37 protein-coding genes are annotated in these 51,370 nt (G+C 58.5%); 17 read left to right on the top strand and 20 right to left on the bottom strand.

The window, feature by feature from the left end; genetic code table 11:
- The first annotated feature begins 181 nt into the window (after positions 1–181).
- From AAE514_RS16735 to AAE514_RS16705, 7 genes are all read left to right on the top strand, one after another.
- Positions 182–2,959 (top strand): toprim domain-containing protein, encoded by a 2,778-nt coding sequence (locus AAE514_RS16735; RefSeq protein WP_347332708.1) that lies wholly within the window; start codon positions 182–184, stop codon positions 2,957–2,959.
- A complete protein-coding gene (xerC, locus tag AAE514_RS16730; protein ID WP_347332707.1) occupies positions 2,956–3,960 on the top strand; it encodes a site-specific tyrosine recombinase XerC in 1,005 nt (334 codons plus the stop codon). Before AAE514_RS16735 ends, xerC begins: the two co-directional genes overlap by 4 nt.
- Before the next feature lie 76 nt (positions 3,961–4,036).
- Positions 4,037–4,282 carry a CopG family ribbon-helix-helix protein gene (locus tag AAE514_RS16725; RefSeq protein WP_347332706.1) on the top strand — a complete coding sequence of 82 codons (246 nt, stop codon included), beginning with the start codon at positions 4,037–4,039 and terminating at the stop codon, positions 4,280–4,282.
- Entirely contained in the window at positions 4,279–4,548 is a 270-nt protein-coding gene (locus AAE514_RS16720) for a type II toxin-antitoxin system RelE/ParE family toxin (protein WP_347332705.1), read from the top strand. The genes AAE514_RS16725 and AAE514_RS16720 overlap by 4 nt, the downstream gene beginning before the upstream one ends.
- A gap of 773 nt (positions 4,549–5,321) precedes the next feature.
- Entirely contained in the window at positions 5,322–5,564 is a 243-nt protein-coding gene (locus tag AAE514_RS16715) for a hypothetical protein (RefSeq protein ID WP_347332704.1), read from the top strand.
- A 340-nt stretch (positions 5,565–5,904) separates the two neighbouring features.
- Positions 5,905–6,402 carry a polymorphic toxin type 44 domain-containing protein gene (locus tag AAE514_RS16710; protein ID WP_347332703.1) on the top strand — a complete coding sequence of 166 codons (498 nt, stop codon included), beginning with the start codon at positions 5,905–5,907 and terminating at the stop codon, positions 6,400–6,402.
- Positions 6,386–6,874 carry a hypothetical protein gene (locus tag AAE514_RS16705; RefSeq protein ID WP_347332702.1) on the top strand — a complete coding sequence of 163 codons (489 nt, stop codon included), beginning with the start codon at positions 6,386–6,388 and terminating at the stop codon, positions 6,872–6,874. The genes AAE514_RS16710 and AAE514_RS16705 overlap by 17 nt, the downstream gene beginning before the upstream one ends.
- Before the next feature lie 113 nt (positions 6,875–6,987).
- Here AAE514_RS16705 and AAE514_RS16700 read toward each other — a convergent pair whose 3' ends face one another.
- From AAE514_RS16700 to AAE514_RS16675, 6 genes are all read right to left on the bottom strand, one after another.
- Complete coding sequence (locus tag AAE514_RS16700) at positions 6,988–8,166, bottom strand: DUF3570 domain-containing protein (protein WP_347332701.1); 1,179 nt, start codon at positions 8,164–8,166, stop codon at positions 6,988–6,990.
- Positions 8,153–8,353 (bottom strand): DUF4266 domain-containing protein, encoded by a 201-nt coding sequence (locus AAE514_RS16695; protein WP_430623913.1) that lies wholly within the window; start codon positions 8,351–8,353, stop codon positions 8,153–8,155. Before AAE514_RS16695 ends, AAE514_RS16700 begins: the two co-directional genes overlap by 14 nt.
- Before the next feature lie 20 nt (positions 8,354–8,373).
- Entirely contained in the window at positions 8,374–8,853 is a 480-nt protein-coding gene (locus AAE514_RS16690) for a TlpA family protein disulfide reductase (RefSeq protein WP_347332699.1), read from the bottom strand.
- A 23-nt stretch (positions 8,854–8,876) separates the two neighbouring features.
- The gene (locus AAE514_RS16685; RefSeq protein WP_347332698.1) at positions 8,877–9,518 is read right to left on the bottom strand and encodes an outer membrane beta-barrel domain-containing protein; all 642 of its coding nucleotides are present in this window, start codon (positions 9,516–9,518) and stop codon (positions 8,877–8,879) included.
- Positions 9,488–10,282 (bottom strand): SH3 domain-containing protein, encoded by a 795-nt coding sequence (locus AAE514_RS16680; protein ID WP_347332697.1) that lies wholly within the window; start codon positions 10,280–10,282, stop codon positions 9,488–9,490. Before AAE514_RS16680 ends, AAE514_RS16685 begins: the two co-directional genes overlap by 31 nt.
- Positions 10,283–10,593: 311 nt before the next feature.
- Positions 10,594–13,404, bottom strand: coding sequence for an HzsA-related protein (locus AAE514_RS16675; RefSeq protein WP_347332696.1), 2,811 nt, complete (start codon positions 13,402–13,404; stop codon positions 10,594–10,596).
- Between the two features lie 507 nt (positions 13,405–13,911).
- On the opposite strand from AAE514_RS16675, the gene AAE514_RS16670 reads away from it, so the two are divergent.
- From AAE514_RS16670 to AAE514_RS16650, 5 genes are all read left to right on the top strand, one after another.
- Positions 13,912–15,141, top strand: a complete 1,230-nt coding sequence (locus AAE514_RS16670) for a hypothetical protein (RefSeq protein WP_347332695.1) — start codon at positions 13,912–13,914, stop codon at positions 15,139–15,141.
- Between the two features lie 2 nt (positions 15,142–15,143).
- Entirely contained in the window at positions 15,144–17,642 is a 2,499-nt protein-coding gene (locus AAE514_RS16665; protein WP_347332694.1) for a LamG domain-containing protein, read from the top strand.
- A 27-nt stretch (positions 17,643–17,669) separates the two neighbouring features.
- Positions 17,670–19,256, top strand: a complete 1,587-nt coding sequence (locus AAE514_RS16660) for a hypothetical protein (RefSeq protein ID WP_347332693.1) — start codon at positions 17,670–17,672, stop codon at positions 19,254–19,256.
- Positions 19,257–19,471: 215 nt separating this feature from the next.
- Positions 19,472–20,917, top strand: a complete 1,446-nt coding sequence (locus AAE514_RS16655) for an NfeD family protein (RefSeq protein ID WP_347332692.1) — start codon at positions 19,472–19,474, stop codon at positions 20,915–20,917.
- A 60-nt stretch (positions 20,918–20,977) separates the two neighbouring features.
- Positions 20,978–21,742, top strand: coding sequence for a slipin family protein (locus tag AAE514_RS16650; RefSeq protein ID WP_347332691.1), 765 nt, complete (start codon positions 20,978–20,980; stop codon positions 21,740–21,742).
- Positions 21,743–22,107: 365 nt separating this feature from the next.
- On the opposite strand, the gene AAE514_RS16645 is transcribed toward AAE514_RS16650, so the two are convergent.
- The 6 genes from AAE514_RS16645 to AAE514_RS16620 all read right to left on the bottom strand — a co-directional run bounded on the left by AAE514_RS16645 (position 22,108) and on the right by AAE514_RS16620 (position 28,773).
- On the bottom strand, positions 22,108–22,299 hold the full coding sequence (locus AAE514_RS16645; protein WP_347332690.1) for a CPXCG motif-containing cysteine-rich protein: 192 nt from the start codon (positions 22,297–22,299) through the stop codon (positions 22,108–22,110).
- Between the two features lie 90 nt (positions 22,300–22,389).
- Positions 22,390–24,003 carry an ABC transporter ATP-binding protein gene (locus AAE514_RS16640; RefSeq protein ID WP_347332689.1) on the bottom strand — a complete coding sequence of 538 codons (1,614 nt, stop codon included), beginning with the start codon at positions 24,001–24,003 and terminating at the stop codon, positions 22,390–22,392.
- Positions 24,004–24,005: 2 nt separating this feature from the next.
- Entirely contained in the window at positions 24,006–25,028 is a 1,023-nt protein-coding gene (locus AAE514_RS16635; protein ID WP_347332688.1) for an ABC transporter permease, read from the bottom strand.
- 14 nt (positions 25,029–25,042) lie between these two features.
- Positions 25,043–26,113, bottom strand: a complete 1,071-nt coding sequence (locus AAE514_RS16630; protein WP_347332687.1) for a microcin C ABC transporter permease YejB — start codon at positions 26,111–26,113, stop codon at positions 25,043–25,045.
- Between the two features lie 26 nt (positions 26,114–26,139).
- Entirely contained in the window at positions 26,140–28,020 is a 1,881-nt protein-coding gene (locus AAE514_RS16625) for an extracellular solute-binding protein (protein WP_347332686.1), read from the bottom strand.
- Positions 28,021–28,182: 162 nt separating this feature from the next.
- Positions 28,183–28,773 carry a uracil-DNA glycosylase family protein gene (locus tag AAE514_RS16620; RefSeq protein WP_347332685.1) on the bottom strand — a complete coding sequence of 197 codons (591 nt, stop codon included), beginning with the start codon at positions 28,771–28,773 and terminating at the stop codon, positions 28,183–28,185.
- A 755-nt stretch (positions 28,774–29,528) separates the two neighbouring features.
- On the opposite strand from AAE514_RS16620, the gene AAE514_RS16615 reads away from it, so the two are divergent.
- The gene (locus AAE514_RS16615; RefSeq protein ID WP_347332684.1) at positions 29,529–31,388 is read left to right on the top strand and encodes a lytic polysaccharide monooxygenase; all 1,860 of its coding nucleotides are present in this window, start codon (positions 29,529–29,531) and stop codon (positions 31,386–31,388) included.
- Positions 31,389–31,448: 60 nt separating this feature from the next.
- Here AAE514_RS16615 and pulA read toward each other — a convergent pair whose 3' ends face one another.
- The 4 genes from pulA to AAE514_RS16595 all read right to left on the bottom strand — a co-directional run bounded on the left by pulA (position 31,449) and on the right by AAE514_RS16595 (position 39,941).
- Positions 31,449–34,961 (bottom strand): pullulanase-type alpha-1,6-glucosidase, encoded by a 3,513-nt coding sequence (gene pulA / locus AAE514_RS16610; protein ID WP_347332683.1) that lies wholly within the window; start codon positions 34,959–34,961, stop codon positions 31,449–31,451.
- Between the two features lie 218 nt (positions 34,962–35,179).
- Positions 35,180–37,999 (bottom strand): TonB-dependent receptor, encoded by a 2,820-nt coding sequence (locus AAE514_RS16605; RefSeq protein WP_347332682.1) that lies wholly within the window; start codon positions 37,997–37,999, stop codon positions 35,180–35,182.
- Between the two features lie 314 nt (positions 38,000–38,313).
- Positions 38,314–38,466 (bottom strand): hypothetical protein, encoded by a 153-nt coding sequence (locus tag AAE514_RS16600; protein ID WP_430623912.1) that lies wholly within the window; start codon positions 38,464–38,466, stop codon positions 38,314–38,316.
- Between the two features lie 2 nt (positions 38,467–38,468).
- On the bottom strand, positions 38,469–39,941 hold the full coding sequence (locus tag AAE514_RS16595; protein WP_347332680.1) for an alpha-amylase family glycosyl hydrolase: 1,473 nt from the start codon (positions 39,939–39,941) through the stop codon (positions 38,469–38,471).
- A 413-nt stretch (positions 39,942–40,354) separates the two neighbouring features.
- Between AAE514_RS16595 and AAE514_RS16590 the strand changes: the two genes are divergently transcribed.
- Together AAE514_RS16590 and AAE514_RS16585 are read left to right on the top strand one after the other, a co-directional pair.
- Entirely contained in the window at positions 40,355–41,863 is a 1,509-nt protein-coding gene (locus AAE514_RS16590; RefSeq protein WP_347332679.1) for an MFS transporter, read from the top strand.
- The gene (locus AAE514_RS16585) at positions 41,860–43,524 is read left to right on the top strand and encodes an alpha-amylase family glycosyl hydrolase (RefSeq protein ID WP_347332678.1); all 1,665 of its coding nucleotides are present in this window, start codon (positions 41,860–41,862) and stop codon (positions 43,522–43,524) included. Before AAE514_RS16590 ends, AAE514_RS16585 begins: the two co-directional genes overlap by 4 nt.
- A gap of 167 nt (positions 43,525–43,691) precedes the next feature.
- On the opposite strand, the gene AAE514_RS16580 is transcribed toward AAE514_RS16585, so the two are convergent.
- The 4 genes from AAE514_RS16580 to AAE514_RS16565 form a co-directional block, all read right to left on the bottom strand.
- Entirely contained in the window at positions 43,692–44,726 is a 1,035-nt protein-coding gene (locus tag AAE514_RS16580) for a LacI family DNA-binding transcriptional regulator (RefSeq protein WP_347332677.1), read from the bottom strand.
- A gap of 246 nt (positions 44,727–44,972) precedes the next feature.
- A complete protein-coding gene (locus AAE514_RS16575) occupies positions 44,973–48,110 on the bottom strand; it encodes an efflux RND transporter permease subunit (RefSeq protein ID WP_347332676.1) in 3,138 nt (1,045 codons plus the stop codon).
- Complete coding sequence (locus tag AAE514_RS16570) at positions 48,107–49,585, bottom strand: efflux RND transporter periplasmic adaptor subunit (RefSeq protein ID WP_347332675.1); 1,479 nt, start codon at positions 49,583–49,585, stop codon at positions 48,107–48,109. Before AAE514_RS16570 ends, AAE514_RS16575 begins: the two co-directional genes overlap by 4 nt.
- A 69-nt stretch (positions 49,586–49,654) precedes the next feature.
- Positions 49,655–49,915, bottom strand: coding sequence for a hypothetical protein (locus AAE514_RS16565; protein WP_347332674.1), 261 nt, complete (start codon positions 49,913–49,915; stop codon positions 49,655–49,657).
- A gap of 209 nt (positions 49,916–50,124) precedes the next feature.
- Between AAE514_RS16565 and AAE514_RS16560 the strand changes: the two genes are divergently transcribed.
- Both AAE514_RS16560 and AAE514_RS16555 read left to right on the top strand, forming a co-directional pair.
- The gene (locus AAE514_RS16560; protein WP_347332673.1) at positions 50,125–51,129 is read left to right on the top strand and encodes a histone deacetylase family protein; all 1,005 of its coding nucleotides are present in this window, start codon (positions 50,125–50,127) and stop codon (positions 51,127–51,129) included.
- The coding region (locus AAE514_RS16555; protein WP_347332672.1) for a hypothetical protein at positions 51,129–51,370 on the top strand (242 nt) is incomplete at its 3' end. The genes AAE514_RS16560 and AAE514_RS16555, both read left to right, overlap by 1 nt.

Here is a 51,370-nt window from a genome sequence, read left to right as displayed (position 1 = left end):
AAGCCACCTGGGGTGGGTCAAAATTATTGGCCAGAGGTGGGTCAGTTTAGATGGCCATTAACACTGCCAAACCGGAGGCAGTGTCATTGACTGGGTCATCAAGACTCAGGGCGTCAGCTTCCGTCACGCTGTTGAAATCTTGCGCGACGACATCCCCGCTTTAGCGGCTTCAGTTCAGCCGGTGAAAAAGAGCACCACCAAGAAACTGGATGTGCTGCTGTCTGAGGATGCCGAAGCTCAACAGCTACTCAACCAGGTGATGGACTACTACCACGAGACCCTAAAGCAAAGCCCAGAAGCGTTGGACTACCTGGCCAGCCGGGGCCTGGGCTGCCCAGAGCTGATCGAGCGCTTCAAGCTCGGTTATGCCAATCGCACCTTGGGCTACCGCTTGCCGGAAAAGAACCGTAAGGCGGGCGCGGCCGTCCGGGGCACTCTGCAGGAAATCGGTATCCTGCGCGACAGTGGCCACGAGCACTTTAACGGTTCTGTGGTGGTGCCCGTCCTAAATGCTGAAGGCAATGTCATCGAAGCCTACGGGCGTAAGATCCTCGGCAGCCGGTTACGTAAAGGCACAGCGCAACACTTGTACTTACCCGGCCCTCATGCCGGTGTCTGGAACGCCGATGGCCTGGACGGACAGAAAGAAATTATCCTCTGTGAAGCCTTAATCGACGCCATGACCTTCTGGGTCAATGGTTATCGCAATGTCACAGCCAGCTATGGCACCTCGGGTTTTACGGATGATCACCTGGCGCTGTTCAAGCAATCGGGTGTTGAGCGGGTGCTGATCGCCTATGACCGGGACCAGGCCGGAAACGCCGCTGCAGCAAAGCTTGCCGAACGGTTACAGGCTGAGGGCCTGGCGTGCTTCCGCATCGAGCTGCCCAAGGGTGTGGACGTAAATGAATACGCCTTGCAAGTGACACCGGCACCCAAGAGTCTGGGGCTGGTGATCCGCAAGGCCGTGTGGATGGGCGCAGGCAAGCCGCCAGAGCGGCAGCTGGATATGGTCTTGCCGCCGGTTCAATCCACTGCGGAAGTGGTGAAAAACCATCGCGAAGAAACCACTTCTTCCTTAGTCGCTGAAGCGGTGAAAACCGTTGAACCTGAATCACTGCCACCGGCTCAGGCAATGCCGGCGGCGCCGGCAAATCCTGTTGATGCGGAAGTCTCGGAGAAAGAAATAGCCTTCACCTTCGGCAATCGAAAATACCGTGTCCGTGGCCTTGAGAAAAACAAAAACTATGAAGTGCTGAAAGTGAATGTTATGTGCATGGATGCACGGTATGCCGATGCGTCAGGAGACAACGCATCGTCGCTGGCAGGTGGCGGCATCCACGTAGACACCTTCGATCTCTATGCCGCCAAGCACCGCCAGAGCTTTATCAAGTTGGCTTCCCTGGAGCTGGGAGTTGAGGAAAACACCCTAAAAAAGGACCTGGGCAAGGTGCTGCTCAAGCTCGAAGAGTTACAGGAACGCATGATCCAGGGGCCAGCCGAAGACAGCAAAAAAGCGACGGCGCTGAGCGAGCAAGACCAAAGCGACGCCCTGGAGCTGCTGCGCGATCCTGACTTGTTAAACCGCATCCTGTCCGACTTTAGCCGCTGTGGTGTGGTCGGTGAAGAAACCAATAAGCTAGTTGGTTATCTCGCGGCGGGAAGCCGTAAGCTGGATAGGCCCCTGGCCGTAATACTCCAAAGCACCAGCGCCGCCGGTAAAAGCAGTTTAATGGATGCCGTGCTCAACTTGATGCCGGAGGACGAGCGGGTGCAGTACAGTGCCATGACTGGCCAAAGCCTATTCTATATGGGCGAGACCAACCTCAAGCACAAGATCCTGGCCATTGCCGAGGAAGAGGGCGCCAGCAACGCCAGCTATGCCCTGAAGCTGTTGCAAAGTGAAGGCGAAATCACCATCGCCAGCACTGGCAAGGACGAGGCCACTGGCAATCTGGTCACCAAAGAGTACCGGGTGGAAGGCCCTGTGATGCTGTTCCTGACCACCACGGCCATCGATATCGACGAGGAGCTGTTAAACCGCTGCCTGGTGCTCACAGTGAACGAATCGAGAGAGCAGACCCGCGCGATCCACGAAGCACAAAGAAAACGCCGAACCTTGGATGGCTTGACCGCCAAGCTGGAAAAAGAGCAACTGGTAAAGCTCCACCGCAACGCGCAAAAGTTGTTACGCCCGTTGGCCGTAATCAACCCCTACGCCGATCAACTGACCTTCCTGGACGATAAAACCCGCACCCGCCGCGACCATGAAAAATACCTGACCCTGATCGACAGTATTACCTTGCTGCACCAATACCAGCGGGAGGTTAAAACCATCCATCACGCCGGTAAAAACATCAGCTATATCGAAGTGCAGCTCAGTGATATCGAGACCGCCAACCGCCTTGCCCACGAGATCCTGGGCCGCACCTTGGATGAGCTGCCACCGCAAACTCGAAAGCTGTTAAAGCTGATTCAGCAAATGGTGAAAGCGGAATGTGAGCAACAGAAAATCGAGCAAAAGGACTTCCGCTTTAGTCGTCGTGATCTGCGTGAAGTTGTGCAGTGGAGTGATACCGCGTTAAAGGTTCATATGGCCCGACTGGTTGAGCTGGAGTATCTGCTGATCCACCGAGGTGGACGCGGCCAAAGCTATGACTATGAACTGCTCTATGATCGGGCGAGTGGTGATGACCGGCAACACCTGATGGGCTTAATCGATGTTGAGAAGCTGAGTTACGATGTTAAGCGGTCAGGGCACAAGCCAAGCTGGTCAGGGGCTGGTCAGCCCTCAGTCCGGGGGCAGTCAGAGGCGGCGAAATCGGCGCAGCCCATGAACGATAAGGCTTCAAGCGCAGGTGGTCCGAAAAGTTCAGAAAGCCCTTCTAGAGCTAAAAATAATCATGCACGAAGTGCCGCCCAATCACACCGTAACCCAATGGCCGTGGTGCTGTCATGAGCAACAACAGCCTGACCTTCCTTAGCCGCTTGTATGTGGACCACCTAAAAGTGATGAACTATGCCGATAGAACCGTCGGCCACAGGGAAACCACTCTGACCCAGTTCAGCGCCTGGTGCGAAGAGCGCGGTATCCTTAAGGCCAGTGAAGTGACCAAGCCGATCCTGGAGCGTTACCGCAGACACCTGCACCACAGCCGCGACAAACGCGGCAATCCGTTCAGCGCCAAAAACCAGATGGCCCGCTTGATCCCGATCCGCGGCTTCTTCAAATGGGCCACCCGGCAAAATTACCTACTGTACAACCCGGCCAGCGAGCTGGAGTTGCCCAAGGTAGAAAAACGCCTGCCCAAGGCCACGCTCTCACCGGAGGAGGCCGAGCTGATCCTATCCCTGCCCAACATCCATACCGACGAAGGCTTGCGTGACAGGGCAATCGTAGAAGTGCTGTACAGCACCGGCATCCGCCGTATGGAAGTGGTCAACCTCACCCGCGCCGACCTGCACCCGGACCGGGGCGTGTTGGCCGTGCGCCAGGGCAAAGGCAAGAAAGACCGCTTCGTGCCCATCAGCGACCGGGCGATGGGCTGGCTCAAGCGCTATCTGGATGAGGTGAGAATCGGCTTTGCCATCGAGCCGGACCCGGAGAACGTCTTCCTCGAATCCACCGGCCAGCCCCTGACGCCGGATAAACTCAGCCGCCTGGTGTCCAAGTACATCAAGCAGGCCGATATCGGCAAGGGCGGTTCCTGTCACTTGTTCCGCCATACCGTGGCCACCTTGATGCTGGATAACGGTGCGGATATCCGCTTTATCCAGCAGATGCTGGGGCATGTGAGTATCGGCACTACCGAGATCTATACCCATGTATCTATCGTGAAACTTAAGCAGATCCACGATATGACGCACCCGACCATGCACAAGAAACATGAGTCGGACGACGAGCCCGAGGCGACAGAGGAGGAATTGTTGGCAACGTTAGAATCTGAGGATGACGATTAAAGTGGATGTAGCTATAATGCGATGTAATGCACTGTACTACACAAGGGTGAACCCTATGGGAATGACAAGCGTAAGAATGCCTGATGAGTTGCTGGATCGCTTGGAGCGTACAGCCGAACAACTGCGTCGCAGCAAGGGCTGGATTATTAAAGATGCCGTTGAGGAGTACCTGGCGCGAGAGGAGCTAAAGCAACGCCGTAACCAGGAAACTCTGGAGTCCTGGGAAGATTACAAAGCGGGTCGCGTCATTGATGGAGATGACATGATGGCTTGGCTGGACAGCTGGGGAACCGATGATGAAAAGGAACCGCCCTTTAAATGAAAGTGACCTATACCGCACGAGCCGGGCGAGACTTTGCCCGGCTTCGTGATTTTATCCGTCAAAAGAACCCGCAAGCGGCACAAAAAGCCGGCCGCCAACTCAAGAAAAATATCCAAACCCTGGTCGATCAACCGCAGATGGGAACACCAGTGGAAGAGCTGGAAAACTTCCGCGAGCTGGTTGCCCGTGACTACATTGTGCGTTATCGCGTACTGTCAGATGAGATCGTGATCTTGAATATCTGGCATGGAAAGGAAGACCGTTAAGGGCGGGCATCAAGCACTCACCCGCGTGTCACTAAGCTTGCAAAAAAAGCGCAAGCTTGGCGCCACCCTCGCCCCGTGCCAGCATCAGGTTCAAACCGTTCGTTCCTGCCTCCAGCACTGCGTGCTTCCGGGCAGTGCTGGCGCACTGCATAGGGAATAAGGCCGCTCTGTCGCATGTCATGGTGCTTGCAAGTGTCGTCTGGTGCGCTGCTTCCGTTTTAGCCGCTAAAAGACGTCCAGCGCGCACCAGTCGTCAAGCCTGGGCAAGCACCACGCCACACTCCATAGCCCTGTCTAGCCAGCCTCCCCCGGCGCAAAAAGCGCGCCTCCCCGCCCTAAAACCCTACCCGCCGGCACGGGCACACCCTGTGCCGGCGGGGTTGTTCGTGCTTCGTAGCAAACCCTGTACAAGCATCAGCGGCTAAGGCGGGCAGGGCCGGGCTGGTTGCTGGCTTGGGTTTGTTTACCCCCTAGCCCCCAAGGGGGAACAAACAGGCTGGCGCAAGCGCGCTTAAAAGCGTTTGCTTCTCCCCCCTAAATCCCCCCGCTGGGGGGACTTCAGCCCGTGCCAGCGGGTAGAGCGTGTCTGCTGCATGCCCCTTCAGGATAGCCCCGTGCTCGGACTGTCAAGGCCAAGCCGCTGCGCGGTGCTGCGCAGCCTTGACAGCCCTGCGCGCGGCGCTCTGTGGAAGTGGCATACATCAGTCACTTGTTCCTGACAGTGACTGAAATACATCACATCCATGTGAATAACAGCCACTTAGGAGAAAGTTATGAAGAATGTGCCTTATGAGATCAAAACAATCATCAATGTCGCCAACCAGTTGGCCACCACCGGCAAAAGCGGCGCGTCCACCGGCGAGCGGATCGCGGCGGAGTTCGTCCTCAATCGCATGGAGTTCCTACCGGCCAGTTACCCGGATGTCCTGGACGCCTGGGATCGTCTGGATGATGAATGGCAGGAATACGTCAAGCTGATCAAAGAGCAATATGATGACTTACTGGTACCTTGGTAAGCACAAAGGGGCGCTACCGCGCCCCTGGTTGTTGTCATTAAAACCAATAAAAACAGACTTTAAGCGCCGTTCGCCGCAAAGTTGCTAGATCCAAAAGTGATGTTACGCTGGAGAAAATAAACACTTGAGGGGGGTTGAATAATGAGAGACTTGGCGGAACTGTTGGCGGTGTTGCACGGGCTTGACCCCATGTTCGTGATCGCGTTTATGTTGTGTCTGTATCTGTTAGTGAAAAAGCCCTGTAAATGAGCGAGAATGCGCGTCGGGGAAAATTTTACTAGCTGCGCGAACGCGCCGGGGAAACGCCCGGTAAGGTGTTGATGGCACTAGGAAAAATCGGTTGCGGGCTACGATGTTGCGTCGGGTGCGTGCATCTGCACAAAAGGGGATGGCCCGGTCCGCATTTGAAGATGCATACGGCGATATACTGAAGGCTGGTGGCATTGATATCGATGCCAATATTAAGGAAGCTAATGAAATGAGTCTTTCAGACTGGATAAAAGCTGTTGCTACTAGGGGAAAATGGGACTATAAAAATAGCAAAGCACTAATTGCAGCCGACTTTAGTCCGGCTCGTTTAGATGAGTTTGGCAACGTTCATTTTGGTGTTGTGGCTGCGGCCCATGGTTTTAGCCTATCTGCTACCTTGTTCGGTGCGGGAAGTTATCAGGTGTTTAGGCAGTCTGGAGGATCTTTATGGGATTGGGGTAACGCTCCCTTCCTGGCGTCCGATAGCGAAGCTCGCTTTTATACACACATGGGCTGGACGTGGGGTGACAATCCAGGTGACTCAGTTAATATCATGAAAGGGTGGGATTACTATGATTCGAATTATTAAGGTCGCTATGGCGATTTTGATGGTGAGTCAAGTGGTGTGTGCTACGCCTCTGGGAGATAGAGACTCGGCGGTCGAATGGTTCGAAAGCAACCGAGTTGAACTGAAGTCATTACTTAAAATCGTCCTTTCGCATCAGAACATCCGGCGCGTAGAGGGTATGAATATGGCCTTTGTTCCCAAATACGGCGATTTTTCGAAAGAGGATATTCAGGCTTACAAGAAGGCGTTAGAAATGTCTGGGGACCTTGGAGTTCAGGCCATTGATATTTCAAGAAAAGGAAATAACTTGGACGGCAATTTGTTAGGTGTGGAGATGGTTTTGGTATCCGAAGGATTGGCCACAAAAGGTTATGCATTGACGGTCGAATATATTCCTGATCCAAGCTACGTTGAAAAAGCCGAGAAGCACGGGATACTCTACTATCCTCTTGATGCCGATAACTGGTATTTAGTCGAATACATAAACAAGTAAAACTAGTTGGTCCAAGCCTAACTGGAGGTCGGCCGGCTGGGTTAGGGTGTTCAAAAGTCTGTGGTAGTCAGGGGCTATTGGTTGCTGGTCCGACATGAAACGTGTTGTTGGTATTAAAACCAGAACGATAAATAAAACCGAATGACGTCGGCGTCGAATTCGTACAGGGGTTCTTCGCCGGCGGCGTATTCTTCTGGTGACACTGTCACGTCTCTGAAATTGTCGTACTCGAACTGAATCCGGTCCCAGAATAAGTTGATGGTGCTTTTCTCAAAGCCGGGCACGGCGCCTCGGGGTAAGGTGTAGGTAACTCCCGCAGCCAGTGTGGTGGAGTTGAAGGGGCCCATTTCCTTGTCCCGGGCCATATAGTTCTGGGCGTCCCGGAAGGGGAACAGGTCGCTATAGAAATCCGCGCCGGTCTGTTGGTAGTCCCGCCATTTGAGCTCCAGCAGCCAGTTGTCCTTTAGGCTGTGGGTGTAGCGCAACTCGATGGTGTCCGCTTCGATGGCCCAGTTGTCTTCAAAGTAGCGGTATTCACCGCGAAGGGCCGAACGCCGGTTGGGCAGGTGGTAAATGGCCCGCAGCGCATAGGCGTCGCTGTTGCGGGTGTTCGGGTAGACTTCCGGCTGGTAGCTGTAGCCGCGCGCGCTGGTGGGGTCGCGGTAGCGGACCTGGCGGTAGGCGTTGTTGAGAAAGCCTTCGTCCACAACGGCTTCATAGCTAAAGGCGGCGATTAGGTCCGTGCGCAGCACCTGGGAGATGTTGATGCCGTAGCGCCGCCGCTCGAGAACTTCCTCGAAGTCGGGGCGGTCATTGCGGCCGATGACATCGTCGCCGTAGCTGGTGTTAAGGCTGACGGTGGTCAGGTCTCCGAAGAAGGTCTGGGTAATGCCGAAGCTGTAGGTGGTCGCGTCGTAGTCGTTTTCTTCACTGGAGGCCCAGCCCAGGCTGATCAGGGTCCGGTCGTTCAGGTATTGCAGGCCGGCGTTGTATTCGGTGCGCTCCTCGGCATAGGGGCTAGCGGCGGAATTCACATCCACGCCGGCCGCTTCCACATCGATGGACGCGCCGCTGACGGTGTCTACATAGTACTTTCCGGATACCGACACCGATTCGCCCAGATTCTTACGCACCAAGACTGCCGGCCCGTCGATTTTCACTCCGCCGCCCTCGTAGCTGTGGTAGAGAATATCGATGCGTTCTTCCGGCAGCACGGAGCTGAGCGCCGGGGCGCTGAACAGAATCAGTAGGGCGCCGAGGTAACGCTTGAGCGGGCGCTTAGTTACAGCCACAACCGCCCCCCGCACTGCCGTCGGCACCGCGCCCGGCTTCCCGAGCGTCGTGAACGTGGCCCAGGTAGCTGCTTGAGGCCGGGTTTCGATCAAAGCTCATAATCGGGTCGGCCAGTTTCTGACGCTCGTAGGGTTGGACCCAGGGCTGCACGCTGCAGGCGCCGAGGAAACCGCACAGGGCGAGCATCAGGCTGTAGCGTAATGGTTTCATTCCCGAATCAGTTCCCGAATCTGTTTGCGGTATTTTTCTTCGTCGCCTTCTTTGTAGCCCCGGTTGACGTAGCGGACTTCACCGTCCCGGTCCACCATCACGGTGGTGGGCATGGCGCTCACCTGGTAGGTGCGGCTCACGTCGCTTTCCGGGTCGTACAGAATCGGGAAGGAGACGCCGACGTTTTCCAGGAATTTTTTCGCCGCTTCCGGGTCCTGCTCGACGTTGACCCCGAAGAGCGTAAAGCCGGCGTCTTTGTAGCGGTCGTACAGCTCGTCCAACAGCGGCATTTCCTTGCGACACGGGGCGCACCAGGAGGCCCAGAAGTTGATCATCACCACTTTGCCGCGCTGCTCTTCAAGCCGGATGTTTTCCCCGCTTTCGCTTTTCAGGGTGAAGTCCGGCGCCTTTTCGGCGTGAGCCGCCATGGCAGTAAAACCAAGGGTGGCGAGTAACAGGATACGAACCAGTTTCATGGGGTTGCCCTCTTGCATCAGCACTAGAAAAAGACCGAGACGCCCAGACGCGCCTCAAGGTTATTCACTTCCACTTCCCGACCGAAGAGCTCGTGGGTAAATACATGGCCGCGCATGCCCAGGTCGAACGCCAACCAATCAGTGGCATAGAGTTTAAAGCCGGCGCCCAGATTGTAGGTGAAGTACTCCTGCCCGGCGAACTCGGTATTGCCGGCCCCACCGATCACATAGGCGCTGGTGTTAAAACTCCAGTTTTTAGTTAGATAAATCTGCCCGGGCAGGAAATTGTAGCCCAGGGATAAATTGTAGTAAGTGTACTCCCGCTGGTCCTCGGTCAGCAGCTCCACCGCGCCGCTGAGCAATTCATAGCTGGTTTCCCGAGTCTCGGTCACGCCGTAGTTGGCCTGCAGGAAAAAGTCCTCACTGACGTGGTAACTAAGGCTGGCCCCGGCGACATCGTTGCTGCCGAAGTCCTCGACGCTCATCAGGCCGTAGAACACACCGAACTCGAAGTTCTCGGTATCGAGATCCCGCTCACTGATGGTCCGGCGCTCTTCGTCCGGGCCGACAATATCCCCGAGGGGACCGTCGTCCTGGGCGAGGGCGAGCGGGGCGCTACCGGCCAGGGCGAGCCCTAGAAGTAGACGTTGAAACCGATTTGCCATTCGGTGACCTCTTCGTTGGTATCACGGCTGGTGAGTATCTGGTGATGGGTGGCGTCGATGCGCAGGAAAAAACGCCGGGTCAGATACACATAGGTGCCGAGGCTGGTTTGAAACAGGTTATCTTCCCGGTCTTCGGCTTCGACGAGGGTGGCACTGGGCTCGATGTTGATCTGTCCGGTGCCGAGCCGAAAGTAGGGGGACACTGGCCATTCGGGAAAGGGCTGGTGCATAAGGCCGACGCTGAGTATCTGGCTGTCGGAAAACTGGCCGGTGTTTTGCGACAGGCGCAGGTCGGCGGTCAGGTGTTCGGTAAAACGAAAGCCGGCGTTGAGGCTGAGGGCGTCGGCGCCGTCGAAGTCGCCGGTGGCGAAGCCGATTTCCCAGCGCCGCTCGAGGTAGTCGTCTTGGGTGGCGGCGGTGATGTCGGGGGCCTGGCCGCTACCATCTTGGGTGTGTGCGAGGTTGTCGATGTGTATCCAGCCGCTTTTGCCCCGCCTTGTGGTGATTTTGATCCAGTCGGTGCGGCGTTTTTCTAGGGTAATTTTTTCGTCTTTTTCGATGATATAAAAAACGGGGTAACCACGACCGGGGCCTGTGTGCACGTCGATAAAGGTGTTGGCGACGGTGACTTTGGGGTCGTCGGCCTGAGCGCAAACTCCAAACAGGGTCAGAAAAATAATGGTGAGGGAGGTGGCGAGTTTTTTTGTTGCGGAGAGTCCGGCCCGCAGTGGGGTAAGCCCTTCCAAGACACGCTGCAAGTCCATCCCTGGACGCTCGCAACCGCGAATCCCGCGCTCTACGGTCTTGGAAGGGCTTACCCCACTGCGGGCCTCGGTGCTACGTAGTGAGCTCTTCCCCCTCCAGAAATTTGGGTGAGGTTGGCACTCTTGGTTACTACAGAGTGAGGAGGTCAGGGGAGAGGTGTACCCCTCCAGGACCGTAGAGCGCGGGATTCGCGGTTGCGAGCCTACAGGGATGTATTCATGGCGTGTCCTGGAGGGGTACACCTCTCCCCTGACCGGAGCAGACGCCGCATCAAAGGGTAAAAACCTAGACAACAAAGAAACCAAGTCCCTCATTCTTCGTCCTGTCGCGCCCGATCGAATTGATTGTTGTAATAGCGGGCGCCGGTATCGAGCCATTCCCGCAGGAGTCGGAGTTCATCGGGGTTGAGCATAGCACGGTGGTCTACGGTTCCGGGAGCGCTCAGGTCGTTTTCCTGAGTAAAGCGGGCGAAGAACGCCGCACTGGCCGCCGCCCCGCCGCGAGAGAGAGGCGCCTGCACCGGCACCGGCGCCAGAATCGGAATGGGCTCGCCGTTCTCATCCAACACCAACTCTCCCTCTTCATCGGTCTGGAACTCACCGGTCTCCACCAAAAGATCCACCACCGCGCCGTCCACAATCGTGACCTCATTGTCCCGGTTCAGAAGCTCCTCGTAAGACACCATCTCGCCGCCACCGGCCGCATCACTCACCAGCTCCAATTGGCCCGCCGGGAGCTGCGGCTCGTTGTCCGGCCCGAAGCGGGTGTGGCAGCCGATACAGGTGTGATCAATGGGCTCGCCCAGGCCGTCCAGGACCAGCTCCGCCGCACCCTCCTCGTTGTTTTCGGTGAGCAGCCGGGTCCGATCCCACAGCGGTTGGATATGGTTCTCGTAATTGATGATGATCCGGCACTGAGGAGTCCACTGGGTCAGACAGCCCTCGGTGGTTGGAGGGTAAGTGGGTGAAACGGTCAGGCCTTCGTCGGCGTTGTCGCCGTTGACGTACTCCCGGTAGCGATCGGCGGCCAGGGCGCTGTAGAGGCGCTGATGTGCTGCATCGGGAGCGCGCACGGCCGGATCGGTCCAGACATCAACGTAGTGGATATTGACGTTCGGCTCCCGTGGTCCGCGCTCGGTGCAGGTGCCGGGGTCGTCGGGGTTGCTGCACTCCACCGCGATACGGGCATCAAACTGGGCCATGGTCTCGCCCATTTCCGGGAAAACCGGCGTGCCGAACGCATCGGTTCGCAGGGTATTGGGGAAGGGTTGGCCGGTGGTCTCCGCGCCGCTATAGGCGGGGGCCGGCCCTCGGTCCGGGTGACCGTGGGGAACCTGGCTGTTGCCGGTATGGCAGCCGGCGCACTGGCGTTGCTCCCCCGGGCGCAACTGCAGCCAGTTGCGGTGTTGGGGCATGATCCGGGTGCCTTCCTCATCCACCACGTCAAAGCTGAACGCCACATCGGCGGGGACTTTGGTCATTACCGAGCCGTCGGGTTCGATGGGCACGTAGCCCAGAATTTCCCGCAGACCTCGGTTGGCGTTAAAGCGGTTGCCGAATACCTCGTCGTCCTGGTCGTTCAGGGTGTTGTTGTCCGGGCGGGACACGGCCTTGATCAGGCGCAGGAATCGGGCCGGCCGGTCCTCGGCGTTGGTTTGGGCCGGGTCCATCAGCGTGTCCACCTCCTCGGTCAAAGTGCCGTCCAGGTCGTACACGTTTTGAATGTGCAGCACGCCCACGCCTTCATTCACCCAGTCCGCGTCGGGCACCACCGGTTCCTGAAAGCCCGGGCGGGGGCGGGGCTCCAGGGCCACCGGTTCGGTCACCATCTGGTCTTCCTCGGCCAGCACCACCGGCTGTTGGGTCGGGCCCTGAGGGTCGAACACCCACAAACCGAACACTGGCGGCGCTGGCTCAGTGCCATCGGTGGCCAGCCAGTCGTCGGTGCAGGGCACCAGGCGCTCTTCCTCGGGCAGTGACAGGCGGCAGGGGCTCCAGCTCACCAGTAAGCGCTCACTACCGTCCTGCATGGGATAAGCGCTGTGGTACAGCCCGGCGCGGGAGAGGTCACCATTCAGGGGAATGGGCTGCTCGGCCAAAGACGTTTGCGCGGGGCCGCCGTCGTCCCCTTCAATCGTTTGCTCCGCCTCCACGAAGGCGGTGATATCCACCTTCACCAAATCGCCCCCCAGCAGATCCTCCCGAGGCTTGGCGATAGCCAGCAACTGCCCGTCCCGCATCAACTGGGGTGAAAACAGCGCCGGCGTGTCATCACCGGAAAGGCTGTGATAGCCATATTCGGGGGCCAGCGTGGTGCCGTCAGGGTTCAACCGGTACAGGCTAATCCGCCCCCGCCCGAAGCCGTCCCACCGAGAAAACAAAATCCGGCCGTCATCCCTTACCAACGGCTGCAAATCGTGACTCTGGTTATAACTCACCTGCTCGATATTGCGCCCGTCACCGTCCATAACGTGCAGCACCAGCGCCGCCTGATTGTCGTTCTCCGTCTGCGCGGCAAACTGCGGCTTGCCATCGTCCAGCAACACCGCCCGGCTTCGGGTCTGGCGGGTGGAAGTAAAGACTATACGGTCATCAGGAAGGTAGTGAGGGCTCACATCCTCCCCGGCCTCAGCGCTTAAATCCGAGGGAATCACCCGCCGAAGCGCCTCCGTCTCTAGACTGTACTCCCAGATATTCCAGGTCGGCTGCTCATCGTCATCCGCATCCTCAATCTCCGGAGCCCGCAGCGCAAACAGAAAGCGATCCCCATCCGGGTGTACCGACAAATCCTTCACATCGTACAGCGCCCCCTCCTCAAACAACTCAGCGGTCAACACCCGTCGCCCGGCCGTCGCCGTCGCCCGATCCTGAAAAACCAAACGCGCCCCGGGCCGAAACTCCGCCGGGTCCGTCAACACCTCCGGCAGAATCGCCATGGAATCCTCATCCCGAGGCACCGGCCGCACCACATACGCCAGCGGAAAATCCACCACCACCGGATCCGCCTCCTGATCCCCACCGGTCTCCCCCTGAACGGGATCGCCCACGCCACCGCCGCAGGCGATAAGCGCCAGAGCGAGAGACAGGGGAAGTAAAAGGTGGCGAAGGACGGTGAATGACATGAAATTTATCTCTTGAAGAGTGTTATGTCGTTATTAATCCGGTTCCCGCAAGTAAGGGTTCCGCCGGCCCAATTATGGTGTGGTGTTTGGGTCGCTACAACGTGCCGAGGGCGGCAGTAAGGTGGTACCCATCAAGACCGTAGAGCGCGGGATTCGCGGTTGCGAGCGTACAGGGATGTACTTGCAGCGTGTCTTGATGGGTACCACCTTACTGCCGGCCGTCCGTTAAGCTACCGCTACAAGGGCCTGGAGGTTCCTCAACCAAATAGAAAGTCATTATCGACGCTTTCCCACCCGAATGAATGGGGTCTGGCGCCAAAAAGCGGCATCGAATGCCCTATTTGTGACGCACTTAACAAAAATACTGGCTATACAAGCACAGGAAGTGACCTCCTTCACCCCTATAATGAGACAAAAGCGCGACATTATTAAACACGCAACCGCCACCACCTTGCCTCTGCCCTCCCCGGCCGCACTAGAGGCAAGCCTTGGCCTTGGGGAGCAACCGTGATCAACACCCACCCATCCACGGCGAAAGCCGCGCGTCTGGGCCTGTGCGCACTGCTAATCAGTGTCACCAGCCTCGCCGCCCAGGCAGGGTCACGCGAACAGGCCCTGCAAATCCACAACCGCATCGCCGGCGTGCCGCCCAGCGAAACCGTCCTGCTCGACATGGCCCAACACATCGACAACGGCGACACCGACGCCGCCGTGGAAATGGCCATGAACAACGAAGGCTTCTACAGCGTCACCCTCAAAAACATGGCCACCCCCTGGACCAACCGGGACATGAACGTCTTCGCCCCCTTGAACGACTACACCGCCACCTTCATTGGCATGGTGCGCGACGGAGAAGACATTCGCGGACTGCTCTACGACAACATCCTCTACGTGGGCGAGGGTAGCGGCCTGCCCGCCTACGCCAACGACAACAACAACCACTACGAAGCCCTGGAAGAGCGGGGGCTGCCTCTGGGTGACCCGGACACCCTGGTCAAGCACACCCAGTCCGAGGTTACCGGCCTGCCCGCCGAGGCCACCGCCGGCATTATGACCAGCCGCGCCGCCGCCCGCGCCTTCTTTTACGCCGGCACCAACCGGGCCATGTTTCGCTTCACCCTGCTCAACCACCTGTGCCGGGACCTCGAGCAGGTGCACGACACCAGTCTGGTTCCCGACCGCATCCGTCAGGACGTGAGCCGCAGCCCCGGCGGTGACAGTCGGGTTTTCCTGAACAACTGCATGGGCTGCCACAACGGCATGGACCCGCTCGCCCAGGCCTACGCCTACTACAACTGGGAGTACGACGCCGAAGCCGACCCCACCGGGGAGGACGGCCGGATCACCTACAACCGCGAAGGCGAGGTGGAGCCCGAAACCGGCACCCGCGTGGTGCCCAAATACCATATTAACGCCAACACTTTTCGCTATGGCTACGTCACCATGGATGACGGCTGGGACAATTACTGGCGCAAGGGCAACAACCGCGTCCTGGGGTGGAGCAACGCCCTGCCCGGCAGTGGCGAAGGGGCCAAAAGCATGGGCCGGGAACTGGCTCACAGCGATGCCTTCGCCAGTTGCCAGGTGGAAAAGGTGTTTGAGCAGGTTTGCCTGCGTCAGCCCGGCAGTGCGGCTGACCACCAGTTGATAGAAAGCGCGACCGATACACTGGCATCCAACGGTTATGACCTGCGTGAAGCCTTTATTGCCACCGCCGACCACTGTAAGGGGGAATAAGCATGACTTATCTTCGCCGTTCCCTCTTTGCCTCCTTTGCGACGCTCGCGGCCGTCATGCTGCTCTCGGCCTGCGGTTCCGACAGCGGCTCCGGTGTCCAGAAAAACGTCGATCCGAACGAGGATGTGCCCACGGTGAACTACACCGGCCCGGCGCCGCAAACCGACGATGTGCAGCAGTTCAAGCTCGCCGTCTGGGATCCGCTTGCCACGGAAAACCGCTGCGGCAGCTGCCACGGCACCGGCGGGCAGGAGCCGACCTTTGTCCGTGCCGACGATATTAACCTGGCCTACTCGCAAGCGAACACCGTGGTGGACCTCGCCAGCCCCGCCAGCTCGCGAATGGTGACCAAGGTGGCCGAGGGCCACAACTGCTGGCAGGCCAGCGCCGATGCCTGTGCCGATATTATTGCCGGCTACATCGAAAGCTGGGCCAGCGCGTCCGGGGCGGTGGTCAATCGGGTGGTGTTTGAAGCGCCGAACGACCAGGACGTGGGCAGCAGCAAAATCATGCCCTCGGAGCCGGGGGAGTTTTCCTCCACGGTTTATCCGTTTCTGCGAGACTATTGCAGCGAGTGTCATACCCGCAGCGCCCCGACCGCTCAACAGCCTTACCTGGGCAGCCCCTCGCTGGATATCGCCTACGAGGCCGCCCGTACCCGTATGCGCCTGGATGCGCCCGCCGAATCCCGCTTGGTGCAACGGCTTGCGAGCGAAGGGCACAACTGCTGGAGTGATGACTGTCAGGCCGATGCCGATGCCATGGCTCAGGCCATTGCCGACTTCGCCGACAGCATTCCGGTGACCGAAATCGACCCCGATCTTGTCGTTAGTCGAGCACTGGGTCTGGGCGATGGCATTGTCGCCAGCAATGGCGGCCGGGTGGACAGCCACATTATCGCCAAGTACGAGTTCAAAACCGGTAAAGACTCCATTGCCTACGACACCAGCGGCGTTGAACCCGCGGCCAACCTGAACTTGAGCGGGGACGTCGAGTGGATGAGCTCCTGGGGCATTCGGCTCAACAGCAGCGGCGCGGATGGCAAGGCCCAGGCCGCCACCAACGGCAGCCGCAAACTCCATGAGCTGCTCACCGCCACCGGCGAATACAGCATCGAGGCGTGGGTTATTCCAGACAACGTCACCCAGGGCGACGGCGGAGCCGACACCGCCCGCATTGTCAGCTACTCCGGCAGCAATGATGTTCGCAACTTTACCCTGGGCCAGACGCTGTACAACTACGACTTCCTGAACCGCAGCAGCGAGACCGACGTTAACGGTCTGCCCGCCCTGTCCACCAATGATGCCGACGAGCGCCTCCAGGCCACCTTGCAGCACGTAGTGGTGACCTTTGACCCGGTGGACGGCCGTCAGATCTTTGTAAATGGCGAGTTCACCGGTGACGCCGATCCGCTGGCGGGCGCGGCCATGGAAGAGTGGAGCGAAACCTTCGCTCTGGTACTGGGCAATGAGGTGTCCGGGTCCGAGTATGCGTGGAGCGGCAGCATTCGCTTTCTGGCCATTCACAACCGGGCATTAAGCGCGGAGGCGATCAGTGCCAACTTCGATGTGGGCGTGGGCGCGCGTTACTTTCTGCTGTTTAACATCTCCCACCTTATCGACGTGGAAGGGGCCTACATCAGTTTTGAGGTTCAGCAGTTTGACGACTACGGCTACCTGTTTGCCGAGCCTTTCTTTCTCACGCTGGACGGGGAGGCCAGCGTGCCTCCGACTCCGGTGGAGGGCATTCGCATCGGCGTCAACGGCCGCGAATCCCCAACCGGCCAGGTGTTTGCCGCACTGGATACCGAGCTGAGCACCGAGGCGATGGTCGATGGCCGGCAGACGCTCTCGGGCCAGGGCGCGGTCATCGAGTTGCAACAGGGCCCGGCGAGCGACCAATTCTTCCTAACGTTTGATCGGTTGGGCGAGCACGAGTTTGTGCGTGTCGAAGCCGAGCCTCCAACGCCGGCTGAACCCGCGACGATTGAGGATCAGCCCACCATGGGCTTGCGCTCCTTCGCGGCGATCAACGCGACCCTGTCCGCCGCTACGACCGTGCCCAAAACCCACGCGGCGGTGGCGGAGACCTACCAGAAAGTCCGCCAACAGATGCCCATCGAGCCCCAAGTGAGTGGCTTTGTCGCCGCCCATCAGATGGGGGTGACCCAACTGGCGGTCGCTTACTGCTCCGCTTTGGTCTCCGATACCAGCCGACGCAGCGAGTACTTTGCGGGCTTCAACTTTAATGTCGACGTCGCGGCCGCGTTTGATTCCGACGGGCGCAGCGCGGTCATTGAGCCTTTGCTGCGGCACTTGCTGGCGGCGGAAATCGACGGGCAGCCCTTGGACAGTCAGGCCGACCCCGACGCCTTGCGCACCGAGCTCAATGGTCTGATCGATACCATGGCAGGGGGCGGCGGTGATGTGCAACGAGCCAACCGCATCGTTACCGCCACCTGTGCGGCCACCCTGGGCAGCGTCCTGACGCTGTTGCAATAAACCGGATTTGGAAATAGGCAGAGTCTTATGAAACTACGCAAAACGCCACTGCATCCGGATGCGCCCCTGCTGCTGGAAGGGCATCACCGCCCCATGACCCGGCGGGAGCTGATTGCCCACGGTTTCAAGGCCGGCGCCGGTACCATTGTCGGCGGTGCCCTGAGTGGCCTAGTGGTGAACTCCGCTTTGGCGCAGGAAGTAAGCCTGAGTAACGATATTGAGGAGCTGCGTCAGGCCTGCGGTATCGCCAGCAGCGGAGCGGGCAAAATTCCGTTTATCTGTTTTGATCTGGCAGGCGGCGCCAATATGGCCGGCTCCAATGTGCTTGTGGGTGGTCCGGGTGGCCAGATGGATTTTCTCAGCACCGCCGGTTACAACAAACAGGGGCTACCGGGGGACATGACGCCCTCCTCCTCCACTGACGACTTCGTTAACACCGACCTGGGGCTGGCCTTTCACAGCGACAGCCAAATGCTCGCCGGCATTCTGGAGAAGGCCAGCGGCCGTTCGGGGCAGGTCAATGGTTGTGTGATTCCCGCCCGCTCGGAAAACGACACTGGCAATAATCCCCACAACCCCATGTACGGGATCAACCGCGCCGGCGCCAATGGCGAGCTGCTGGCGTTGGTTGGCTCCCGGGCCAACGACTCTGGCGGCAACTCCATGGCCCCGGCCTCGCTCATCAACCCCGAGGCCCGGCCCACCAAAGTGGACCAGCCCAGCGATGTGACCGGCCTAGTGGACACCGGTGACTTGGTGAACCTGCTCAGTCAGGAAGACACCGTGCGGGTGATGGAGTCCATGACCCGAATGAGCCGGGAGCGGCTTAACAACCTGAGTTTTGACACCTCTCAGGATGAGCAGCTCAAAGAGCTGCTGAGCTGCGGCTATGTGAAAAGTGCCGATTTGGCGGCCCGCTTTGGAGACCCCGCCTCCATTGACCCGGAGAGGGACGATGATATTGTCGGGCCCAACGGCGTATTTTCCGATGAAGAATTCGACAGCGACCGGGAGTTCCGCAAGACCGCCTCGGTGATGAAGCTGGTGGTGGAAGGCCGCGCGGGGGCCGGCACGGTCACCATGGGCGGCTACGACTACCACACCGGCGACCGCGCCACGGGCGAAATCCGCGACCTGCGCGCCGGGCGCTGCATCGGCGCCTGCTTGGAGTACGCCGCGCGCAAGAACGTGCCCATCATGATTTACGTGTTCAGTGACGGTTCGGTGTTCAGTAACGGCATGATTGACGACTCGCCCGAAGGTCGGGGCAAGGGCGTTTGGACCGGGGACAACCAACAGACCGCCGCCTCCTTCTTCCTGGTGTACAACCCCACCGGCCGGCCCCAGTTAATGGACACCGGTAGTGGTACCGCCACGCATCAGCAAATCGGCTACATGCGCCCCAGCGGTGATGTGGAAACCGCCTCCACCCCGGCGGCCAACAACGTCAACCTGCTGGTGGAAACGGTGGTGCTCAACTACATGGCGTTGCATGGCGAGCAGTCCCGGTTCGAACAGAAGTTCGAGCGCCACGGCCTGGGCAACAGCACCATGATGGACCGGCTGACCGGCTTCCAGCCCATCTGCAACGGCACCATCGACCAACCGACCTAAAGCCTTCCGTAGAGCGCGGTAAGCGAAGCGCACCCGCCACCCGCCGTCGCCAAGTAGCGGGTACGACGAGTGCGCTTCGCTTACCGCGCCGTATACCTTACTTCTCCACTCCTTTGTTTTGAATCAAAGTTCCCGTGATCCTTTCTTCCCTCCTCCGTCGTAAGGTGTAGAGTGTGTTAAAACTCTGCTAATCTCCTCCATGGAGGTTTTCTTCTATGAAACGACTGTGCGACGGATTGTTGGGCGATGGCCTCTTGGCGTTTGGCCTGGGGCTGATGTTTCTATTCTGGGCGGGCTCAGTACAGGCGCAGGCTTCGGAAGAAGCGGTGCCAGAGGGGCCCCATGTCGCCGAGATAACGATCGACGGGCCCATTGGCCCCGCCACCAAGGATTACCTGCTGCGCTCCATTGAGGAAGCCAACGAGAACGGCGCTCATGCCGTGCTGCTTCGCATGGACACCCCGGGCGGGCTCGACGCCGCCACGCGCGACATTATCAAGGGCCTGCTGGCCTCCCCGCTTCCCGTTATTACCTACGTTCACCCCGCCGGCGCCCGTGCCGCCAGCGCGGGTACCTATATTCTCTATGGCAGCCACGTAGCAGCCATGACGCCCTCCACCAGCCTGGGGGCGGCCACCCCGGTGCAGATGGGCGGCCTGCCCACGCCCGGCGGGGAACCGCAAAAGCCCACGGGTGAGAATGGCGGCTCAGGCGCCGAGGGCGAGGACGCCGAGCAATCGCAGGGCGGGGACAGTGGTGAGGGCGCCCCGCAGCCCGGTTCCACCATGGAGCGCAAAGTCATCAACGATGCCGTGGCCTTTATTCGAGGCCTGGCGGAACGTTACGGGCGCAACGCCGACTGGGCGGAAAAAGCCGTGCGCGAAGCGGTCAGCCTGACGGCCACGGACGCGTTAGAGCAGAACGTGATCGATGTGGTGGCCGAGAACCGCGAAGACTTGCTGGCTCAACTGGATGGCAGGGAAGTCGAGCTCGAAAGCGGGACGGTGACGCTCGCCACGGCGGACCTGCCGATCCGCAGCTATGCGCCCGACTGGCGCAACGAGTTGCTCAGTATTGTCACCAACCCGCAAGTGGCCTCCATTCTGCTGCTGATCGGGGTCTACGGCTTGATTCTTGAGGGCTACAACCCGGGGGCCATGGTGCCGGGGGTTGTGGGCGTGATTTGTCTGCTGCTGGGGCTCTACGCCTTGCAGGTATTACCGGTGAACTACGCCGGGCTCGCCCTGATTTTCTTGGGGGGTTGTCTGATTTTAGCCGAGGCCTTTATTCCCAGCTTCGGGGTGCTGGGTATTGGCGGCGTGGTGGCTCTGGTGTTTGGCTCCATCATGCTGGTGGATACCGACGTGCCGGGCATGGAAGTCTCCTATGAAATTGTTGGAGCTGTAGCGGCCGTCGGCTCGTTGGTTGTATTGGGCATCGTCACCATGGTGGGCCGAAGCTTGCGCATGCCCCGCCAAGACGCTGCCCGTGCCATGGTCGGCCGGGAGGCGGAAATAGCCCAGGCCTCGGGCCACTCTGGAAAAGTACGAATTGACGGGGAGTTTTGGGATGTGACCAGCGAACAAACGCTAACCCCTGGCGATCAAGTTCAGGTGGTGGACCAGAACGGGCTGCATTTAAAAGTCCGTGGCAAGTCGTAAGTTTTCTAAAAACCGTATTTCGTTAACCGTTTTTAAATCACTGAAGAGGGAGTGCTCCCGATGATGGTTGAATATTTTTTTGGTTTATTGGCAACGTTTGTCGTTCTTCTGCTCGCTTATGCCATTCGCATTTTGCGCGAATACGAGCGGGGTGTGGTGTTCATTCTGGGCCGCTTCCAGTCGGTGAAGGGGCCTGGTCTGGTGATCATTATTCCGTTTATCCAAACGATGGAGAAGGTGGACCTTCGCACCATCGTGATGGATGTGCCCAGTCAGGATGTGATCAGCCGGGATAACGTCTCGGTGAAAGTGAATGCGGTCGTGTATTTTCGGGTGATGGACCCGCAGAAGGCGATTATTAATGTGGAGCATTATTACGAGGCGGTGAGCCAGCTGGCGCAGACGACGCTGCGCTCGGTGCTGGGTAAACACGAGCTGGATGAGATGCTGGCGGAGCGGGATAAGTTGAATCAGGATATTCAGGGGATTCTGGATCAGAGTTCTGACAATTGGGGCATCAAGGTCAGCAATGTCGAGATCAAGCATGTGGACATTGATGAGAGCATGATCCGCGCCATCGCCCGCCAGGCGGAGGCGGAACGCTCCCGGCGCGCGAAGGTGATTCACGCTGAAGGTGAATCCCAGGCGGCGGCGAAGTTAACGGACGCGGCCGAGGAGTTGTCGAAGAATCCGAATGCGATGACGCTGCGTTATTTGCAGACCTTGATTGATATCGCCGGCGAGAAAAATTCCACCATCGTATTCCCCCTCCCAGTGGATATGATCGGCAGCATCATGGATCAGTTTAAGTCCAAGAACTCTTAATGACTGCGGGCTTCAGGTCGTTCCGGTGAGGAGCGGCTAGTACCCTATGGAGACCCGCCGTGAATACGTCCCTGTAGGCTTCTCATCGGCATCCATGCCTCAGAGAGTCTCCATAGGGTACTAGCCGCTCCTCACCTCAGTGCCATCGAATTGGCTCGTAGCTAAATGTAGGGCGGATAAGCGCCAAGCGCATCCGCCACTCCCCTCCAAAGGTTAATGCTTGGCACTGAGGGTCGGATTGGGGTGTGGTTATGGGAGACTCTCTGAGGCATGGATGCCGATGAGAAGCCCCCATGGATGGGTTTACGGCGGGTCTCCCATAACCACACCCCAATCCGACCCGGACGGCCACACAACCACCTCAGCTACTCATTTTCCTGCCGCGCATAGACCTCAACCGCCTCGGTCTCATCAACAACCACATCCAATAAAATGGGCTGACAACAGACCTGACAATCCTCCACATAAGACTGCTCAGGCAACGACGTATCCACCAGCAGCCCAAGGGGCTCGCCACAGTAAGGACACAAAATCTTCTTCTCAACCAAATCGGCCATAGCACCCTCCCAAAGCCGCGAATTGCGGTATTCTCATTAGACGACCAGCGGTGGGCGCCGTTCCCTACGGCCCTACGGGTAGGGCAACGGCTACCGAGCCAACGAAGGGATCGCCGCCATCAACTGACGGGTGTACTCCTCCGAAGGATGATCGAAAATCGTCTGGGCCTCCCCCGACTCCACCACCTTGCCGTCCTTCATGATCATCACCCGGTGGCTTAGGGCCCGCACCACGCTTAAATCGTGACTTACGAACAGATAGCTTAGCTGGCGTTCCCGTTGCAGGCGGCGTAGCAGCTCAATGATGTCCTTCTGAACCGAGCGATCCAGTGCCGAGGTGGGCTCGTCCAGAATAAGCAACATCGGGTCCAGAATAAGGGCCCGAGCGATGGCGATTCGCTGGCGCTGGCCGCCGGAGAACTCGCCGGGGTAGCGGTGGCGGGTGGCCGGATCCAGGTGGACCGCCTCCATCGCCTCGACCACGGCGCGGTCCAGCGCCCGGGCATCCATTTTAGTATGAACCCGTAGCCCCTCGGCGATAATCTGGCTGACCGACATTCGTGGGCTCAGGCTGCCGTAAGGGTCCTGAAAAATAATCTGCAGCTTTTGCCGCAAGGGGCCCATGGCTTTGTGGTCGAGGGTGTTCAGGTCGAACCGTTCGTTTTCGTCCCGCAGCCAAATGTGACCCTCGCTCGAAATCAGCCGCAGCAGCGCTCGGGAAAGGGTGGTTTTACCGGAGCCACTCTCCCCCACAATGCCCAGGGTTTCCCCCCGCCGCAGTGTGAGGGTAATGTCGTCCACCGCTTTGACGTGGTCGTACACCCGTTTAAAAATCCCCCGTGTCATGGGGAACCAGATGCGCATCCGCTCGGCCCGCAACAACGTGGGGGCATCGGTAGGCACGGGGTCCGGAGCGCCCTCGGGCTCGGCATCGAGCAGGCGGCGAGTGTACTCGTGTTGGGGCGACTGAAAGACCGTGTCGGTAACCCCGGTTTCCACGATTTCGCCCGAGCGCATAATGGCCACCCGGTCGGCGAGGCGGCGCACGACGGCCAAGTCGTGAGTGATAAACAACACGGCCATGTTCAGCTCGCGCTGCAAGTCCTCAATCAGCGCCAGCACCTGCGCCTGGATGGTGACATCCAGAGCGGTGGTGGGTTCGTCGGCGATGAGCAGGTCGGGCTCGTTGATCAGGGCCATGGCGATCATTACCCGCTGGCGCTCGCCCCCGCTGAGCTGGTGAGGGAGGGCATTCAGGCGTTTCTCGGCATCGCGCAGCCCCACCCGTTTCAGCCAGTGCAGCACCGTCGGGCGGGCCTCCTTGCGGGGGAGGCCTTTGTGCAGCAACACCGCCTCCGCCAGCTGTTTCTCAATGGAATGCAACGGGTTCAGGCTGGTCATCGGCTCCTGAAAAATCATGCTGATTTTGGCCCCGCGAACCCGCCTTAATCCGTCTTCGGAGAGTGCGAGTAGGTTCTGCCCCTGAAACTGGACGGCTCCCCGTGGGTATCGGACGTTGTGTTCTGGCAGCAGCCGAAGAATGGATTGCGCGGTGACGGACTTGCCGGAGCCGCTCTCCCCCACCAGCGCGAGTGTTTCGCCCTTGTTGATCGCCAAATCGACACCTGAGACCACGGTCTTGTAGTCGTCTCCGGTGCGAAACTGAACAGACAGTTGTTCGATGGCCAGTAACGGTTCAGTCATGACTAGCGGGTCCGGTTTGGGTCCAGGGCATCGCGGGCGGCTTCCCCGACGAATACCAGAAGCGTCAAAAGCAGTGACAGCACGATAAATACCGAAATACCGATCCAGGGTGCATGCAAATTGTTCTTGCCCTGGCTCACCATTTCGCCCAGCGAGGGGGAGCCCGGCGGCAAACCAAAGCCGAGAAAATCCAGAGCGGTTAAGCTGGTAATTGAGCCCACCATAATAAACGGCAGGAAAGTCACTGTGGCCACCATGGCGTTCGGTAGCAGGTGGCGGAACATCAGCGCCCGGTCTGAAACACCCAGCGCGCGGGCCGCCAGCACATAGTCGAAGTTGCGTGCCCGAAGGAATTCCGCCCGTACCACGCCGACCAGTGCCATCCAACCAAACAGCAAGAGGATAACCAGCAAAGTCCAGAAGCTCGGCGGCACAAAACTGGCGATAATAATCAATACAAACAATGTGGGCACGCTGGACCAGACCTCCAGGAGCCGCTGGCCGAACAGGTCGATTTTGCCCCCGTAAAACCCCTGAACGGCCCCCGCCGCGATGCCGATGATGGAAGTCAGTACGGTCAGCACCAAACCGAAAACCACCGAAATCCGGAAGCCGTACAATAGCCGGGCAAGCACATCCCGGCCCTGATCGTCCGTTCCTAACCAGTTCTCGCTAGAGGGCGGGCTTGGGGCCGGAGTGGGCAGGTCGTAATTAATCGTGCGGTAGCTGAATGGAATCGGGGGCCAGAGCATCCACCCCTGTTCTTGAATGAGCTCGGCAATGTAGGGGTCCCGGTAGTCCGCCGCCACGGCGAAATCACCACCAAATTCAAGCTCGGTGTAGTCCTCCCAAAGCGGAAAATAGAGCGAGTCCTCGTAACTGACCAGTAGCGGTTTCTCATTGGCGATAAAGTCCGACAGAAGGCTTATCGCGAACAGTCCCAGAAACAGCCACAGGCTCCAGTAGCCGCGACGGTTGTTGCGGAATCGGTGCCAACGTTCTCGGTTCAGTGGGCTTAAGGTCATGGCCAATCGGAAACCTACCGGGATTCAAAGTCAATGCGTGGGTCGACCCAGGTGTACGCCAGGTCGCTGATAATGCCAATCAGCAGACCGAGCAGGCCGAAAATGTACAGGGTGCCGAACATCACCGGATAATCCCGCTGGAGCGTGGATTCAAACCCCAGAAGGCCGAGACCATCCAGTGAGAAAATCACTTCAATCAGCAGCGAGCCGGCGAAGAACAGGCTGATAAACGTTGCGGGAAAACCGGCGATAACAATCAGCATGGCGTTGCGAAAAACGTGTTTGTAGAGCACCCGCTTTTCGGTAGCTCCCTTTGCCTTCGCCGTCATCACATACTGCTTATTGATCTCATCCAGAAACGAGTTCTTGGTCAACATGGTCAGGCTGGCGAACCCGCCGATGGTCATGGCCAGAACCGGCAGGGCCATGTGCCAGAAGTAGTCGAGTATTTTCTGGTACCAAAGTAGCTCGTCGAAGTTCTGTGATACCAGGCCGCGCAGAGGGAACCAGTTAAAGTAGGAGCCCCCGGCGAACAGGATAATCAGCAGAATGGCGAATAGAAAACTGGGGATCGCGTTGCCGATCACCACCACCCAGCTGGTCCAGACATCAAACGTCGAATGGTGACGAACCGCCTTTCGAATGCCCAGGGGAATTGAGATCGTATAGATGAGCAGAGTGCTCCAGAGCCCCAGCGATATGGAGACGGGAAGACGTTCAATGATGAGGTCAATCACTGAGCGGGCGCGGAACAGGCTGTCGCCAAAGTCAAAGACGAGATAGTCTTTGAGCATAATGATGTAGCGCTCCCACAGAGGCTTGTCAAAGCCGAACTGACGCTCGATTTCGGCGATCACTTCCGGGTCGAGGCCACGCCCGGCGCGGCCGCCCGAGCCGGCCTGAGTCTCTCCGGCTTCGCCCGCACCTACGCGCTGCATATCGGCGTTGCTGATATCCAAGGACCGAGCGATGGCCTGCTCGACCGGGCCGCCGGGGGCAGCTTGAATGATAAAAAAATTCAGCGTAATAATCGCCAGCAGTGTGGGTACTACGAGCAACAAGCGACGAATGATGTAGCTCGACACAGCGCTTCTCCCGGTAGGCTATTTGGCTATTGCTTCAGCGCTTGCGCTTTGTCTTTGTCATACCACCAGGTCTCTATGCCCAGGTCGTAGTCAGGGCGGGTCTCAGGTCGATCGAACTTGTCCCAGTGTGCCACTCGGTAGTGGTCGGAGTGCCATTTCGGAATCACATAAAAGTTCCACAGCGCCACTCTGTCAAATGCCCTCCCGTAGGCCAGCAACTCTTCGGGCTGCTGTTGATGCGCTACGATATCGGTTACCAGTTGGTCAATCACCGGGTCCTGTACGCGAGCTTGGTTCCAGGAGGACTCAATATAGTCGGAGTGCCAGATAATGGGCATGTTACGATGAGGGTAGGGATTTGCCTGATAGCCACGGTCCACCATGTCGTAGTCACCGGAGCGAACTCGGTTGATGAACTGGCTGGTATCGAGCATTCGCAGGTTCATGGTAATGCCCAACCGTTCCAGGTTGCGCTTCAAAGGTTGCAGGGCCCGTTCGCTGGAGGGGCTGTAGTAGATGATCTCGAACTCGAAAGGTTTGCCAGTCTCGCCATGCGCCATCTTGCCGTCTTTGAGCTCCCAACCGGCGTCTCTCAGCAAGGCCATGGCTTTGCGCAGGGCACCGCGTATGTTGCCACTGCCGTCAGTTTCGTTGGGGCGCCATACTTCTCCAAAGACCTCCTTGGGCAGCTTGTCTTTAATGGGGGTCAGAATCTCGAGCTCATCCTCGGAAGGGCTGCCTTCGGCCATGTACTCCGTATTCTGAAAGTAGCTCAGGTTTCGTTCGTACTGGCTGTAGAAAAGGTTGCTGTTCATCCATTGGAAGTCTAGAGCGTAGTTCAGGGCATGCCGCACTCGGCGATCCTTGAATATCTCCCGCTGGGTGTTGAAGACGTAGGCGCTCATGGGTTGAGGCTCGCTGTGCTTGAGCTCCTCACGGACGATGCGACCTTCCTTTACCGCGTCAATGTCGTAATCCTCCTCCCACTTCTTCGCTTCGCTTTCGATACGCAGGTCGTACTGGCCCGCCTTGAAGGCTTCCAGTGCGACGTTTGTATCTCGATAATAGTCGTAGCGGAGAATGTCGAAGTTCAATGTGCCAAGGCGGCTGGGTAGGTCCTTGGCCCAGTAGTCCGGGTTGCGCTTGTAGGTAACGCTCTGTCCCATCTTGTACTCGGTGATCACGTAGGGTCCAGTGCCTACGGGGGGTTCGCTCAGCGGCTCGGAAAAGTCCCGTTCTTTCCAATAGTGTTTGGGCAGAATCGACAGGCTCACCAAACTGGCGATGTCATCCCGAGCAGGCTTTTCAAAGCTGAATTTGACGCGGTGTGAATCGAGTACTTCCACGTCCTTCACATTGCTGTACGAAGCACGGAACTGGGGAACGCCCTCGGTCATGAACTTGTTGAACGTGAACTTCACATCCTCAGCAGTAATTGCCTTCCCGGACTGATCCTTCGCCTGAGGGTTGATGTGGAAAATCACCCACATATGATTCGCGGGATACTCAATTTCCTCGGCAATTAGGGGGTAGTAAACGTCGATTTCATCGAGGCTTCCAATCATCAATGGGTCGTATAGGTCCCCGCTGTCGATAGCAGAACTGCCTCGGGAAGCGTAACGATTGAAACTGTCGTAGGTACCAATGGTCGCTCGCCGCAACTCACCGCCCTTGGGAGCTTCTGGATTGACATAGTCAAAATGCTCGAAGTCTGCGGGATATTTTGGATCACCGATTCCCGCGAAGCTGTGGCTCTTGATAATGTTGACCGAATTCTCTTCGGTAGTCTCCGTGGCTGACTCGGGCTCCAGTGGATCAGCAAGTGCCGTGCTGGAAAGTAACAGCCCAGCGAGCATAAAAAGCAGCGGTTTGGCGGTGTGATGTTTGTTCAGACGACTCATCAGCATGGTGGTTTCTCTCAATTGACATTCACAGTAGGCCGGACTATCGGATACACCACGCATAACGTGGGTTCATCTCCTTTTCCGATGTCTATCCAGAGACCCTTGCAGGCAATAGGCTTCAAGGCTAAGACAAATCGGCGCAAAATTCTACATTTCAGCTCCATTTCATCGCCCCAGTATATCGGAGACACGCCCCTTGAGCGTAGGCACCACCTCCTCCTCAAACCACGGATTGCGCCGCAACCATAAGTTGTTTCTGGGGCTGGGGTGGGGCATGGGCAGCTTCTCTGGCCAATAATTCCGCCAGTTGGCCACTCTTTGAGTCAGAGTGCCACGGATCTTCCCCAGATGGTAGGCATGGGCGTACTGGCCAATCACCAGCGTCAGCTCCAGGTTGGGCAGCCGCGCCAGCAGGTGGTGGTGCCAGGTTTGGGCGCACTCGGGCCTGGGGGGCATATCCCCGGAGCGCCCGGTGCCTGGGTAACAGAAGCCCATGGGAATGATGGCCAATTGCCTCGGGTCGTAAAAGGTGTCCCGATCAATACCCATCCAGTCTCGCAGTCGGTCGCCGCTGGGGTCGTTGAAGGGAAGGCCGGTTTCATGGACTCGTTTGCCGGGTGCCTGGGCGGCCACCAGAATCCGTGCGGAGGGATGGAACTGAAGCACCGGCCTCGGACCTAAGGGCAGGTGTTCGGCGCAGAGCGTGCATTGGCGCACATCGTTCAGTAGCGAGCGCCAGTCATCGGTTGGCGTCATAAGGGTGGCTCATCTCCCAACAAGTCGGAACGTTGAAGGTGGGATTGTAGAGAAAGTTGACCGTCTCAGCCCAGCTTACTTTCCGTCGTCAAGTGTAAATTGAATAAGTGCCGGTGTGGTTACCGTTTCGGGGGTAGGTTTAATGGGAAAGTGGCGTGGGAAGTCGCGCCTATAAGGGCTGATGTTGAATCAGATGTCTTAATGTTGAAATGTCGGCCACCCACTGTCAGAGATGTGGTCGGTTTCATATCTTTTTTGCCCAAAAGTCTGGAAGCTATGCAACCCGACAACGGTGACGTTGAATAGATAGCCTCGCCGGGAAATGGCGGAATTATCGTTTTTCCCAATGGGGTTATTTTGATTTGGACCATGAGAAGGCTCTGGTTAGGAAGAATGCGTCTAACAAAGGCGTGCGTGAATGAGATGATTTGTGCTAGTTTTCGAGATGTTTAATTATCGCGGTATCTATAATAATAGTCGAAATAAAGGCACCAATGTCACATTCAAAAACGCAATAAGCGTTCTTCGAAATCTAGCCCTCCATTCACAACGAATCGATTAAAGGAGTCGGTCGCGCTTTTCGCACGATCGAAACATCGTCAGCCGTAGGCCCTGGAGTGGCGTAGTCACGCTGGCGATAGATGAGCCCGATACGCCTCGGTTTTCGCCGCTTGTGAGTTTACGCGAGCGGGTGAAAATAAGCGTGTTTTATGAACGAGCGAATTCGCTCAATTAGAAAATAAGAGGGATAATGTATGCGGTATCAAAAAGTGTTATTCGGTTCAATGGCCTTAGCGCTATCAGCCAGTGCTGTGGGGCACGGGTTGGTATCCGAGCCGGCTTCACGCGCCTGGTTCTGTGGTGCGCTTACCAAGCCGGACCAAACTGAACCCGGCAGCGCCTGTGCCCAAGCGTTTGAAGACGACTTCAACGGCGGCTACCAGTTCATGAGCATTCTCACTCACGATGTGGGCCGCAAAGGCGTAACGCCGCTGCCCAACAACGTTTGTGGCTTTGACAGTGAAACCTGGGACGGCGGCGCCACTCCTTGGGATAAGCCCATTGACTGGCCCACCAACCAGATCAGTGCCGGTCAGCAGACCTTCACCTGGGATATTTCCTGGGGTCCTCACTTCGATGACACCGAAGAGTTTGTTTACTACATCACCAAGCCGGGTTTCGACTACCAGGTGGGTGAGCCTCTGAGCTGGGACGATTTCGAAAGCGAGCCCTTCTGTGACCTGACCGGTTACGACGACAGCAACCCCAGTGCAAGTCCGAACATTGACCCGGAGAAAGGGGCCTCTCTGTTCCATACCACTTGTAACGTCCCCGAGCGCTCGGGTCGCCACGTGATCTATGCCGAGTGGGGTCGTAACTACTTCACTTACGAGCGGTTCCACAGCTGTATCGATGTGGAATTTGGTGGTGGCAATGGCGGACCTGATCCGGTTGTCGCAAGCATCAATGCCAACCCGGGCAACAGCGTATTCGCCGGTGCCGGTACCATTGAGCTGAGCGCCGCCAATTCTCAGGGCAGCAACCTTAGCTATAACTGGAGCGTAGAGCCCGGTGATGACGCCACCTATAACCTCAGTGGCACTAGCGGGCCGAGCACCACTCTGACCCTGGCGGAAACTGACGTCGAAAATGACGTAACAGTGCGCTTGCAAGTGAGCAACAGTGACGGCAGCGATAATGCTGACTTCACCTTTACTCACATACCGTCTACCGGCGCCAGCTGGGAAGCGGTCGGACCGTTGACCAACCAAGCCGAAAACCTGGCCGAAGGTGATGAAGTGCAGCTGCGGCTGGTGACCAACGACGGCGCTGACGTTTATCTGCCCAGCGACGCGATGGTTATTACCAGTGATACCACTACGGGTAATGCATGGGCCTATGCGCTCGCCAACGAAGTGAACAGCGAAAATACCGATGTTCGCGTCGGCGTGTTGAATGACGATGGTGACGTTGAGCCGGTTAACAGCGCAACGGAAAACCGCGTATTCGCGCAGGTGCCCTCTAATTACACCGCCGCTTACCTGGAAATTGATGAGCAAGGTGGTTCCAGCTCCTCAAGCTCTTCCAGCTCTGAGCCGAACACCGGTGGTCAGCAGTGCGACTGGTACGGCACACTCACTCCGCTGTGTGATAACCAGAACTCCGGTTGGGGCTTTGAAGGTGGCGAAAGCTGTGTAGGCGCAGAAACCTGCAGCGCTCAGCCCGATCCCTACGGCATCGTAGGTGGTGGTTCCTCCGAGAGCAGCTCGGTTGCTTCCAGCGTTGCTAGCTCTGTTGCCTCTTCCAGTGCACCTGCCGGTGGTGGTAACTGCGAGTACGTGATCGAGAACGAGTGGGGCGGCGGTTTCACCGCATCGATCGTAATCACCAACGATGGTTCCACCGCGATTGACGGCTGGAATGTTTCTTGGGATTACAGCGGTGATACCCAAGTCACCAACAGCTGGAACGCGGAAGTGTCTGGCTCCGGTCCTTATACCGCCAGCGACATGGGCTGGAACGGTAGCATCCAGCCGGGTGCGTCCGTTGAGTTCGGTTTCCAAGGTTCCGGTTCTAGCGAAGTACCTGAAGTAACTGGCAGCGTTTGTAACTAAGACGTTGTTAAGGCTATAAAAAAACCGGGGGTCTTTGGCCCCCGGTTTTTTTATTGGGCTCTAGTATTTCCTGCCCAGAGACACCATCAGCATCGCAAACAGAAACAGCAGGCCGGCGCTGCCGCCGCCACTGTCCGACTGCTCGGGGTGCTCCCCACCCTGGTGGCCATTGGCGCTGCCCTCATCCTCGTCGAGGTTCCCGGCGTTCTCTTCCTCGTTTTCCCCGCCACTTCCTTCGCCGCCTTCCGCTGACGTTTGGCTTACCTGAAACACCGCCGTAGTGCGAGCCGGCACGGTGAAGGTGCCCGTATCCGCATCGAATCTGGCCTCCTGAAGGCGCTCATCCGCGGAGTCCTGCTGAATCGGATGCAGTTCGAATGCCAAGCCTTCCCACTCCCCTTTAGCCAGGGTCTGCGCCTCGGTATGGGCGTTGAACAGCACCATGAGCATGTCCCGCTTTGGATCCCAGTCGGCTTCGCTATCGGTGAGCTTCATCGCGATAAGCGCGGGCCTCTGGCCGGTACCGGTGTTCTCAAAGCTGAGGGCCGACATGACCTCGGTTTCGGTTTCCAGGCGGAACAGTTTGGAACTGTGTCGGATTGCCAGCATTTCCTTGAAGTGCGAGAGGCTACGGCGAATGTGTGACTCTCCGATCGCCAGCGTCTCGTCCGCGAGACGAGGCTGGATGACCTCCCAGTTGGCTTCGGTGGAGTGAGCCGGGGGCAGGCCGCGGCCCCAGCCGTTCTGTTGGTAGCTGAAATCGAGCAGGTTGTACCAGTCCCCGGAATCATAGCTGTCCCGGTCCATGGACTTGGAGCGCATCAGCTCCTGGCCTGCTTGTATAAAAGGCACACCTTGGGCAAGCAGCACCAGGCTTGCGCCCAGGTTGTGAACGCGGACCCGGTCCTCCGGTGTGCGGTTCAGCGGGATTTTGTACTGGTTGATGTCAAAGAGGGTTTCGTTGTCATGCTTCTCAATGTAATTGATCGACTCCTGCGGATCCAATGTGTAGCCTACGGCTGCCCCATAATCACCGGTCGCGGCCTTACCTTGCCAGTCGGTAAACGCATAGTTTTTTAGACTACCCGCCAGACCAATGCGAATGCGGTCGGTGCTGCTAAGCAGCCTTTCCAGTTCATCGGCACTGCCCTCATTCTCGGCGTTGGGGTCGTAGTAGAGGCCATTGATAAAGCTCTGGTTCCTGACGTGATTGACGCCGGTATCGAAGGGGCTGCCGCCGCGCACCGCATCGCGAAATCGGTCATTGAAAGTGCCCACGCCGGTGCCGGCCATGTTGAGCTGTGTGGCCTGCTCGAAGCGGGCATCATTGGCTACTTCGCCAAAATTCCAGCCTTCGCCGTACAGGTAAATTTCCCCGCCGTTGACCCCGTGCTCCTCCTCGCTCAGCGTGGCCAGCTGCTCCTTGATGTTGAGAATATTGGCTTTGCTGTGGTGGCCCATCAAATCAAAGCGGAAGCTGTCGACTTTGTAGTGCTTGGCCCAGATCATCAGCGAGTCCGCCATAAATTTTTCCATCATGGCGTGCTCGGAAGCGGTGTTCTCACAGCAGGTGCTGCGCTCGATGTCGCCGTTGCCGTTCAGTCGATGGTAGTAACCGGGGACGACCTTATCCAGTACAGACTTTTCACCCAGGCCGGCCTGGCTGGTGTGGTTATACACCACGTCCACGACCACTCGAAGCCCGGCTTCGTTCAGTGCCTGGACCATTTCGCGGAACTCGATGATGCGGGTCGCCCCATCCGGGTCCGAGGCGTAGCTGCCCTCCGGGACATTGAAGTGGTGTGGGTCGTAACACCAGTTAAAGGCGTCACGGTCGCGAATGGCACTGATCGCTGCCTGTTGCTCGGTGCTGTCCGGCGCATACTGGGACAGATCTTGCTCCAAGGCCGCCTGGCTGTCAGGATCTTCCGGGATGGTGGCGCAGTCGTTCACGGGCAGTAAATGCACATGGCTCAGGCCCACCTCCCGTAGGGACTTCAGGTGAGTCATGCCCAGGCTTTCCTTGGCGGTGAAGGCCTTAAACTTACCGCGATAGGCTTTGGGTACTTCGTGGTCACTGATGCTGAAGTCGCGCACGTGCAGTTCGTATACCACCATGTCTTCAGGGGAGGTAAAGCTTGGCTTGCTCAGTGAGTCCCAACCCGTGGGCTTGAGGGAGTCGTCGTCCAGGTTGACTAGCTGGCTGCGTTTGCCATCGGTACTTGCGCTCAGGGTATAGGGATCGGTGACCCGGTGGGTTTCAACGGCGCCGGTTTGCGGTACGTAAACCTGGACCTTGAACTGATAGTACAGCCGGTCCCAGCCGGCCTCGCCACGGATACTCCATAAACCGGTTTGCGCGTCAAAAGTCATGGGCAACTCGGAGGGGGCGGTGTCCGGGTGGCTGTTTTCGTACAGTAGGAAGGTGACGTTTTGGGCCGTGGGCGCCCAGAGCTGAAGACCGGGAACGCCCTCGGTGTACACTGGGCCGAGTTGGCCTTGGTAGGTGTACAAGTCATCCAGTACGCCGGGAAGTTGAACGCCGGTCGCCTCGATCAGGACGCCGTCCTCATTGCTCGCCGATACCGCTACTTGGCCTTTTAGAATGGCTCTAACCTGTTCCCGGTCGGCTTCGGCAAGGGTGAAAATTGGGTAGTCAGCCAGGTGTGGAAACTGTTCGGTCAGGGTTTCGCTCATACCGTTGGCATCGTGACTCAGAGTGATTGACTCGCCACCGGTTACGCCCTCGGAGCGAGTGGTCAGATTGGCCTCTGCGCTGTAGTGTAGCTTCACAGTGGCCTGCGAATCGGCGGCGAAGGCAATAGTGTGTTCATTCAGCCAGTAGGCCTTGGACTGACTCAGGTCGCCTGCCGCCACCTTAGTGTCGATGTGAACACTGTTGTCCAAACGATTATAGGTAAACGTGACTGCGTCGCCGTTTCTCTCAACGGTAAAAGGAATGTTGCCGCCATCAAGGCCGTAGCTTTCGTCCCAGGTTTCGTTCAGCGCGATTTTGGCCTCGTAGTGGCCGGCCGGAATGTCGGTGGTGGTGTACTGATAGATGCCGGTATTGTCGGGGTCCTGGAGCCAAGCGCGCATGCAATCCGGGGCCCAGTTAACGGGACATCCCAAGGCCGTTTGAAAATTGCCCACGGCGGCGGCGATCACGTGGTTCCGACTATCGGCCACCCAGTGGCTGGAGGGGCTGTAATAGAAACGGACGTCGGCGTCATTGTCCAGATTGAGCGTGATGTTGCTGCCACTGGGTTCGGCGCCGGCTCCGTAGTTCTCATCCCAACGGTTGTTGAGAGCCACTTTGTATTCATACTCGCCCGCGGGGAGGCCAAAGGTTCCGCGCCATAGACCGTCGCTTCCGCGGGTCAGTTGCGATTCAGCACATTCCGGTGCCCAGTTGGCGGAACAACCGAGGGCGTTTTGCAGGTTGCCGGGAATGGACACGGCGGCGGGAGCGCTTGTATGGGCTGCCCAGGAGCTCGCCGGTGCGAGAGCGCTGATGGCCAGGGCTCCCGCCGCGACCCAACGCGGGGCGGTGTGGTGGTCTCGAGGATTCATTATTATATCTCCAAGCTTGTTTATAGAAGGTCCGGCCGTTATAGGGGCGGTGTTTGGGGCAAAAAAAAGGCGCAGTTGCCTGCGCCAAAGTTTCCCAACACAAAGCGGTGAGAGAATGGAGTAAAATTAGTAAGAGAACGTCCCGTTCGACGGGAGTTTCCATAATGTTGAACCGTACGTTAATCCTAGAATATGCAGCGTCACAGTTGCCCGATGAATTAGAACGTATAGTTCACGCCGAGCAGGTAGTTGGCTCCGAAGGTCTGGTAGGAAGTGATGCGCCGGGCATCGGCATCCTCAAACGCCACGGTATCTTCATCGGTGAGGTTCTGAGCCTGGAGCGTGACGGACAAGCCGTCCAGGGCCTGGAAGCCGCCGGCGCCAAAGTCGTAGCCGATTTGTGCATCCCACAGCTCTTCGCCCTGGCGCATTTGCGGTTCCAGCGCCAGGCTCAGACCGCGCCCTTCGCTCAAGAACTCATCGCGCTTGCGCCCGCTGATGCGGAACTCGAAGCCGTTCTTTTCATAAAAGAAGGTCAGCTGGTAAATCTCCTCGGAAAGTCCGGGCACTCGCATCGTTTCGCCCTCGTTTTCAATCTCGCCGTCGAGGAAAGTCGCGCTGGCCACCAGGCCGAACCCGTCGAGCATTTCGCTGAAGGTATAGAAAGGCAAGCTGCCGTGCAGTTCGATCCCCTCTACTTTGCCTTTGCCCACTTCGGCCAGCTCTGTTGAGAGCCCGCTAAAGGACTGGAAGTCCACATCGCCACTGTCATGGTAGCCAGCAATAAAGTAAGGGGTAAAGTCCCGCACCACCTCGGTGTTCAGGTGCCAGTTCAACAGGTCCTTGTAGAACCAGGTGGCGGCTAGGTAACCGTCATCGCTGAAATAATACTCATAGGCCAAATCGGTTTGAATGGCTTCGAGCGGGCGCAGCTCCGGGTTGCCGCTGTTCGCGTTCCAGGCGCTGAACTCCGGGTCATCACTTTCCCGGCGGGCATCGTCAAAATTAAAACCGATGGTGGTATTTGCGCGCATGTCGTCCATGCGGGCCCGGGAAATAGTCTTGGAGGTGGCAAAGCGTACCACCTGACTGTCCGTCATCTGGAAGTTCATGTTCAGGCTCGGAAGAACCTTGATATAGTCGGCGCCACCGGAAACCGGTACCGCTTCCACCTCGGCGAAGCCGGTCTCTTCATCGACGCCGGGCTGTGAGCGGAAGCCGTCCGAGCTCTGGTCGGTATCAACCACCTGCAAGCCAACATTACCGGAGAGAATACCGGTTTCAAAATCGGCCATGGCGTAGGCGGTCAGCACCTCCTCGGTGACGCTGTAGGTGTCGCCCAGGCGGTCGGTTTCAAATTCGGTGGCATCGATTTCGGTGTAGAGCTCGTCCCGATACATGCCCACGCCGTCATAGGCGAGCATGGACCCCAGCCCCAGGAAGCTCAGGTCCGTGGTGCCGACGTAGTAGGGTTCCAGTTCGGGATCGGTAAAGGCCAGCGCGGTTTGGTCCTCATAGGCATCCTCGACGTCGAACCCCGGGGCCACCAGAAAGGCGCCGTAATTGACCTTGCTCTTGGTTCGGTCGGAGTAATTCAAGCCAAACTCCAGCGCTTGAAGGAAATCCCCGTTGAGGTCCGCGTTGGCCGTCAGGCGCAGGGTATCCAAATCTTCTTCAAAGCGCGGGTAGTTGACGAAACCGTCTTGGGCGTTGTCATAGTCGCCCATGCGTTGGGCAATGGCGCCGCCCCAGGTTTGTGGGCCCGCCAGGCGAACCAGAGCCGGGTCGCTATAGTCGGGCATCTGGATACTGGAGTGCTCCCCAAACATGACGCCCGTGGGGTAGACCTGCTCCCAGGAGCGCGCCGAGGCGGCGCCTTGCTGGGTAGTACCGGCACGGCCGGTGCCGGAGTAGCTTTCGATGTTAATCAGGTCCTTGGTGGATTCGCTGGTGGCAATATCCACCTCGGCGGTCCAGGTGTCATTAATTCGGTATTCGGCATTGAAACCAAACGTGGTCAACTCGCCTTCTTTGTCTTCACCGTCGTTGCGAATCACGCTGTGAAAGCCGTTGAGCTCGCCGTTGACCACCAGGCCATCGACTACCTCTCCCGGTGTATATTGCGCGTTACTCCAGACCGGACCGCCTTCCTCAATCCCCCGGAAAACTTTGGATTCCAGAAAGTCGATATACAGGGCATCCACGGTGATGGCCAAGTCCTGGTTCGGCTCCCATTGGAAAACGCCGGAAACCGTATCGCGCTCCATGGTGGCCGAGCGTACATAGGAGTCGTGCCCGCCGAAGATAAAGCCCTCTTCAATTTCCGGGTAGCCCCAAATGCGGACATTTTCTTCCTGACTGGGAGACTCCATGGTGGCGACGGTAAACGCCACACCCAAGGTGTCCTGGGCGAACTTATCGGAATAGGTGAACGCCAGTCGGTGGCCGGTGTCATCGTAGTCCGGGTTGGCGGACTCCATGCCGTTCATTTCATAGTTGCCGTTAATGTTGATGATTCGATCGCTCTCCAGCGGGCGCAAGGTGCGCAGATCGACCACCCCGCCCAGCCCCTGGTTCATCAAGCTGGCATCGGGCGTCTTGTAGACCACGGCGTCGGAAATGATTTCAGAAGGATAGAGGTCGTACTCCACGCCCCGGTTGTCACCGATACCCAGCAACTCGCGGCCATTCATGGTGGTGGCGACGTAATCTTCATTGAAGCCGCGTACGGAAATGCCACTGGTGCGGCCATTAACGCGCTCACCGGCCAGCCCGGGCAAACGCGCCAATGATTCGGCGATGCTGGTATCCGGCAGCTTGCCAATGTCTTCAGCGGAAACCGCCTCCACGATGGAGGAGGATTCCTCTTTAATGGCAAGGGCGTTCATCAAGCTGCGGCGTATGCCGGTAACAACGACTTCTTCCATCGCGCCGACGCGGGGCTCGGCGTCCTGTTGGGCAAGTGCAGACGTTATGGGTAGGCCCGCCGCAAGGCAGCCGATCACGGAAGGCAACAAAAGCTTCTTGGTGTACATCATCAAACATCCCCTTTCATCGGTTATTATGGGTAAAGCGGTTAAATTGAGGCTATCCCATAGGGGTAGGGTGGGCAATTCATTGCATACGTATTCAAAGGCCTGCGTTGATGAATTCACAGTTGAATACGTATGCAAGGTGAGCCTGGTTACCGGAAGAGCGGCTGGATGTCTCCGTACCGCGAACAAAAAAGCCGCCGATACTCTAAAAGTAGTCGGCGGCTTGGTCGGTGTCCAAGATGCTTTACGCGACGAATAAGTCGCTACGTGAACGCATCAGCACTTTCTCCCTAAACCGGGAAAATTTTTCCGCCTCTTCAAGGCTCCATTTCAAAGAATGCTGCGCCATAGGGCGGGAGAGCAATATGTTGACCCTCCCAAAGCGCCCCCTCAAACCCATGGCCTTCCAGCATCCGGCTCAGTAGCAGCGAGCTGGCATCCACACTGATGGGTTCATCGGTAAAGTTCATGGCTACCACCAGCGTCTGCTCGGCGTGGGGGCGGAGGAATAGCATCGCACCTTCCGGGGCCTCCAAAAATGAATGTCGCCATTTCGCAGCGCCGGCTGACTTTTGCGCCAGACTACAAACCGACGATAGGCATTGAGAATTGAGGCCGGGTCATTCTCCTGAATCCCTACGGCTTTTGGGTAGTGCGCCGCTGGCACTGGCAGCCAGGTGCTGGGCGCGTTAGAGAAGCCGGCATTGGCTTGGTTCGCTTCCCACGGTATGGGTGTACGACAGCCGTCCCGGCCTTTGAAGCGCGGCCAAAACGCGATGCCATAGGGGTCTTGTAGCTCGTGCTTTTGGATCTCCGCTTCCGGTAACCCCAGTTCTTCGCCCTGGTAAACGCAGACGCTGCCCCGCAGCGACAGTAATAGGGCATTGAACAGTTTGGCCAGCGCATCGGGCTGCTCGGCGCCGCCCCAGCGGGACATCACGCGGGCAACATCGTGGTTGCCGATGGCCCAGCAGGGCCAGCCTTCACTCAGGCGGCTCTCTAGCGTTTCCACCGTCTGCCGGATGTATTCGGTTGAGAAGTGGTCCACCAGTAGTTCAAAGCTGTACGTCATGTGCAGCCGCTCATTGCCCTTGGTGTACTCGGCCATGGTGGCGAGCGAGTCCTCGGTGGAAATTTCCCCCAGCGTCACTGACCCCGGGTAGCGGTCCATCAGAGCGCGCAGCGATTCGAGAAAGGGCAGATTCTCAGGGCGGTCATTGTTGTAATAGTGGTATTGATACGCATAGGGGTTGTCTTCGCTAAAGCCCCGACCCTTGCGTTCCTCTCTCGGCTTTGCGGGGTTGTCCCGCAGCTGCTGGTCGTGAAAGCAAAAGCTGATAGCGTCCAGGCGCAGACCATCAACGCCGCGCTTTAGCCAGAACTCCACCTCCTCGAGGATTTGCGACTGAACATCCGGGTTGTGGAAGTTAAGGTCAGGCTGACTTTTCAGAAAGTTATGCAGGTAGTATTGCTCCCGGCGTGGCTCCCACTCCCAGGCGCAACCTCCAAAAATCGATAGCCAATTGTTGGGCGGGGTGCCATCTTCCCGGGGGTCCGCCCAAACGTACCAATCCGCCTTGGGGTTGCTCCGGCTCTGTCGGCTCTGCTCAAACCAAGCGTGCTGGTCCGAGGTGTGACTCAGTACTTGGTCGATAATGATTTTAATACCCTGGGCGTGCGCCTGCTCCACGAGGCGGTCAAAGTCCTCCAGCGTGCCGAATATTGGATCGATATCGCGGTAGTCGCTGATGTCGTAGCCGAAGTCTTTCATGGGCGACTTGAAAAAGGGCGATATCCAAATGGCATCGACCCCGAGGCTGGCAATGTAATTGAGCTTGGCGATAATGCCGGGGATGTCACCAATGCCATCGGCGTTGCTGTCCATCAGACTGCGAGGGTAGACCTGATAGATGACGGCACCGCGCCACCAAGGGTTAGTCTGCATGGGAGACCTCCGTGAAAACCGGTGCTGCGTCAGCACCCTGGAGCCGTGCGTATTGAATATGGGGTGAACTCATAGCGATACAGCCTTGAAGCCTTATTGTCGTCGTTTTCCGCCGCCCGTTGTCGATAACAAACGAACGCTCCTAACATTCACTCCAATATACGCCAGCCTCGGAAGGGGCGGCAATACGCTACATACGTATGCATGGGTCAGAGCGCTCGAAGAATGCCCGCGGGGGCAACGAATATGGCATGAATACGTATGCAGGCTATTGCTCAAAGTCGTCCGCTTCCTTAATTTAAACAACACTGCCTGGCCGGTGATGGAACGAGGTGACCGGGAAGGGAAAAACCCGGTTTCCCCGTCGCGTGCTAAGCTGTAATGCATCGCATAATTGATAAAAAGTGATCTCAATGACTCGAAAACCGCAACTCAGTTTTTGGCAGATCTGGAACATGAGCTTCGGCTTCCTCGGAATCCAGTTCGGCTTTGCGCTCCAGAATGCCAACGTCAGCCGCATTTTTCAGACGCTCGGCGCTCCCATCGATGACTTGGCGTTTCTGTGGCTGGCGGCGCCGATTACCGGCCTGCTGGTGCAGCCCGTTATTGGCTACTTGAGTGACAACACCTGGAACCGACTGGGGCGCCGCCGTCCCTACTTCCTGATGGGCGCGGTGCTCGCGAGCCTCGCGCTGCTGTATATGCCCCACTCACCCACCCTGTGGGTCGCCGCAGGCATGCTTTGGATTCTGGACGCCTCCATCAATATTTCCATGGAGCCCTTTCGCGCCTTTGTCGGGGATATGTTGCCGGAGAAGCAGAGAACCAGAGGCTTTGCCATGCAGAGCTTTTTCATTGGCGTGGGGGCGATTGTTGCCTCCTTTATGCCCTGGGTCATGACGAATTGGCTGGGCGTTAGCAACACTGCCCCGGCCGGGATCATTCCGAATTCGGTCGTCTATTCGTTCTGGATCGGCGGGGCGGTGTTGTTGCTTGCGGTGCTCTGGACGGTATTCACCACCAAGGAATACAGCCCGGAGGAAATCGCCGCGTTTGAGGAATTTCAGAAAACCCAGCGCCGGGCGGTGGTCCCCGAGCGGGAAAACCGAAGCGTGACTTCCTATCTGGCCTGGGGCGGCGGCTTCGTGTTGGTGGGGTTATTGGTGGCCGCTTCGGTGGGGGTGTTCGACCTGAATAAGGAGATTGTGGTGCTGGCGCTTCTGTTGGGAGGCGTCGGCCTGCTGCAACTGGTGGCGGGGGTGTTTCTTAAACAGGGGAAAACCCGGAACGGCGTCTATCAGGTGGCCCACGACTTGTTTCATATGCCCAAAACCATGGCGCAGTTGGCGGTGGTACAGTTCTTTTCCTGGTTTGCATTGTTTTCCCTGTGGATTTACGCCACCAGCGCGGTGACCAGCTTCCACTACGGTACGCTCGATACCACCTCCAAGCTCTATAATGATGGGGCCGACTGGGTGGGCGTACTTTTCGGTGCCTACAACGGCTTTGCGGCACTGGCGGCTATTGTAATTCCCTGGCTGGCGCGCAAGGCGGGGCGCAAGGGCGCGCACATGATTAACTTGTGTCTTGGCGCTGCCGGGCTGATATCGTTTATCGTTATTCGCGACCCGGTGTGGCTGCTGGTCTCGATGGTGGGGGTTGGTTTTGCCTGGGCGTCGATACTGTCCATGCCTTATGCGATTCTCTCCTGCTCCCTGCCCGCCCACAAAATGGGCGTCTATATGGGCATCTTTAATTTCTTTATTGTCATACCCCAGATTATTGCCGGCAGTTTGCTCGGGGTGATTCTCAATCAATTTTTTGGTGGAGAGGCGATTTATATTCTAATGGCGGGCGGCGTCGCCTTTCTGGTCGCGGCGGCGGCCACTCTCCTGGTTAACGACGAAGGGGCCGAAGTATGAATTCCACCTATCAGCGCCTGATCACCGCAAGCGGCGCGTTATTGCTCGGCGCTTGCGCCGCCCAGCCCGACTCCTCCACCCGAGCGCATTACTACGGCACCCAGGAGGCCTTTGCAGAGGAAGCCATTTACTTTTTGTTAACGGACCGTTTTGTTGATGGCGACCCGAGCAACAACCATGAAACTCAGGGCGGGGCCTTTCCCACCTTTGATCAACCGATGTTTGGCCCCGGCGGAAAAGAAGCCAATGTGGGCTATATGGGCGGCGATTTCAAAGGCATTCTGAACCATGCCGACTATTTGGCGGAGCTGGGCGTAACGGCCCTGTGGATCTCCCCCATTGTGGACAACCCCGACCAGGCATTCAGCGGCGGTGACCCCGTAGGCTTTGCGCAACCGGGCGATGGCGGTAAGACCGGTTTCCATGGGTACTGGGGCACCAATTTCTATCAAGTCGATGAGCATTGGGAGTCCGAGGGATTAACCTTTGCCGACCTGACCCGCCGGTTGCGGGACGAGCATGATATGAAGGTGGTGCTGGATATTGTGGCAAACCACAGCTCGCCGGCTTATTCCATGCCCGAGGACCAACCCATGTTCGGCGAGGTATACGGTCCCAACGGGGAGCTGGTGGCCGACCACGAAAACCTGCCACCGGAACAGCTGAACCCCAACAACCCGCTGCATGCCTTTTATGAGCGGGAAAAAGATCTGGCGCAGCTGGGAAAGTTCGATGACGATAACCCGCGGGTGATGGACTATGTGGTAGAGGCCTATCTGCAATGGATTGATCAGGGCGCGGCCGCGTTTCGGATCGATACGCTCAGACACAAACCCCATGACTTCTGGAAGAAATTTACCGACCGCATTCGGGTGGAGCATCCGGACTTCTTTATGTTCGGCGAAAGCTTTGTGTTTGATGCCGAGTTCCTGGGGGGGCATACCCAGCCGGAGAATGGCGGGGTCAGTGTTCTGGACTTTCCGGCGCAGGAAACCCTGACCCGGGTATTTGAAAACGCCGAGAGCGACTACTCTGAAATACTGAGCTACTTACACCTGGAGAACAGCCCCTACCACAACCCTTATGAGCTGGTGTCCTTCTACGAGAACCACGATATTCGGCGCATGGACGGGGATGAAAAAGCCTACATCAATGCCAATAATTGGCTGTTTACTGCCCGGGGTATCCCGTCCATTTACTATGGATCCGAAATCGGGTTTATGCCCGGCACCAAGGAGCACGAAGGTAACCGTAACTTCTTTGGTGAGAAGGGAATTGCCGAAGCCCGAAACAGCGAGATCGCCAAGAATCTGAAACGCATTGCGCATATTCGCCAGGATTCGGTGGCTCTGCAGAAGGGGCTTCAGGCCAATCTGGATTTTGACGGGCAGACCGCCGCCTTCTTGCGGGTCTATCAGGATGACCATCAGGCCCAGACTGCGCTGGTGTTGTTGAACAAGGGTGACGAGAAAGCGAGCTTAACAGTGAACCGCTGGTTGAATAGCGGTGAGTGGTACGACGCCCAGACCGGTGAGCGCTATGAGGTTGATACATCGCTGACGCTGGATGTGCCGAGAAATGGGGTGCGGGTGTTGTTGTTTGATGGGGTGGTGAATAACCAGGCGTTGGCGCGGCGGCTGGAGGTTTTGCAGGAGTTTTGAGGCTTGTTGTTAGGTGGCGCCCCTTCGGGGCTTACCAAACCTACGTTTTAAGCGACGTTTGAGTTACGCGTCGTTAGGTGGCCCCCTTCAGGACTTACCTAACCTACGTTTTAAACGATGCTTGAATCATGGGTAGGTCGGGTAAGCCCCTGGGCGCACCCGACAATTCACTTCGAACTCGCTCCACACGACCCTCGCACAATCAAATCCGTCGGCAAAAGAAAGGACTCGGTTTCTTCGCCCTCAATCATCTTCAGTAAGCTGTCCACCAACAGCTCTCCCGCCAACTTCGTATTTTGCTGAACGGTCGTCAGCGGCGGATGGGTGTAGGACGCCGCCGGAATATCATCAAACCCCACCACGGCCACATCCGCGGGAACGGTCATGCCCGCCGCTTCCATGCCCTGGATGGCCCCAATGGCAATGAGGTCACTGGCTCCGAACACCGCATCAAAGCTCGCCCCTCGTTCGAGCAAGGTTTCCACGCCGGTGCGGCCTTCGCGCTCAGAGGTCTCGGCCGAAACCTGCAGCGCCGGGTCCACGTCGATAGCAAACTCTTGTAGCGCACGGGCATAACCCTCATACCGGCGCTTGAACTCCGGGGCGTGCTCGCTGGCTTCGCCAATAAAGGCGATGCGTCGGCGCCCCAGCCGCAGCAGGTGACGGGTCGCCTTGTAGGCGCCATTGTAGTTATCGCAACCGATGGACATGCCCGGCTGGCCGGGGAGCACGGGGCCGAAAGTAATATAGTGTGCGCCCACTTCGTTCAGTTGAATCAGCTTTTCCACGTAGGTCACGTAGTCGCCATAACCGAGAAAGATAATCCCGTCGGCCCGGTGGGCATCCTCGAAATCCGCATGCCAATCGTCGCTCATCTGCTGGAAGGAGACCAGCAGGTCGAACTGCCGGTGGGCGCAAGCCCGGGTAATACTGCCGAGCATGGACAGGAAAAACGGGTTGATCATGGAATCCCCGATGCCCTGGTCTTCGCACAATAGCAAGGCAATGGTTCGGGTCTGCTTGGAGCGCAGGTTGCGCGCGTTCTTGTCCACCTTATAGTTCAGCTCGCGAGCGATGGTCTGAATACGCTTGCGGGTGGCTGCATTGACCAGAGGGCTGTCGCGCAGGGCGCGCGAGACCGTGGACTGAGACACCCCCGCCCGGTAGGCGATATCAAAGGAGGTGGGTTTTTCGTCTTTCATACACCGACAGTCCCCGGTCGAAGTGGACGACCGCTGTTGTTGTTATAGGAGGTGCCCTAACGCGTCACGTTGGGGGATGGGCAGAATATAGCACAAGGGCCGCGGTAGGCGCACGCGGCGCAGGGTCGGGCTAAAGGGAGGTGAAACAGGGCTAGCGACGGCCACTCGGCCCCCGGCTCAAGCCGGGAGCTGTCGGTGGAGGCTGAGCAGCTGTTTCAGCGGGTCAGCTACTTCAGCCCCAAGGCGCTATCGTGAGGCGCGCCGCAGCGCGTAAGCGCGCCACAGGAAGTAGGCCACGGGCAGTATCAGCAGGGTGAGCACCAGTGTCGAAACGGTGCCGCCGATCATTGGCGCGGCGATGCGCTGCATCATGTCCGCCCCGGCGCCGCCCCCGAGCATGATGGGCAGCAGGCCGACAAAGAGCGTGGTGGCGGTCATCACAATGGGGCGCAGGCGCAGGCCCGCGCCCTCCAGGACCACCGCTTTCAAGTCCTCGCGAGTCATCGTCCTGTTCTCGTCATCACATCGGCGTTTGCAGGCCTGAAACTCGAGGTTCAGGTACACCAGCATCAACACTCCGATCTCCACCGCCACGCCGGCCAGGGCAATAAAGCCCATGGCCACCGCCACGGACAGATCGTAGTCCAACGCCAACATCAACCAAATGCCCCCCAGAAGCCCAAAGGGCAGCGTGGCCAGAATCAGCGCCACCTCCATCACGCTGCGGAAGTTGAGGTACAGCAACAGAACGATAATGCCGAGCGTCACCGGCAGTACCAGAGCCAGTCGCTCCTTGGCCCGCTCCAGGTATTCGTACTGCCCCGCCCAGCGCAGCGAGTAACCCGCCGGCAGCTTCAACTGGTCCGACACTGTTTGTTGGGCTTCAGCCACGTAGGAGCCCAGGTCCCGCCCCTCGATGTCCACGAACACCCAGCCGTTGAGCCGGGCGTTTTCGCTCTTGATGGCGGGAGGGCCGTCTTCGACATAAATATCGGCCACGGCGCCCAGGGGAATATGCCCCCCTTCCGGTGTGACCACCGGCAGAGTTCGCAGCGCTTCGGGCGAGTCGCGGTATTGGGGTGGGTAGCGCAGGTTGACCGGGTAGCGTTCCAGCCCCTCCACGGTTTCGGTGATATTGACACCGCCCACCGCGCTTCGAATTACGGCCTGAACATCGGCAATGTTTAACCCGTAGCGGGCCGCCTCGGCGCGCTTAATGTCCACTTTCAGGTAACGGCCTCCCGCCACCCGCTCGGCGTAAGCCGACAGGGTCCCGGGCACGTCCGCGAGGATGGTTTCCAGCTCTTTCCCCAAGTCCTGAATAACGCCCAGCTCCGGCCCGGCGATCTTGATGCCCACGGGGGTTTTGATGCCGGTGGCGAGCATATCGATGCGGGTCTTAATGGGCATGACCCAGGCGTTGGTGAGGCCGGGAAAGTCGATTAGGCTCTCCAGCTCCCGGCGCAAGTCATCTTGGGTGAGGCCGGGGCGCCACTGGTCCCTGGGTTTGAACTGGATGACCGTCTCGATCATGGTCAGCGGAGCCGGGTCAGTGGCGGTATCGGCCCGGCCGATTTTCCCGAGAACGGTGTCTACCTCTGGCACAGTTTTGATCAAGCGGTCGGTCTGTTGCAGAACCTCTCGGGCCTCCCCGATGGATAAGCCGGCGTAGGTGGTGGGCATATACATCAGGTCGCCCTCATCCAGCGGCGGCATAAACTCGGTGCCCAGTTTTTGGGCCGGCCAGAAGCCGGCGACCATGATCACCAGCGCCAGAACCACCAAAGTCTTGGGGAAACGCAGCGCACCGCGCAGCACCGGCCGGTAGCCGGCGATCAGCAGGCGGTTCACCGGGTTTTTCCTCTCGGGCAGAATGCGCCCACGTACGCAGTAGCCCAGCAGCACCGGCACCAGCGTGATGGCCAGCCCGGCGGAGGCCGCCATGGCATAGGTTTTCGTGAAGGCCAGGGGTGAGAACATTCGGCCCTCTTGCGCCTCCAGCGCGAACACCGGCAAAAAGCTCAGGGTAATAATCAGCAGGGAGAAAAACAGCGCCGGCCCCACCTCGGCCGAGGCCCGAGCCACCAGCGGCCAGCGCTCCTCCGGGCGCAGGGGCCCCTTGTGCTGCTCCAGGTGTTTGTGCAGGTTTTCAATCATGACCACCGCACCGTCCACCATGGCGCCGATGGCGATAGCGATACCCCCCAGGGACATGATATTGGCGTTCATGCCCTGCAACCGTATGATGATCACCGCTACGAGCACGCCCAAGGGCAGGCTAAACACCACCACCAAGGAGGAGCGCAGGTGAAACAGGAACAGGGCGCAGATCAGCACGACGACGAGCAGCTCCTGGCCGAGCTTTTTGTAGAGGTTTTCGACCGCGTTAAGAATCAGCCGGGAGCGGTCATAGACGGTGACCAGCTCCACCCCCTCGGGCAGGCTTGGGCGCAGCTCATCCAGGCGCTTTTTTACCCGGCCGATTACCTCGGCGGCATTTTCGCCGGAGCGCATCACCACAATACCGCCGACCACTTCGCCCTCGCCGTTGAGGTCGGCCACGCCGCGGCGCATTTGCGGCCCCAGGCCAATCTCGGCGACATCCCCCAGCAATAAGGGCGTTCCATCCGCGCTGGTGCGCAGAGGGATGGTTTCCAAGTCCTCCACACTGTCGAGGTAGCCGCTCACCCGCAGCATGTATTCGGCTTCCGCCATCTCCACCACCGACGCGCCGGTTTCCTGGTTGGCCCGCTCAATGGCCATGCGAACGTGGGACAGGGGCAACTGGTAGGCGCGCAGCTTTTCGGGGGAGAGGGTGACTTGGTACTGGCGAACCATGCCGCCCACGGTGGCGATTTCCGAAACGCCGTCCACCGCTTGCAACTCGTACTTGAGGAACCAGTCTTGCAGGCTGGTCAGCTCCGACAGGTTGTGTTGCCCGGTGCGGTCCACCAGGGCGTACTGATACACCCAGCCCACGCCGGTGGCGTCCGGCCCCAGTTCGGGACGCGCCGCATCGGGCAGATCACCGCTGGCCTGGCTCAGGTATTCCAATACCCGGGAGCGGGCCCAGTAAAGGTCGGTATCGTCTTCAAAAATAACGTACACATAGGAGTCTCCATAGAAGGAGAAACCCCTGACGGTTTTGGTGTTGGGCACCGACAGCAGCGCGGTGGTCAGCGGGTAGGTCACCTGGTCCTGCACCACTTGGGGTGCCTGACCCGGGTAGCTGGTTTTCACAATTACCTGCACATCCGACAGGTCCGGAATGGCGTCCACCGGGGTGGTGCGGGCGGCGTAGATCCCCCAGCCGGCCAGTAGCACGCTGGCCAGCAGCACGAACAGGCGGTTGTGAACCGACCAGCGAATGACGGCGGCGATCATTGATCACCTCCCTTCATGTCTTCATGATCCATTTCGCCATGGTCCATATCACCCTGGTCCATGTTGTCATGGTCCATGCCTTCATGATTCATCTCGTCGTGGTTCATGCTTCCATGATCCATGTCTTCATGGTCCATATTTTCGTGATCCATGTCGCCATGATCCATATCACCGTGCCCCATGGCCTCGTGATCCATTTCCTCGTGTTCCATGGGCGAGCCTGAGGTGTCATCGGCCTCCTCCTGCTCGGGAGCGGTTTCAAACCGGCTCAAATCCGCCTCTCGGCTGGACTCGGAATCGATCAGGAACTGCCCATCCACGACCACTTGGTCACCGGCCTCCAGGCCCGCCAGGATCTCTATACGATCGTCCGCACGGGCACCGAGCTTAACTGGCACGGAGCGGAAGCGTTCGGGGCCGGCTTTCAGAACCACCCGGGCGCCCGCGCCGGTGCGGATGATCGCGGAGGCTGGGGCTGTCAGCACTGCGTCTCGCGCCTGTGTGTGAATCCGGGCTTCTACGTACATGCCCGGCTTCAGCCGGCCATCCTCATTGGGGAAAACCGAACGGGCGCGCAGGGTGCGTTGGTCTTCGTTCAGAGTGGGGTACAGGTAATCCAACTGGCCCGACCACTCCCGCCCGGGGTAGGCGTCGGCCGTGAGAGTCACCGGTTGCCCGGCCTTAAGCAGTCCGGCCTGATGTTCGAAGGCCTCCAATGTGACCCAGATATCCTCCAGAGAGCCCAGGGACATCAGGTTCTGAGGCAAGTCGACGAAATTGCCTTCGCGCACGCCCAGGTTAAACACATAGCCGTCCCGGTCAGCGTAGTAGTGCAGCCGTTGGCGGACCTCCCCGGTTTTCTGCAGTCGTTCGATTTCGCGGTCGCTCACGCCCTTGGCCTGCAAGGTGGCAATGGAGGAGCGCGCCAACGCCGGGCGTTGCTCACGCAGGGCCTGCAAATACTCCTGCTGGATGTTGACGATTTCCGGCGAATAGAACTCAAAGAGCTTTTGCCCGGCCTTGACCGGGTCGCCCTCCGTGGCCACCGACAGCTCGCTGATCCAGCCCTTGGCCCGCACATGATAATGCTTGAGCCGGTTCTGATTGGTCATTACGTAGCCGGTTGTAGTCACCGGGCGGTGAAAGGGGCCGCGAGTGACTTCACCCAACTTCAGCCCCAGATTGTGCTGCACGGTGGGGGAGACTTTTACGTCACCGGGCTCGTTTGCCTGGTCCTCGGCGTAGACCGGGACCAAGTCCATCCCCATGGGGGATTGGCCGGGCTCGTCGCGCCGGTAGCTGTCGTCCATGGGTGCGACCCAGTACAGAGGCTCCCCCTTCTCGGAGTCGGCCGAAGTGTCGTCGGAGGCCGCTTCGCCCCCGCTGATGGGCGTGGCTGAAAAGAACCAAGCACCGGCGCCAACGCCGATGAGCAGGGCACCCAGTAGGGCGCCGGAAAAAACCAGTTTGTTCATGAGACCTGTCCACAAAGGGTTGAAACGAATAGCAAGAAGGTGCGTTTTTCAGGCGCACTGACCCTGTGTTCAGGCGAGAATGGGTGGGCGAAGCAGCTCCGCGGGGGTGTGGCTGGGGGGCCGATTTCGGGCAATCGGGGGGTGAGAAACGCTGTGGAGCGATAGCGCAGCGGGAGAGGTGGTCACCGCCACCGTGCCGGAGCAGGTACCGGGGCAGCAGTGGCACTGGGTTTCGCAATCCTGCCCCTGCGTCATTGACGCGTCGGTGGCCGCGTGGGCTTCAGAATGATGCCCATCCATCCCCTCACAGTGCGTTTCCGGGGCCTGCATCTGTGAATGCGAGGCTCCCGCCGGCCCTGCTATTGCCAGCAGTAACGCAAATAAACAATGGAACAGGGCGCGGCTCGTCATGTCACCAGTTTAGCGTAGGCTGGGGTTTGCGCATAGCCCTAAGCTGGGAAGAGCCTAAGCCTCAAGCCGGTGGCAGGTGTATGCTAGGCTTTAAGCAACCGATACTGTCAGGCCAAAGAGGAGAGCCAATGAAAGCGTTTTTTCATCCGAGCCAGGACAAGCACGCCCCACAATCCTACCTGACCCGCGGTCAGATGCGGGCGCCTCAGGAGCTGCCTGCACGGACGCCGGAACTGATCAAAGGCTTGGAAGCGCTGGGGGTGACCCCCGAGCAAGCCAGTGACCACGGTATGGATATGATCGGCCGGGTGCACGATCTGGGCTACCTGCGCTTTCTCGAGTCCGCCCACCGGCGCTGGCCGGAGGACTGGGGCGAGGAAGTTATGTCCAACATCTTTGTTCGCTCCCCCAACCCCCTGCGGGGCATTCTGGCCGAGTCCGCTCGCTACCAGGCCGACGGCAGCTGCCCCATCGGCCCCCATACCTGGGAGGCGGCCTACTGGTCCGCCCAAAGCGCCCTGTCGGCAGCGGACGAGCTGCTGGCCGGGGACTCACTGGCCTACGCCCTTTGCCGCCCACCGGGCCACCACGCTCGCATCGATGCGGCCGGGGGCTTTTGCTACCTGAACAACGCCGCCATCGCCGCCGAAGCGTTGCGCACGAAGTATGAGCGCGTCGCGATCCTGGACCCGGACATGCACCACGGCCAGGGTGTGCAGGAAATATTCTACGAGCGCGATGATGTGCTTTACGTCTCCATCCACGGCGACCCCACCAACTTCTACCCCGTGGTCAGTGGCCATGAAGACGAGCGCGGGGCCGGCCCCGGTTACGGCTACAACATCAATATGCCCATGCCCCACGGCTCGCCGGAGTCAGCGTTTTTTGAGAAGCTGGCCGACGCGGCCGATGCCATCCGGCTGTTCGAACCCGATGTACTGATCGTGGCTCTCGGTTTCGACGTCTACCACGAAGACCCCCAAGCCAAAGTCTCGGTCAGCACCGAAGGCTTCACCCATATGGGGGAAGGTATTAAAGCCATGGGGCTGCCGACCCTGGTCGTGCAGGAAGGTGGCTACCACCTCGAGTCCCTCGCCACTAACGCCAAGCACTTTTTCGACGGGCTGCGCTGATGCTTTGGCTGGGTGTCCTACTGGTCGCGCTGTTTCCCGCTTACGCGCACTGGCGGCTCCCCTCCCACGCGGAAAACCGGGGAGCTCGGTGGCTGACCGCCGGCTTTCTGGTTTTGCTAGGCATAGGAGTGGGCTGGGCCACCGGGTTTCGCTATTTCCCGGTGGCCGAAGGCGCCGACCGCTGGGCGCTATTTTTAATCGGTTTTGGCGTGGCTCACTTTCCGGCGGCTTGTGTCCTTTT

The organism is Marinimicrobium locisalis (assembly GCF_039822625.1).
GTDB lineage: Bacteria > Pseudomonadota > Gammaproteobacteria > Pseudomonadales > Cellvibrionaceae > Marinimicrobium > Marinimicrobium locisalis.
Note: the sequence above shows the minus strand (reverse complement) of the source record. Positions and strands in the feature narration are given on the sequence as shown.

Bases quoted from the DNA above. Each gene is read 5' to 3' on its own strand.
- xerC (WP_347332707.1), top strand. From the start codon at position 2,956: ATGAGCAACAACAGCCTGACCTTCCTTAGCCGCTTGTATGTGGACCAC.
- AAE514_RS16725 (WP_347332706.1), top strand. From the start codon at position 4,037: ATGCCTGATGAGTTGCTGGATCGCTTGGAGCGTACAGCCGAACAACTG.
- AAE514_RS16720 (WP_347332705.1), top strand. From the start codon at position 4,279: ATGAAAGTGACCTATACCGCACGAGCCGGGCGAGACTTTGCCCGGCTT.
- AAE514_RS16715 (WP_347332704.1), top strand. From the start codon at position 5,322: ATGAAGAATGTGCCTTATGAGATCAAAACAATCATCAATGTCGCCAAC.
- AAE514_RS16705 (WP_347332702.1), top strand. From the start codon at position 6,386: ATGATTCGAATTATTAAGGTCGCTATGGCGATTTTGATGGTGAGTCAA.
- AAE514_RS16695 (WP_430623913.1), bottom strand. From the start codon at position 8,353: ATGCTCGCCCTGTGCGGTTTCCTCGGCGCCTGCAGCGTGCAGCCCTGG.
- AAE514_RS16690 (WP_347332699.1), bottom strand. From the start codon at position 8,853: ATGAAACTGGTTCGTATCCTGTTACTCGCCACCCTTGGTTTTACTGCC.
- AAE514_RS16685 (WP_347332698.1), bottom strand. From the start codon at position 9,518: ATGGCAAATCGGTTTCAACGTCTACTTCTAGGGCTCGCCCTGGCCGGT.
- AAE514_RS16680 (WP_347332697.1), bottom strand. From the start codon at position 10,282: ATGGACTTGCAGCGTGTCTTGGAAGGGCTTACCCCACTGCGGGCCGGA.
- AAE514_RS16675 (WP_347332696.1), bottom strand. From the start codon at position 13,404: ATGTCATTCACCGTCCTTCGCCACCTTTTACTTCCCCTGTCTCTCGCT.
- AAE514_RS16665 (WP_347332694.1), top strand. From the start codon at position 15,144: ATGACTTATCTTCGCCGTTCCCTCTTTGCCTCCTTTGCGACGCTCGCG.
- AAE514_RS16660 (WP_347332693.1), top strand. From the start codon at position 17,670: ATGAAACTACGCAAAACGCCACTGCATCCGGATGCGCCCCTGCTGCTG.
- AAE514_RS16655 (WP_347332692.1), top strand. From the start codon at position 19,472: ATGAAACGACTGTGCGACGGATTGTTGGGCGATGGCCTCTTGGCGTTT.
- AAE514_RS16650 (WP_347332691.1), top strand. From the start codon at position 20,978: ATGATGGTTGAATATTTTTTTGGTTTATTGGCAACGTTTGTCGTTCTT.
- AAE514_RS16645 (WP_347332690.1), bottom strand. From the start codon at position 22,299: ATGGCCGATTTGGTTGAGAAGAAGATTTTGTGTCCTTACTGTGGCGAG.
- AAE514_RS16640 (WP_347332689.1), bottom strand. From the start codon at position 24,003: ATGACTGAACCGTTACTGGCCATCGAACAACTGTCTGTTCAGTTTCGC.
- AAE514_RS16635 (WP_347332688.1), bottom strand. From the start codon at position 25,028: ATGACCTTAAGCCCACTGAACCGAGAACGTTGGCACCGATTCCGCAAC.
- AAE514_RS16625 (WP_347332686.1), bottom strand. From the start codon at position 28,020: ATGCTGATGAGTCGTCTGAACAAACATCACACCGCCAAACCGCTGCTT.
- AAE514_RS16620 (WP_347332685.1), bottom strand. From the start codon at position 28,773: ATGACGCCAACCGATGACTGGCGCTCGCTACTGAACGATGTGCGCCAA.
- AAE514_RS16615 (WP_347332684.1), top strand. From the start codon at position 29,529: ATGCGGTATCAAAAAGTGTTATTCGGTTCAATGGCCTTAGCGCTATCA.
- pulA (WP_347332683.1), bottom strand. From the start codon at position 34,961: ATGAATCCTCGAGACCACCACACCGCCCCGCGTTGGGTCGCGGCGGGA.
- AAE514_RS16605 (WP_347332682.1), bottom strand. From the start codon at position 37,999: ATGATGTACACCAAGAAGCTTTTGTTGCCTTCCGTGATCGGCTGCCTT.
- AAE514_RS16600 (WP_430623912.1), bottom strand. From the start codon at position 38,466: ATGAACTTTACCGATGAACCCATCAGTGTGGATGCCAGCTCGCTGCTA.
- AAE514_RS16595 (WP_347332680.1), bottom strand. From the start codon at position 39,941: ATGCAGACTAACCCTTGGTGGCGCGGTGCCGTCATCTATCAGGTCTAC.
- AAE514_RS16590 (WP_347332679.1), top strand. From the start codon at position 40,355: ATGACTCGAAAACCGCAACTCAGTTTTTGGCAGATCTGGAACATGAGC.
- AAE514_RS16585 (WP_347332678.1), top strand. From the start codon at position 41,860: ATGAATTCCACCTATCAGCGCCTGATCACCGCAAGCGGCGCGTTATTG.
- AAE514_RS16580 (WP_347332677.1), bottom strand. From the start codon at position 44,726: ATGAAAGACGAAAAACCCACCTCCTTTGATATCGCCTACCGGGCGGGG.
- AAE514_RS16575 (WP_347332676.1), bottom strand. From the start codon at position 48,110: ATGATCGCCGCCGTCATTCGCTGGTCGGTTCACAACCGCCTGTTCGTG.
- AAE514_RS16570 (WP_347332675.1), bottom strand. From the start codon at position 49,585: ATGAACAAACTGGTTTTTTCCGGCGCCCTACTGGGTGCCCTGCTCATC.
- AAE514_RS16565 (WP_347332674.1), bottom strand. From the start codon at position 49,915: ATGCAGGCCCCGGAAACGCACTGTGAGGGGATGGATGGGCATCATTCT.
- AAE514_RS16560 (WP_347332673.1), top strand. From the start codon at position 50,125: ATGAAAGCGTTTTTTCATCCGAGCCAGGACAAGCACGCCCCACAATCC.